The organism is Mycolicibacterium rhodesiae (assembly GCF_002086695.1).
Taxonomy (GTDB): Bacteria; Actinomycetota; Actinomycetes; order Mycobacteriales; family Mycobacteriaceae; genus Mycobacterium; species Mycobacterium rhodesiae.
Genome location: NZ_MVIH01000005.1, coordinates 281461 through 338237, shown reverse-complemented (window position 1 = coordinate 338237; position 56777 = coordinate 281461). Strand labels below are relative to the sequence as shown.

Sequence of the window (56777 nt, the reverse complement as noted above, 5' to 3'; positions counted from 1 at the left end):
CCAGACTCCCCCTCGACCAGCGCACGCGATGAGCAGGATCTGTGGCCACATCGCATCGCTTCACAGACCACTCGATCGCGACGGATTCACCGGCCGACACGCGGTCCCCTCATTCGGTACGGGACCAGGCACGCAGCTCGGTGACGGCGAGGAACGCGGCCCGCCCGATCGCTGCATCAACGATGGGCAACGACAGATCCGAGCGTGCTGCGCGTGTGAAAATCGACACCGCCATCGGCACCTCCCCGGGGATCTCCACAACGGCTGCCTCGTTTCGGATCGGTCCGATGGTTCCGGTCTTGCCCGCCACGATGACATCGGCGAACGGAAAGCCCGAACGGATTCGGTGTGGCCAAATCTGTTGCGCCAGCAGCGTTCGCATCATGCGACAGCTACTCGGGGAGGCCGCCTCGTCGGTCCAGATCGCACGTAGCACAGCATTGATGTCCGCAGCGCTCGTCGCGGTCGTGTACGCAGGATCGAACGCGGCACTATCGTGAATGATGTTGTTGCTGGCCAAAAGTCCGACCGCTTCCGAGAGCGTCAGGGCACCGGCGTCATGGATGATCTGTCGCTGTAAGGCCGCCGTTCCGCCGACGACCCGCGTCGATTCGAGCCCGAGGTCGGCAATCACGGCGTCGATTGAATTCAGCCCGAGGGCGCCGAGAATGATGTCCGCCGCGCCGTTGTCAGATAGCACCACCATCATGCGGGCCAGGTCCAGCCAAGACAGCGTGACCGGATCGCTGAACAGACTCAACCCAGTAGGCCCTGGCGTGCAATCCGCCGGTACGACCCGGACCATGGCATGGGGATCGACCAATCCAGAATCGAAGGCACGCGCCAGCGCAACAAGAACGATCAGCTTGTACACCGATGCGGCAACCACAGGTTCGTCGCCGCCGATATCCACAACGTTGCCCGCCCGGCCGATCGCCTCCGCTCGAAGCCAGCCTTGGCATCCGGCATCTACAAAGAGATCGTTGATATCCCGAACTACGGTTCTCATGCTCTGTTCCGCAACAGTTCTCGATCCAACGCGTGGACGAGATCGCCCAGGTCACGACCGGGTGCGGTCACTATCCGCACTCGTAATGCCACCTCCTCCACCAGCATTCGCAGATGGCTGGTGCCGGTGTGGACCGTCGCGGTCGGTGTTGCGAGCCCAAAGCACGTCCCTGTCGCGACCATGGCGCTCACGTCGCGGTGGGTGGATGCCGACTGAAGAGACGCGTCAAGCCCGTGCCGGCGCAGCCCATCCATCAGCAGGTCGTGGGCAGGAGGGTTGTCCTCTCGTGGAGTGGTCGCCAATGTCAGATCGCTCAACATCTGGGCGCGCGGACTCTTGGTGTTCGCGATGCGATGCGCTGCCGGCACAACGACATTGCGGTTTACCGCAATGATCGGGCCGGCCTCCAGATCCGCGAGAACTGACGGGTGCGCCACCACGGCGATGTCGAGGATCCCACGGCGTAGATCGTCGAGCAACGCTGTGGTGCCCTTGGTGACGGTCGTGAGCGGAGCGTCGCTCTGCGTCATCGCTGCGCGCAACGCAACCGTGCAGCGGGACAGAATCTCGTCGTCGAGTTCCGGGATCGCGCCCCAGCGCAGCCCCGCGGCGGCGCCGAACAGCTGAGCGGCATCAGCGAGCAGACGCGTGGAGTCGTCAACGATCAGCCGCGCGCGCGGCAATAGTGCTGCCCCTGCCTCTGTCAGGGTCGCACCGACGGAGGTTCGGTCGACCAGTTGCAATCCGAGATGGCGTTCCAAGCGGCGCAAACCTTGTGAGACAGGTGGCTGGGTCACGCCGAGACTTGCGGCGGCCCGGCCGAAATGCCGGTGCTCGGCAACAGCCACGAAGTACCGCAGGTGCCGAATGAGGTCCACGCCTACCCATTGAACACGATCACGACGGTGAAATCGGATCGCGGAGGTATCCGATCATTGGCCAAGATTGCCGCTTCTACATGCACTGATTCGTGGTCGCTATCGTTGCCGCCGGTCCCCACACTTGGCTGCGGCACCGACGGCCGTGCTTCGGTGTCGGCTATGAGAGCACACCTGACCCGGCGCCAGGCCCTCGCAGGCCTGGCGACCGTCGCCACGCTGACGGCGTGCCGCAATGCCATCCCGAATGCCGTCCCCCACAACACCGACTCCCTCGATCTCACCCCGGTTGAGGATCGCTATTCGGCCCGCGTCGGCATGTACGCCCTCCACCTCGACTCCGGCGCCTCTCTCGAGCACCGAGCGGATACCCGATTCGCCATGTGCTCGACCTTCAAGACCTACGCCGTGGCCCGGGTGTTGCAATTGGCCGAACTCGGCCAACGGGATCTGGCGGAAACACAACCCATCGCAGCGTCCGACATCGTCGAGAATTCACCGGTCACCAGCGCCCACGTGGGCCGCTCGATGCGCCTTGACGAGTTGTGCTCGGCGGCATTGATCAACTCCGATAACGCCGCCGGCAATCTTCTGTTGCGATGCATCGGCGGGCCGCCGGAGATCACCACCTTCGCGCGCAGCGTAGGTGACGACCAAAGCCGGCTGGACCGCTGGGAAACCGGACTGAACTCCGCGGCGCCCGGGGATCCGCGTGACACAACGACCCCGCGTGCCCTTACAACGGGATACCGAGAAGTTCTGACCGGCCGCGTATTGACCGAGCGCACCCGCGAGCAGATGGTGGGCTGGATGCGGCAGAACGCCACCTCGACGAAGCGCTTCCGGGCAGGTCTGCCCGCAGGCTGGACCAGCGCCGACAAGACCGGCGCCGGGAGTTACGGTTCCACCAATGATGCCGGATTGCTGTACGGGCCCCGGGGACAACGGATCATCATGGCGGTCCTCACCCGCTCGCGCGACGACCAGCCCGATGCGCCACCCTTCAACGACGCCATCGCCGACACGGTACGACTGACTCTGGCAACATTCGATCGTCAGTGAGGGTTTCGCGATGCTACCGCCGTGATCGCGACGATGCCCTCGCAATCGACTGCGCCGCAAATCAATTGTGCGTCGCGCAGTAGGCTTCACCGCGTGCACACCGTGATCCTGGCCAGTGCCGCGTCGACGGCAGCGTTGACGGTTGGGCTCGCGGCCTACGCAGCGTTGATCTTCGCCGGCATCGCGGTCGCGATCTACGACGTACGTCGGCACCGACGGGGTCGGGCAATCGCCGCCACCGTGATGGTCGGGGTGCTGACGCTCCTGGGGCTGGTGATCGCGATCGTCAGCAGCGTCGCGTGAACGCGGCACGGTCCATGGTGACTGGGCGAGCCGCTGCCGATTTGGCAGGGTGAACGAACCGCCGCGAAGGAGATGTCATGGGTTTGTTCAGAAAGACCGAGCGCAGCGATCCGGACCCCACCGAGGCCCACATCTACTACTCCACGCCGTTTGGCGACACCACTGATGGGAAGCAGAAGCTGTTCTTCCTTCAGCGAGAGGGCGTCATGTTCATGCCGGTCTTTCGCAGCGTGGACTCGATGAAAGAGTTCTACAGACAATCCAACCGCGCCGCCTATGCCGTTCTTCAGGGCGACGTGACAAGCGTCATGGAGCTGATCCGGTCCATCGAAGTGTTGAAGGGTGCCGGGATCGTCATCGAACCGTTGAGCGCAAACCCGATCGAAATCCCGCCCACTGCCTGACGTGGGCTACAGCCGATCGCGTAATCGGTCGCGATACGAGCGTCCGTCCGGGTCATAGATCACGCGGTACAGGGGTTCTGCCCATACGCGGGTTCGCCAGCCGAGACGCTCCGGCTTGTGCGGCCGCAAGCGGCCCGGTGGCCTCTCCCCCTGACAACCCGACGAGTACCACGCGTCAAGTGCCTCCGCCGCGGCGCTGATGTCGCGTACCGCGGTGAGCGGGTCGACCAGATCTCCGTCCCGACTGCCGTCGGCCGGCCGATCCAGATGCTCACGGAGGAGTCGTAGCCTCAGATCGCGAGCGAATACTCCGTCGGAATCCAGCACTGCACATGATAATTCGCTGTCATGCGTCCATGACCGCCGATTGAGGTTGTCGCTACCGACGCAGGCCCAGATGTCGTCGATGACGCAGACTTTCGCGTGTACGTATACCGGTGTGCCGCGATGATTCTCGACATCGAAGATGTGGACACGCTCAGGACTCGCGGCCTGACATGTCGCAATCGCCTGCCAGCGGCCGACCAGGTTCGGTGGCAGGTCCAGTCGGCCGTCGACATCGGGATGGCGCGGAATGACCGCAACCAGATGCAGGTCCGGGTTGTCGCGCAGTGCCTTCGCGAACAAGCTGGCCACCCGCGCCGACCACAGGTACTGGTCCTCGACGTAGATCAAGCGGTGGGCGCGGGGTACCACCTTGCTGTACGCGCGCGCGATGCTGCGCTCCCCGCGGGGCGCGAAGTCATACCGGAAATGCGCGTCCGGGTACGTGCGCAGAACCTGAACGGCATGTGGTCCGCACGCCGGTGGGTCCGGCGGCTGGTCCGGTAGTCGTCCCGGCGAGAGGTCCGCTCCGCGTAGCTTGTCCATCACCCAGGCGACCGGCGACAGCGCATCGAGCGGCGCCGGATCGTTCCAGCGTTCCCGAAATGTGGTGTCGAGGACACCGACTGCCGGACCGCGGATCTGCAGCTGCACGTCGTGCCATGGTGGCCTGCTCCCATAGACTTCGGCCATCTGCACCGCCTGCTGGTCGCCGTGGTGCGATTCGTCATCGCGACGGGAATGGCACAGGTCGATGCCACCGGCGAACGCGATATCGCGTTGCGGCGCTTCGGGATGGCGGATCACGACCAGTTTCTGGTGATGCGATCCTCCCACCCGCACGCGTTGGTCCAGCAGCACTTCGCCGCCCGCCGCCTCGATGGCCTCACCCAGGTGCTCGTTCTCCTCCTCGCTGTACTGGAACTTGTCCAGATGCGACCGCCACACCAAGCCCTTCACCACCACGCCCCGCTGCGCGGCCTGACAGAACAGTTCGCGGATCGTCGGTCCGCCGTCGCGCATGAGTTCGTCGGGATCGCCACGCCAGTCGGTGAAGAAGACATAGTCGCCCGCCTGCAGCGTCTCCACTTCGGCAGCGAGTCGCTCGAAATATGTGGCACCGTGAATCAGCGGTTCGGCGCGGTTGCCCTCCGACCACGCCGGGATGCCGGTGGCGGGGTTGCCGCGCTCGTCGCGGGTCAGGAACCATTCGGCAGGCGTCACCACGTCCATCAAGTGCCCGTTCGCAGTTCGGGCTACACCAGGCCACTACTGTGCGCGTCCCGCACGTGACAGGATCCATCCGTGAGCGAACGCATCGAGGTTCAACGACTGATCCCAGCGCCTGCCGCGGACATCTTCGCGGTGCTCTGCGATCCGCAAGGCCACGTCGCGATCGACGCCACCGGCATGCTGCAGGACGCCGACGGGTCATCGGTCGGTGCGGTCGGCGACAGCTTCGTGGTGCACATGGACCGCGAATCGCTCAACGACTATCCGTTGGGCAAATACGACGTGACCGTGTCGATCACGCAGTTCGAACAGGACAAGCTGATCGCCTGGACGATCTTCGGCCAACTGAAGCCGGATATCGGGCACGTGTACGGCTACCGGCTGGAGCCCACGGATGGCGGTACCACGGTCACGTCGTTCTACGACTGGTCCGACATTGATCAGCACTGGCGCGACGCCAAGATCTTCCCGATCGTCGGCGAGCCGGCACTGCGCGCGACGCTCGGCATCCTCGAGCGCGCCGTGCGCCGAGGCTATCCGCGGTAGCCGCAACCCACAGCTCCCTCATGCGGGCTGTAAAGGGCAGTCCAAGTTCGGCAGCCGACGGTGGATTCATGACTCTCACCGTTCCGGTAACACTGCCGCGGCGTCGCCCCGCGGTACCGCTCCTGATCGGCCTCACCGCACTCGTTCTGGCGGCATGCGGCTCCTCGCCCACCGCCGCGAATTCCTCGACACAGGCCGCGGGCTCGACGAGTGCGACGGCACCGGCGAAAGGCAGCAGCAAAAAGGACCACGTGTCGGGACTGATCACGTCCGTCAACGGCGACACGCTCGCGGTCAGCGACAAGAACGTCGCCTCCAACGTCGGCTTCACCTCGGCGACGAAGGTCTCCGAAGTGACCCCGGCCGCGCTCACCGACGTCACCGTCGGCAGCTGTGTGTCCGTGCGTCCGGCCCGCGGCACCAGCCCGGCTCCGGACGGGTCGGTGACTGCGGCGGCGATATCGATCAGCGCACCGAGAGACGGCCAGTGCTACGCGGGCGCCCGACAACAGGCCGGTTCCGCGGCGCCTACCCCGCCCGGCGGACCGGCGGGTCATGGTGGTGGCACACGCGGCACGGTGGCTTCGATCAGCGGCGGCACCCTCGTCGTGACGGTCGCGGGGAGCAACACACCCACCACCGTCACCGTGTCCAACACCACCACCTACACCAAGCGCGCCGCCGCCGACATCCAAGCGATCGCGCAAGGCAAGTGCGTCACCGCGCGAGGCACCAAGGATGCCAGCGGCACCCTGCAGGCCAGCATGATCGGCCTACGGCCGGCCAACAACGGCGGTTGTCCGTCGATGAACCGTTGAGCTGTTCCTGCGCATAGGGCACCGCCGTGCAACGGTGTTCGCATGACAGTTTTCGTCGTCGACGCACAGGTGGCCATCGACCTTGCGGCCGGCGGGCGGACCATTCCCCCGGGACACAGTCTCACCGCACCCACGCTGCTCCGCTCGCAGGCGCTTGCACTCGTCTACGGCTCGGTGCGGCGTGGCGAGTACGACGAACGGGCCGGCAGGCGGCTTCTCGACGATATCCGTGGACTTCGCATCCGCCTCCTCGGCGATCGAGCCTTGCAGGACCGCGCCTGGCGGATCGCCGCGACGCTGAACTGGCCGGACACCTACCGATCCGAATACATCGCATTGACTCAGCTGCAAGCAGACGCGCTGGCCATCGTGGATGAGGAACTCGCGGCCGCGGCACGCGCATACGTCGAAACCGTCTCTCCCGCCGCGATCCTGCGGCCGTGACGTAACGATCGAGGCTCATCTCGAGCTGAATCGAACAACAATCAGCGTGGGAACACCGTTCACGGCAGTCACATCGTTAACATCGCGCGATGCACGATTTGCCCCCGGCCCCAGGCCGTCCGGTCACCCGGCGTGACGCGCTTCGCTTCGCGGGCGCCGTGGCGGGGCTGGGTGCCGCGTCGCTGGGTTGGGGCACGCCCGAAGCCGCCGCAGCGGCCCCCACATTGATCGACTTCGCCGCCAAACAGATCCCCGCGCAGCACATCCGCGCCGCAGGCCACTCCGGGGTGGTCAACTACGTTTCGACGTCGCGTCCGGGTTCGTCGTTCGGCGCCAAGCCGATCACGCTGCCCTACGCCCAGTCGCTGACCGCCGCCGGCCTGGTGATCGTCAGCAACTATCAGTACGGAAAGCCGGGCGGGACAGCGCCGTCGGATTTCCTGCGCGGCTATGCCGGCGGTGTCGCCGACGCACGCACCGCCTGGCAGTTGCACACCGCGGCCGGCGGCGGCCAGAGCGCGCCGGTCTTCTTCACCATCGACGAGGACATCAATCGCGACACATGGAATCGCGTTGCACTGCAATGGTTCCGGGGAATCAACTCGGTTCTCGGGGTTCAGCGCACGGGAGTTTACGGCGGTATCGACGTGTGCCAGTGGGCGTTGGCGGACGGCGTCATCGGCCGTTCGAGCACGCCTGGCCGCGTGTGGGCCTGGCAGACCAAGGCGTGGTCCGGCAACCGGGTGCACCCCGCCGCCGTTCTCTACCAGCGGATCGTGAGCACTGCGTCGAACCCCGGACCACTGGTCGGCGGCCTGGAAGTCGACGTCAACGATGTGCTGGCCTCCGATGTCGGCCAGTGGAACCTTCATCCGTGACGGCACCCGCGCGCGATCGTCGCGTCACGTAGCCGAAACACGGCGCGGCTAGTTTGAGCGCAAGCCGTCCCGAGAGGAATCGACGATGAGCGCGCCAACCCGGGCCACGTACCGAACCATGGCCGAAGGCACCGCAGAAGACTATGCGCTCATCGAGCGTGCGGAAGCGGCCAACAACGCCGGGCTGGTCGACCGGGTGCTGGGCCTGGTCGAAGCTCTCGCCGAAGGACAGCAGGCGTATCCGGTCAGCCGGCTGGATCATTCCCTGCAATCGGCGACCCGCGCCTTCGATGACGGCCGCCCGGGCGAATACGTGGTGGCTGCCTTGCTGCACGACATCGGCGACACCTATGCACCCCATGCCCACGGAGCGTTCGCGTCCGCGGTCATCGCGCCGTATGTCTCGGAACAGGTGGCCTGGATCGTCCGGGTACACCCGGAATTTCAGCAGTACTACTACGCGCCGCACATGGGTGGCGTCCGTGATGCGCGGGAACGGTATCGCGGGCACCCCTGGTTCGACGACGCGGTGGAATTCTGCGAGAAGTACGACCAGAACTGTTTTGACGCGCACTTCGACCATCGGCCGCTCGAGTTCTTCCGGCCGATGGTCGAAGACGTCTTCGCGCGCGAACCGTGGCTCGCGGCACGCTAGTCAGGTATCGCCCCGCGCGCCTGAAATTCAGGCGGCGTCGTGGGCGGCGTCAGCGCACGATGCGCAGTCGGGGCTGTCGATGTCGAGTTGCCCGCAAGCCGGGCAGATGAACGGAATCATCAGGTTTCCTTCGTCTCGCGGTGCGACGCCGGCTGTCTACGACGCTGGCGGATTCTTACCCGGCGTCGGCGCGCTCGAAACGTCGTCGCCGGGCCGCTATCGCAGGCTGCGTTGGTAGCGGCGCATGCCCGCGATCCAGCGCTCGTAGTCGGCGCCTTTCTGCCGGTACATGGTCAGCACCTCGGGGTGCGGCAGCACCAGGAACGTTCCGTCGACGATCGCCTGGACGACGAGGGCTGCGACGGTGTCGGGGCTGATCACGGCTCCCGCACTGGTGACCGCGGAACCGGCCACCCGGATCTCCTCCTCCGGAGAGGAGGACATACCCCGTAGCAATGGGGTGTCCACACCCATCGGGCAAAGACAGCTGACACCAATCCCGTTGTCGCCATACCGAATCGCCAACCATTCGGCGAATCCGACGGCAGCGTGCTTGGTCACGCTGTAGGGGCCGGCACCGAGCTGGGTGAGCAGACCGGCGGCCGACGCGGTGACGACGAAGTGTCCGCTGCCCCGCTCAACCCACTCCGGCATGACAGCCTTGGCCGCCCGGATGTGGGCGCGCAGGTTGATGTCGATGATCCGGTCCCAGGCGGCTTCGTCGTCGCCGAGTCCGGGTTCGCCGGTGATCCCGGCATTGGCGACGTAGATGTCGGTTGGGCCGAACGTCTTGCGCGCGGCGTCGAGCAGGGCGGCGATTCCGTCCTGGGTCGATGCATCCGCCGCCACGCCGATGCCACCGATCATCGCAGCGGTGTCAGCGGCTGACTCCGCGTTGATGTCGCCGGCGACCACTGACGCGCCGCCCGATGCCAGGGCCATCGCGATGGACCTTCCGATGCCTGAGCCCGCTCCGGTGACCACCGCCACCGCTCCATCGATGTGCACGGCCACATGTCTAGCTCACTTGGCGGATGTTGTGGGTGCATGCAGCCTGATCGCGCAAGATCGAAACGTTGCTGCTGGTGCAATAGTGGGAATTTAAGCCAGCATTTGCGCGGTGGTTTGCCTTTGTTCTTCTTTGCGCGTCGGCTATTCTGGCTGCGGCTTTACGTTGTCCCGGAGTGTCGTGCCACCGGGCGGTGCAGGAAGGGGCCGCGATGCCCAAGACCGCCCGGGTCGCGATCGGTACCTCGGTGATCTTCGCGGCCTTCGTAGTCTGGGCGCTCAGCGGGCGATCGCACGGCGATGCCGTCAAGGCGGTCGACGACATCGTGTTCGTGCTGCTGACGATTCCTGCGGCGGTCTTCACGGCGCTGGCGGCGCGAGCGCTGCACGGCAGGCTGCGGGCCGCGTGGGTTGCCATCACGATCGGGATGGTCGGCTGGGCGCTGGGCGAGGTGCTGTGGACGTACTACGAACTTGCTCTCGAGGTACCCCCGTTCCCCTCCCTGGCCGACGCGGCCTATCTGATCATGCCGGTGGGCTTCGGCGTGGGCCTGCTGTTGTTCCCCGCCGACAGCGGCCAGTCCCGGACCCGAACGCTGCTCGACGGGGTGATCGTTGCCGGGTCGCTTTTTCTGGTGAGCTGGGTGACGATCCTGAGCCCGATCTATTCCGCCAATTCGGATGGTGCGCCGGCGGTGATCATCTCGCTGGCGTACCCGCTCTCGGACGTGGTGGTCCTGACGATCGCGGCGATGGCGTGGCTGCGGGCTGCCGACGATCAGCGCGGAGTGTCGACTCTGCTGACCATCGCGATGGTCTTCATCGCCTTGTCCGACAGCGGCTTTGCCTATCTGTCGGCGAAGAACGACTACTCCAGCGGGAACCTGATCGACATCGGATGGGTCGCCGGCCTGATGCTCATCATGGTGGCCGCCACCGCCAGCCGTGACGAAGTTCGCCGGCCACGCACCCACGCCAACCTGGCCGGTTGGGCGTCGGTGTGGTTCCCCTATGCGCCGCTTCTCCTTGCCGGTATCGTCGCCGCCGCCGAACCGGCCACTGTCTTTCAAACGCCGCTGGTAGGGACGATCGGGACGCTGCTGATGCTGGCTGTTCTGGGCCGCCAGTACCTGGCCGTGCGGGAAAACCGCCGCCTGCTCGCCACGGTGGCCGAGCAGGCGCTGCGTGATCCATTGACGGGCCTGGCCAACCGCGCGATGTTCTCCGACCGGCTCGAGGAGGCGATGCAGCGCCGCGAGCGGGACAGCGGCGCGGTGGCGTTGATCATCCTGGACCTCAACGACTTCAAGCTCGTCAATGACACGCTGGGGCACCCGGCCGGCGATGAACTGCTGAACCGGGCCGGCGAACGAATCCTGGGATGTGTCCGCAACAGCGACACCGTCGCACGTCTCGGCGGCGACGAGTTCGTGGTCCTCGTCGACGACGACCCCATGCACAAGCACGCCGATCAGATCGCACAGCGCGTGGCGGAGTCCTTCGACAAGCCGTTCGCCATCGATGGCCAAGAACTGTTCATCCGGCCCAGTGTCGGGTTGGCCGTCGCGGGTGCCGACGAACCCGGGGTATCGGCCGAAGAACTGGTCAAACGCGCTGACACAGCCATGTATGCGGCCAAGAAGACCCGCACCATCGGGGTGCACCGGTTCACCCGCGATCTGCAGCTGGCCACCTCCCCCGACGACGGCGTGAGCCATCGGTTGCGCAGCACCCCGTCCACCGAGGATGCGGCCGCGGTCCAGCTGCTGGGTGAGTTGCGTCAAGCGATCGACTCCGTCGAGCTCACATTGGCCTATCAGCCCAAGTTCAACCTCCTCACCGGCGACATGGTGGGTGTCGAGGCCCTGGTCCGCTGGCCGCACCACCGGCGCGGACTGCTCAGCCCCAGCGAATTCCTGCCGCTCGTCCGCCATCACGGCCTGATGCGCCCCGTCACCGATCTGGTGCTCAACACCGCGCTCGACGCTGCGCAGGGATGGCACCGGGCCGCCGTGCATCTGCCGATCGCCGTCAACATGTCGGCACCGCTGCTTGCCGACCCGCATCTGCCCGCCCGTATCCGTCGTGCGCTGGAGGACCGGGGCCTGCCCGCCAGCGCGCTGACCGTCGAGATCACCGAAGACTTGGTGCTCGGCAACATCGAAGGCACCCGCGATGTACTGAACCAGTTGCGCCGCAGCGGAATTCGCATCGCCATCGACGACTTCGGGACTGGCTACTCCACCCTGTCCTACCTGTGCGAGCTGCCAGTCGACGAGGTGAAGCTGGACCGGCGGCTCGTCGTCCAGATTTTGGACGATGCCCGGGTGGCTACCGTGGTCCACGCGGTGATCGCGCTCGCTCACGAATTGGGCTTGATCGTCGTCGCCGAGGGAGTCGAAGACGCCGACGTCGCCGCGCGCCTCGTCGAGTTCGGCTGTGATGTGGTGCAGGGCTTCTACTTCAGCGTCCCCTTGTCAGCCGACGACGTGCTGCGGAGGGCCACCCAGGCCGCCGATCCCATCAGTGCGGGCACCCCTGTGACGTCAGGAACAGAACGGAGCTGAACCCGGCACGTTTTGGGATGATGGAGGCCGAATCGCTGCGTGGGCAAGGGAGGTCACGATGACGCCGGCAGACAACTCCCCGACCGCCCCGGTACTGCTGTACGACGGTGTGTGCGGGGTCTGCAACAGCGCGGTGCGCACCATTCTTCGGTACGACCAGCACGGGACTCTGCGCTTCGCCGCGTTGGACAGTGACTTCGCCCGCGACACGATCGCTCGGCACCCCGAACTGGCCGGTGCGGACACTGCGGTCTTCGTACGCGACGCGGGACAACCCAGCGAGACCGTATACCTGCGCTCGACGGCGTTGCTGCAGGTTGCGGCATACCTTGGTGGCTGGTGGCGGCTGGCGTTGACGGCGTACGTGATCCCACCGGCCGCGCGTGACTGGCTCTACGAACGATTCGCGGCTGTGCGGTACCGCATCGGCGGCCGGCATGACACCTGCCCGACCCCGACCGCCGATGTGCGCAGCCGATTCCTCGACTCGGCCTACGGCTGAGCTGTCGGCACACCCCACCCGGTGGACGTCCCCGGCCTTTCGCTAGCGTCACAAGGACCTACGGACGGAGGTTCACATGGCCGAGCGCATCCCGATGGTCGACTACCTCGTGCTCGACGACGGTGAACCCCATCTCGTGGCCCACGAATGCACGGCGTGCGGCGCTCGATTCTTCGACCGGCGCAACGCCTGCGCCAACTGTTTTGCCACCGAGTTCCGGACGGTCCCCGTCGCAACCGAAGGCACCGTGCGCACGTTCACCATCGTCACCTTCGCCGCACCGGGCGTGCCTGTCCCCTTCGTCGCGGCGGTGATCGACTGCGACGGCACGCAGGTGCGTGCCAATCTCGTCAACGTCGAGCGCGATCCCGAACACGTCCACGACGGCATGAAGGTGCGTCTGAGCACCTACTCGCTCGGCGCCGACGCACAGGGAACCGAGGCCATCGGCTTCGGCTTCGAGCCCGTGGCCTGATCCCCCGCCACCGAACCGTTCCAAGGAGATGCCATGAGTGCCAGCGACGACATTTGGATCCTCGGTATCCGGATGACCAAATTCGGCAAGCACGCCGATTCCGACACCGTCGACCTGGCCGCCGAGGCCGCGATGGCTGCGCTCGCCGACGCGGGTGTGACCATGGCCGACATCGGCGTGCTGGCCGCCGGCAACCTGATGAACGCGAGCGCCGGGATCGGCCAGCAGTTGCAGAAGCAGATCGGGCAGACCGGGATACCGGTGTACAACGTGGCCAACGCGTGCGCCACCGGGGCCACCGCGCTGCGCACCGCGATCATGGCGGTCAAGGCCGGCGAGGTGCGCTACGGCATGGCGGTCGGTGTGGAAAAGCTGTCTGGCGCAGGACTTCTCGGTGCAGGCGGCCGGAAGAAAGACGACTCCGACGTCTGGCAGCCGGCCGGGCGCTTCGGCGCCGTCGCGCCGATCGACGGGCGGATCGGCACCGAGGCGATGCCCGGCGTGTTCGCTCAGATCGGCACCGAATACGGCCACAAGTACGGCGGCACCAGCTTCGAGTTGTTCGCCAAGATCAGCGAAAAAAACCACGCGCATTCGACATTGAATCCGCTGGCGGCCTACCAGAAGCGCTTCACGCTCGAGCAGATCATGAACGACGTCATGATCGCCTACCCCAACACCCGACCGATGTGCTCGGCCAACTGCGACGGCGCCGCGGCGGCGATCGTGTGCAACGGCGAAACGCTCAAAACACTGTCGGCCGAACAACGTCGGCGCGCGGTGAAGGTGTCGGCGTCGGTGCTGACTTCGGACCCCTACGAAGAGGGCTGCCAGGTGCTGCCGAACGTCAACACCCTGACCCGCAACGCGGCCGCCACCGCCTACGAGCAGGCCGGCATCGGGCCCAAGGACCTCGACCTGGTCGAGTTGCACGACTGCTTCGCGACCGCCGAGCTGGTCCACTACGACAACCTGATGCTGTGCGAGGAAGGCGGCGCCGCCGACTTCTTCAACTCCGGCGCCACCTGGCGGGACGGCTCGACGCCGGTCAATGTGTCCGGTGGTCTGCAGTCCAAGGGGCATCCGATCGCGGCGACCGGCATCGCGAACATCTGGGAGATCTGCCACCATCTGCGTGGCGAGGCCGGCGATCGGCAGATCGCCAACGCCAAGGTGGGGCTGGCCCACGTGATCGGGCTCGGGTCGGCGTGCGGTGTCCACATCCTGGAGAAGTCCGCGGCCTGAATCACGTTGGCCGCGCCTTTGTTTCGGCGTACTTGACGTACTACCGCGCGGTCAGCGACACCCCGATATCGGACAACTCCGTCGCCCGTCCGAACAGGTGACCTTGAGCGAGCCCGCATCCGGCCAGGAAAATGGTCTCCGCCTGGTCGGAGGTCTCGATACCCTCGGCGATCACGGTGAGATTCAATGCTTCACACAATCCGATGACCGACCGGTAGAGGGTGAGATTGCGTGCCGGATCGACGCCCAGAGCGAGCCCGCGATCCAACTTCACGATCTGCACCGGCAATTCGTGCAGATACGTCAGCGAGTTGTAACCGGCGCCGAAATCGTCCAGGGCGACTCTGATGCCGAGGTCGTTCAAGCGTCTGATGGCCGCCGCCCCCTCGACCAGGTCGACGATGGGAACGGTCTCGGTGATCTCCAGAACGAGTCGGGCGGCCGGTAGGCCGTGCCGGGCGAGCGTGCGGCCGATGATGCCTTCGAATTCAGCACTGCCGAGGCGCGCGGCACCGATGTTGACGTGCACATCCAAGTCCAGGCCGGCGGCCGCGATCTCCGCGCAAGCCTGATCAAGAACCAACGAATCTAGTTGTGCCCCTTGGCCGTTCGCTTCAGCCAGCGAGACGAACGTCTGCGGAGGGATCTGCATCCCGCTCGCCGTCGTCCACCGCGCCAGCGCCTCCACTGCGACCGGCCTGCCGTGCGGGAGCGTGACGATCGGCTGGTACTTCAACCGGAACCCGTGCGGAGCTCCTCCCTTCGCCTGCCGCAGCGCCGTCGGAAAATCCTCCGACACGCTGAACGCCGGCCGGTAGACCACCGCGGTGTCCTTGCCCATTCGCTTGCCGGTGTACATCGAGATGTCCGCCTGCCGGAGCAGATCGTCCGACGTCGGCGGCAGACCGTGATGCCCTGGGCTGACCAGGCCCATGCTCGCCCGTACCCGGATCGACGTCCCGTGCACCGAGAACGGGCTCCGAAGAGCGACGCGCAATTGGTCCGCGACGATCTCCGGTGCTCCGACCTCACCGGCGATCAGGATGGCGAATTCATCTCCTCCGATGCGAGCGAGCGTGTCGTCGCGCCCCAGACAGCTGCGGAGGCGGGCGCTGATCGCGCACAGCAACTCGTCACCGGCCGCGTGCCCGAATCGGTCGTTGACCTCCTTGAAGTCGTCGATGTCGACGAAAATCAGCACGAACGGCCCATCTCGGATCGCGTCGTCCAGCCGCTGCGCCAGCAGCAAGCGGTTCGGCAGGTTCGTCAACGCATCATGGTGCGCCTGATGAGCGAGCCGTCGTTTGGCGTCGACGAGCTGTTCGGTCAGCTCCCGCTGGACGCGCATCGCCACCACGTAGCGGGTGGCGACGAGCAACGCCAGGCCGAGATAGGTGGACGCGAAGAACATGTCGATGCCGCGGCCGACGAGTACCTGGAACGCGAGGAGTGCCGTACTACCCATGAAGCCGACATAGGGCAGGGTCAGTTGCGCCCAGTTGGTCGGCAGTTCGTTCTGCGGCCGGGGCCGCGGCGGCAGTTCGAGCAGGCTCCACGCGATCAGCAGTGGCGCGAACACGAATCCGGTGCCGATCCAGAGGTCCAGGTTCGTCACCTCGACGCTGCGGAGGTAGGCCAACAGCCGGTCGGAGGACACGAGGGTGATCACCGCCGCCGCGAGCAGCATGTAGTTGGCCCGCCCCAAGCGGTACGGCGGGTACCACATCGCGATGAGAACAGCGACCATGACCACGACGAGTTCCACGATGGCGATGCCGAAGATGACCGCGGTGTTGGTCGATCGCGGAAGCGAGCTGCTGTCCACAGCGGCGGGCCGGGCGACGTAAATGAACTGAGCGAACGACAGCGCACTGATCAGCCCGTCGAGCAGCGTGGTGAAGATCCGTGGCCACGCAGGCGCCCGGCCGGGCACGTCGTGGTCGCGGCCCGCGCGGATCAGCAGGACCATCGCCGCGCAGAAGAAGAACGCCCCGGCGAAATAACCGACCACGCTCCACCACGGCGCGGTCGCATGGCGATCGGCGTTACCGGTCAGCTGCCACAGGAGTTCGGACCCCAAGAAGATGGCCACCGCGGTGAGAAGGGTGGTCCGCCACCACCTGGACAACCCCGTCACTCGCGGGATCACGGCCAGGCCGACCATCAGTGCGGCGACACACACGATTGCCTCGAGAGCGAATTGCACCCGCAGCGCCGTCGCCACTCCCCACAGACCGAGCGCGTTGAACGCTGCCGCGGCGACGACCGTGACAGACAGCCCGCAACGCAGGCGGTGACTCAAAAGCGACAACGCGCTCCCCTCCACCCCGCGGCGTCAGCCCCCCATATCGTGGCAGAATGGCGCGGCGGCCGGGACCGTTATCGCGCAACTGAGTACGGTCGGCGTTCAACCGGCAAATCAATCGGGTAGGCCGTATCCATCTCTTTCCCGAACGGGTACTCCAACGACAATGAGGGTGATTCGACATGGGTGACGAGCGACCCAAGGTACTCATCATCGGCGGCGGTTTCGGTGGCCTGTTCTGCGCCCGTCGGCTCGGGCGACTCGATGTCGACGTGACGCTGGTCGACCGTGCCGCCTGCCATGTCTTCCAGCCGCTGCTGTATCAATGCGCCACGGGAACGCTCAGCATCGGGCAGATCAGCCGGTCCCTGCGCGAAGAATTGGCGGATCACCGCAATGTCACGACACTGCTGGGCGAAGCCATCCGCCTGGACGCCGACGCGCGTCGGGTCACGGCCCGTCGTCCCGACGAGACGATGTTCGACATCGACTACGACTACCTGGTGATCGCGGCCGGCATGCGACAGTCCTACTTCGGGAAGGAGGAATTCGCCGCGTGGGCGCCGGGTATGAAGACGCTCGACGATGCGCTCAGCATCCGCCGCAGAGTTTTCGCGGCGTTCGAGATCGCCGAGACCTTGCCGCCCGGCCCCGAGCGCGACGAGTGGCTCACGTTCGCTGTCGCAGGCGCCGGACCCACCGGTGTCGAATTGGCCGGGCAGATCCGAGAACTCGCGACGCGGGCACTGGCCAACGAATTCCACAGCATCGAACCTGAGGAAGCCCGGGTGCTGTTGTTCGACGGCGGGGATCGCGTACTCAAGAGCTTCGCTCCCGCACTGACCGACCGCGCGACGCGCGAACTCGAGAAGTTGGGCGTGGAAATGCATTTCGGTGTCCACGTCAGTGATGTGCGCCGCGGCGGGGTGACCGTCAGTTCGAAAGCCGGCGGGCCCGACAAGGACTACGCGGCGCGCACGGTGCTGTGGACGGCCGGGGTCGAGGCGGTGCCCTTCGCGCGCCACGCCGCCGAGGTGTTGGGTGCGCGCACCGACAGGTCGGGCCGCATCTCAGTCGAGCCCGACCTGTCGGTGGCGGGGCATCCGACGGTGTTCGTCATCGGCGACCTCGCCGGCCGCGACGGACTGCCCGGTGTTGCGGAGAACGCCATGCAGGGCGGTCTGCACGTCGCGGCGTGCATCAAGCGGGACCTCGGTGGACGTACCCGCAAGAGCTTCCGCTACCGCGACCTCGGGTCCGCGGCCTACATCAGCCGCGGCCACGCCCTACTGCAGGCCGGTCCGATCAAGCTGACGGGCATCGCGGGCTGGCTCGGGTGGGGCTTCATCCACATCGCATTCCTCACCGGCGTCCGCAACCGATTCAGCACTGTCGCAACATGGCTGGCGTCCATCGCACGGGCGAACCGCAGCGACCGCACCTTCATTCTGGGCGGGTCCGGCCACCCCGAGGAGCCGTATACGTGGCAGTCGCCGGTGCACCAGGGTCGCGAGGCGGAGTCGGAGTCCGATCGTCGCGATCAGAGTGCCGGGTGAGCGACGCGGAAAGCCGACGGCCGGACGCAGTCCGTGCGGACTGGCATCCGGCCGTCGGGTGAAGGGGTCAGTTGGCTGCGTCGACCTGCGCCGCGGTCTGCACCAGCGTCGCCGCCGCCGCCGGGCCGCCCAGCTTGCTCACCACGAAGTCAGCGGCCTGATCGGCCATGCCGTTGCTCTTGTATGAACTGTGGGCGCTGCGGTCCAGCCCGCCCGGATAGCAGACCGGGTCGCCGGTGGCACACAGCTGAACGGTCTTGCCGGCGTACGCGCTGCCGATGGAGATCTGGGGCGCGCTGCGGTCGGCCAGGCCCAGGAACCAGTCGTCGGGGGTGCCGAACAGCGCCACCGCCGCGACATGGGATGCCACCGACGCAGGCAACGGTCCGGAGAGGCTGGCGGGCAACGTGACTCCGGCCGGAACCGAGCTGGACGTGGTGTAGCCGGCGACCGCCGCGCCCTGGGAGTAGCCGCCCAGCACGATCTTGGTCGACGGGCATTCCGTTGCGACCGACTGAATCTTGTTGGCCGCGTCCGCGACTCCGTCGACTGCCTGTCCGAAGTTCAGCGACGCGGGATAGTTCACGCCGTAGGCCTCGACCGTCTTACCCGGCAGCCGCGCGCTCAGCGCATCGACGAACGCCTGACCGGTGGCACCCACGCCGGGCGCCTCGAACGTGCCGCGAGCGAAGACGACCTCGACTGCGGCACACGAGTCCTCGGCGGCGTTGGCGGTGGCGGCGGGACCGGCGAACAAACCGCCGACGACTGCGAACGACGCGAATGCGGCAAGAGCGCCCGTGCGGGTCGCGTTCATCATGCGGGCCAGTGGTGTATTCATCAGATCGTCCCCATCCTCGAGCGGCTTCTGCCTGCTACAAGCGGGTTCCACTACCTGCGATTCCACCGATGTCAAGTGATCTATCTCACCGGTACAAATGGGGCGCACCGGGATGGCCGGCGCCGCGTTCGGCGTTGGCACTGCGGCTCATCGGCGTCGCGGACGCCGGGCGGTTGACCTACGCGTCGTAGGCGCGCAGCAGAGCCCGGGTGCGCGCCCGGCCCTCCGCCGACGAATCGAACGTCGCGGCGACGTACTCGTCGACACCGGCCGCGGCCAGCTCGTCGAGTCGGCCACGCACCGTCTCCTCGTCACCGATGATGGCGGCATCCTCCGGGCCGGCGTAGCCCTCACGATCGAGCATCGCACGGTACGACGGCAGCTGACCGTAGACGGCGAACTGTTCGGCCGCCTGCGCGCGGGCCGCGTCCACGTCGTCGGTGACGCTGATCGGAAGGGACGCGGCGACCCGAACCGCGCCGGTTCGCCCGGCGCCCTCCGCGGCCTCACGCAGTACCGGTCCGACATGCTCGGCCAGTGTCTTCGGTCCGGTCATCCACGTGCAGGTTCCCGCGGTCCGCCGGCCGGCGATCTTCAGCAGCTGTGGACCGAGGGCCGCGATGTACACCTCGGGCCGGGGTGCCCCCGAGATCATCAGGGCGCCCCGGGTGGTCACCGTCTCCCCTGCCGCGTCGGCGGGCTCACCGGCCAACAGGGGCAACAGACCGTCGAGGTATTCGTTGAGCCGGCGTACCGGCTTGTCCCACGGGATCCCCCACATGCCTTCGGTGACCGCTTGATGGGTCATCCCCAGCCCCAGCGTGAATCGGCCGCCCGAAGCCAGACTCAGGGTGAGGGCGCGTTGCGCCATGAGCATCGGATGCTGGTTCTGGATCGGCACCACCCCGCTGGCGACTTCGATAGTGTCGACCTCGTGCAGGGCGATCGCAAGCACCTCGAAAAGATCTGGCTCGTAGGGTAATTGGCTCATCCACACCCGCTTGAAGCCCTCGTCACGCAGCATTGCCAGGTTGGCGATCGTCGCATCGATCGGTGAGTCGCTGCCCGTTCCGCTGAGTTGCCCGAACATGCTTACCTGCATCACCAACACGCTCCTTTGCATCACTGTCGGTCACAAGCGCCGGTTCGCCGATCGACCCGATCCGCACCTCACTCTGCTGCACCCGGGTGGCCCACATCAAGCACGGCGGCCCGGGATCGGCCAACCGTGACATCTCAGTGACGAAGGCGTCAGTTCGGTTTCGCGGGTCGGCGATCTTCCACAAGCTGGTCGGTACATGGTCGCCTTCGGTCGGGAAGCGAGGTAAGCCGCTGTGCTGCACCGGATGACCTTGCTGGCCCTGGCAGCACCAGGTCGGATCGTGGCGTGCGCGGTGTTCGTGATGATCGCGGCAGGCCTGTTCGGCGCCTCGGCGGCGGGCAACCTCAAAGCGGGCGGCTTCGTCGATCCCGACGCCGAATCCGCGCAGGCGACGCGCATCCTGACCGACACGTTCGGCCAAGGCGACATGCAACTCGTATTCACCGTCACCGACCCGCAGAACGCCCAGAGCGCGGCCGCTCGCGCCGTCGGGACGGCCATCGCCGACCGCGCGGGCAGAGACCCTTCCGTCACTGCGGTGGTCTCCCCGTGGACGGCGCCTGCGGCCGTGTCCGCGTCGCTGATCAGCACGGATGGGCGGTCCGGACTGGTCGTGGTGGGTCTTCGTGGCGGCGAGGACGCCGCACCCGGGCACGCGCAGCGCCTGGCCGACGCCGTCGCGGCCAGCCTGCACGGCAAATACCCCCAGATCGACGTGCTGGCGGGCGGCTCGGCGATGGTCTTCTCGCAGATCAATTCTCAGACCCAGCGCGACGTCGTGGTCATGGAGTCGATCGCGATACCCCTGACGTTCGTGGTGTTGATCTGGGTCTTCAGGGGCGTGTGGGCCGCGCTGCTGCCGATCTCGGTCGGCACATTCTCGATCGTGGGCTCGTTGGCGTTGCTCCGCGTCATCGCCTCGATCACCGATGTGTCGGTCTTCGCCCTGAGCCTCAGCGCGGCGCTGGGGCTCGCCTTGGCCGTGGACTACACCCTGCTCATCCTGAGCCGGTACCGCGACGAGATCGCCGCCGGCGCGCAACCGGGTGCCGCCCTGCTCGCCACCATGGCGACGGCGGGCCGGACTGTGCTGTTCTCCGCGCTCACCGTGGCGATGTCGATGGCGGCGCTGGCGGTGTTTCCGCTGTACTTCCTGAAGTCGTTCGCCTACGCCGGCGTTGCCACCGTGGCGCTGTGTTCCCTTGCCGCCATGGTGATCACGCCTGCGGCGATCGTCCTGCTGGGCAGCCGGTTGACCGCACGGGACGCCGGTGGCAGACACCGGCGCGCCGACGACCGATTCTGGTATCGCACAACGCTGTTGATGACGCGGCGCGCCGGGATCGTTGCCGTGCTGGGGTCGGCAGCGCTACTGACCCTGTGCCTGCCCTTCCTCGGCGTCCGGTGGGGTCTGCCCGATGAACGGGTGCTGCCGAATTCGGCATCGGCTCACCGGGTGGGCGACATGCTGCGTACCGACTTCACCGAGAATGCCGAAGGCGCGATCAAGGTCGTGATGCCCGACGCCGGCGGGGTGTCAAGCCAGGACATCGACACCTACGCCATGGCCGTGTCGCAGGTGCCCGGGGTCGCCGAGGTGAGCACGCCGACGGCTGTCTTCGCCGCGGGGGTCCGCGCGGGTCCTCCGTCGGGAATGGCGGGCGTGCGCGACGGCTCGGCCTTTCTGACGGTCAGCACCACCGAGCCGGCGTTCTCCCCCGCGGCGGTCAACACCGTCCACGCCGTCGAGGCGCTGCCCGGCCCCGGCGGCCGAGACGTCTGGCTGACCGGCGCGACGCAGGTGGGCCTCGACAGCGTTGCCGCGATCACCTCACGGCTGCCGGTGGTGCTCGGCATCATCGCGGTGGTCATGTTCGCGGTGATGTTCATCTTGACCGGCAGCGTGGTGCTACCGGTCAAGTCACTGATCCTCACGCTGCTGTCATTGACGGCGTCGTTCGGTGCGCTCGTCTGGGTGTTTCAGGAAGGCCATCTCGGAGCGCTGGGCACCACGGTCACCGGAACGCTGGTCGCCAACATGCCGATCCTGCTGTTCTGCATCGCGTTCGGGCTGTCGATGGACTACGAGGTCTTCATCGTCGCGCGCATCCGCGAATTCTGGCTGGCCAGCGATCGGACTCGGCTCGCCAACGACGAAGCCGTGGCACAAGGCTTAGCTCACACCGGTCGGGTGGTCACGGCCGCCGCCGCGATCATGACGATCTCGTTTGGCGCGCTGTTCGCGGCGAAGGTGTCCTTCATGCGGATGTTCGGGGTGGGTCTGACCTTGGCAATCGTCCTCGACGCCACCGTGGTGCGGATGATGCTTCTGCCCGCCTTCATGCACTTGCTGGGCAGGCACAACTGGTGGGCACCGGCCCCGATTGCCCGCTGGCATGCCCGGATCCCCGGTCATCAGACGCCGTCGCCGACGCGGGCGAAAAAAGAACCCATCCATGACGGCGTCGACTCCGAATGATGGATGCCATCGTTTGTCTCAGGAAGGGGTCAGGCCGTTGACCAGCGGTGACAGAGCCGGCACACCACTGATGACCCACGTCGCCGGGCAACCGGGTGCGCAGCAGACCAGCAGTCAGCTGTCGCCCGAGTCGACCCGGCTGCTCGACGTCGCGCGTAGCGCCGCCCGCGCCCACGTGGGCGATTTCGTGCGGACCGAGTGTGTGCCGCGGCTGGCGCACTCGGGGATCGATATCGCCGGCGAGGTACTGCAGGACTTCGTGGACGGCGGCAAATATCTGCGCTCGACGTTCATGTACCTGGGCTGGTTGTCGGGTGCCGGGCCCAGCGAGGCCGCAGTGCGGGCGTCGGCCAGCCTGGAGTTGCTCCACGCATTCGCGCTCATCCAGGATGACGTGATGGACGGTTCGGTGATGCGCCGGGCCAAGCCCTCGGTCCACGTGCGGTTGCGGCAATGGCATCGCGACCGCTCCCTCGGCGGGCCCGCCGACCGTTTCGGCGAGTCGGCGGCGACGCTGCTGGCCGACCTCTGCCTGGTGTGGGCCGAGCAGATGCTGCGGCGCAGCGGCGTCGATGCCGATTCCCTGGCCAGGGTGTGGCCGCGCTACGACGATATGCGGGTGGAGCTGGCGGTCGGGCAGTGTGCCGACCTGGTGGGTGGTTCCGGCGGCCTGCCGACGCTGGATGCCGTACTCGACATGCTGCGCCGCAAATCGGGGAACTACACCGTGCGGCGCCCACTGGAGCTCGGCGCGGAGATGGCCGGGTGTGACGCCGCAGTCCTCGACGCGCTGTCGGGATACGGTGCGGCCATCGGCGAAGCCTTTCAGCTGCGCGACGACGTGCTGGGTGTCTTCGGATCGCCCGAGGTGACCGGGAAATCGGCGGGTACCGACATGGAGTCCCGCAAAGCGACCAGTGTGCTGGTGGCAGCCCACGAACTGGCCGACCGACGAGTGCGATCGCAGCTCGACGAGCTGCGAGCCCTACCCGAACTGGATGATGACGCCGTAGAGCGCTGGCGCTCATTGGTGCATGCCAGCGGCGCGGTGCAGTGGGTCGAGGACCGGATTCTCCAGCTGCGTACGCGTGCGCTGAATCTGCTTGACGGCGTTCAGATTCCGGAGCAGCCGCGCAACGCACTGACCGGCATGGCGCATGCGTGCACAGTGCGGGTGGCCTGATGTATGCCGACCGTCCGAAGGCGCGGTGAGACCGCCCATGATCGGTTACGAACTCGACGCCGCCGGTGTCCGTCAGCCCGCACTGCGTGAGGCCTACCGGCAGTGCCGCGTGCTCAACGCCCGCCACGGCAAAACCTTCTTTCTGGCCACCCGGCTGCTGGCCCCCTACCAGCGCCCGGCCGTGCACGCGCTGTACGCCTTCGCTCGTCGTGCCGACGACATCCTCGACGACCGCGACGCCGGCCTGAGTCCGGAGCAGCGCACCTCCGAGCTCACCGCGCTGTCGAACAAACTGTTCACCGGTCTGGTCGATCACGAACCGTGTGACGACGACCCGATCCTGGCGGCAGTCGTCGACACGGCACGGCGATACCAGATCGGCTGGGAGCTGTTCGACGACTTCTTGGCCTCGATGCGGATGGACCTCACCGTCACCGACTATCCGGATCGCAGCGCTCTCGAACGCTACATGTACGGCTCAGCCGAGGTCATCGGGTTCCAGACGTTGCCGGTACTGGGCACCGTCGTCCCGCGCGAGGAGGCCGCGCCCTACGCCGCGGCACTGGGAAAAGCGTTCCAGCTGACCAACTTTCTGCGCGATGTCGACGAAGACCTTGCTCGCGGCCGGGTGTATCTGCCCGCCGACGAGCTGGCCGCGCATGGAGTCGACCGCGAGCTGCTCTCGTGGTGTCAGGCGCACCGGCGAACCGATGCACGGGTACGTTCGGCGCTGATGGAACAGCATGCGCTCACCCGCGCCGTGTACGCGCAAGCCCAGCCGGGAATCGCCATGCTGGCACCGATTTCCCGTCCCTGTGTTGACACCGCACTGACCCTGTACTCGAAAATCCTGTCGCGTATCGAAGCGCTGGACTTCGAGATCTTCACGCAGCGGGCCACCGTCGGCACTTCGCAGCGTGTCGTCGTCGCCGCTGCCGGCCTGGGACGGGCCTGGGCGGCCCGCCTGCGAGACAGGAGCCGTTGAGTGGTCTGCTTTTTCGCCGCGACCCGGCCCGAGCCGCGATGGCGGTAGTACTGGCCTACACCGCACCCGCGCTGGGCCACCTCTTCCCGTTCTGCGCGCTGTTGACCGAGCTCGCGGCGCGCGGTCACCGGGTGCACGTGCGCACCCTCGCTGCGGGAGTGGAGCTGTGCCGCCAGTTGGGCTTCGATGCCGAGGCCGTCGATCCGCGCATCGAGACGCTGCAGAGCGCGGGCCCGGCCACCGGCGGAGTGCTGCGCGCGGCAGGCAACACCGTGCGTGTGCTGGGCCAGTGCGCCCAGTACGAAGTCGACGACTTCCGCGCCGCAGTCAACGATGTCGAGCCCGACATCTGCGTGATCGACGCCAACAGCTGGGGAGCCCAGTCGGCGGCCGAGACCATGCACGGACCGTGGGCGGTGCTCAGTCCGTTCATCCCCTACCTGCGATCCCCCGGCTCCGCGCCGTTCGGCGCCGGCGTCGCACCCCGGCCCGGGGCGATCGGCTTCGTGCGCGACTGGGGTATACAGCTGGTGACCCGCGTGGTGTTCGATGTGCCGTTCAGATCCGAAATATCGCCGGTGCGAAGACGTTTGGGGCTGCCCTCAGTGCGCAGCGCAGGCCAGCTGTTGCGACGAGCCCCGGCGCTGCTGATCGCGACCGGGAAGCCGTTCGAGTACCGGCATACCGACTGGGGCCCGAACGTGGAGCTCATCGGTCCGGCCGCGTTCGACCCACCACGCACCGGAGACGAATCCTGGCTCGACGACATCAAGGCCCCCATCGTGCTGGTGACAACCTCGTCGTTGGCCCAGGCCGACAACGAACTCGTCGGCACCGCCATCGACGCACTGGAAGGGCTGCCGGTGCACGTGGTCGCGACGCTGCCCGGCGGCGGCAACGTCGATGTGCGGCAACGTCCCGGCGTGACCCTGTCACGCTTCACCGCCCACTCGGCGATCCTGGATCGCACGGTGTGCGTCATCACCCACGGCGGGATGGGCATCACCCAAAAGGCCTTGGCGCGCGGAATTCCGGTCTGTGTGGTGCCTTTCGGCCGCGATCAGTTCGAAGTGGCTCGCCGGGTAGAGATCGCGCGGTGCGGGACACGTTTGCCGGCCCGCAGGCTCACCGCAGGGCGCCTGCGCTCTGCCGTCGAAGAGGCGATGACCATGGGTGAGGGAGCCGCCGCGGTGGCAGCCGGGTTCGAAGCCACCGGCGGGGTGCGCCACGGCGCCGACCGCGTCGAGGGTCTGCTGCAGAAATGGCCGCTGCGAACGCCGTAACGTCAGACCAACCCGAGGCGGGCCGCCTGCGCGACCGCGGCCGTGCGGGATGTCGCCCCCAGCTTGCGGCGGATGTTCGCGACGTGCCGGTGCACGGTATGCGGGCTCAGTTGGAGTTGCTCGGCGATCTCGCGATCACCGAGACCGTGTGCGACACAGGCGAGAATCTCGCGTTCCCGCGCGGACAGCAGCACGGACCCACGGTCGGCTGCGGGCTCCGCCGACTGCTCGGGCATCAGCCCCTGACGGCAGGCCCGGATGACGGACTCGACGTCACCATGCCAGGGAAAGTGCGATTGCCCCTGCAGCGGAATGAATGTCGCATTCGGGATAGCGGCCGCGACCTCGCGCCCGAGCCGGTACGGCACCGCGCGGTCATCGCGCCGATGCACGACCGTCGCCGGCTGACGCACCAGCGGAAGGTGTGCGCGGACATCGAAGCGGTAGACCAGGCTCAGCAGTTCGGCGGCGGTGTCCGCAGACGCCGACTCACGTTGCAGCCGCGCGAATCGCTCATGCTCCACCGCCCCGGCGCTGCCGAGGAAGATGTCGCTGAGCATCCGCGACCCGAGACCCCAGTGCGCGCGCACCGCGGCCACGATCGCGTCGCCAACTCCCGGGGCCGTCAGCTCCTCACCGTGCGGGTAGGACCCGTACAACACCAGCCGCTCCACGCGGTCAGGGAAAGCGGCGGCGAAGGCCGTGGCCGCGCAACTGCCCGACGACCCGCCGATCAGAGACACCCGATCGAGCCCGAGCTCGTCGAGCAGCGCACGCAGCACCGCGACTTCACCGTCGAGACTGAGATCGCTCCGCTGCATCCTGCGGTCCGACATTCCGACCCCGAGCCGGTCGTAGCGAATCAGGGTGTAACCGTCCGCGACGCCCTCCCAGAACCGCCGCACGCCGGGGTTCTGCCAGTCGAGTTCGAGATGGCTGACCCACCAGGCGGGTGCCACCAGCGCCGGACCGTCGCCGCGCACCTCGTAGGCCAGACGGCGCTCGCCGACCGGCAGGAAGCGAATCTCGGATCTCTCGAGCATCGCCGTTGAGCGTACGACGCCCTATCGGGGCGGATCGCCCTTCCACAGGAAGCTGTTCACGTACTTGCCGAGATCCTGCGCCAGTTCCAGATTCGCGCCCGACGGCACACCGGGCCCGTTGCCGGGTGCGAACTTGCGGTACGGACCGATGGCAGCAGCCACCAGCGCAAGGTCATTCTTCACTGCCGCCATCACGACGATCCGCGTGCGGGACGCCCCGGCTCCGCCCTGCGGGTAGACGTCGAGCACTTCACCGAACCCGAGTTGGTAACCGACCGTCGAGTTGGGCAGGACGTAGGCCACCGTCGCGTCGGGCTGCTTGTCCTTGAGGAGATCGTCGATGACCTCCTCGGCGGAGCGGCCCTGGGCCGGGACGCCGAACAGCTCCATCACCCCACCGTCGCCCCCGGTGTACGTCGCCGAGACGCCGTCGTTCTGCTTGGTGACCTTGTAGGCGGTGCCGTCGGCCGGATAGGACACCGAGAACCCGCCGTCCGCAGACACGTAACGCGGGCTCGCCTGAACCGGCACACCCGTCGGCGGCCGCCCGCAATCGGGTGGGCACGCGTAACGCACTGACGGGCCACCGGCCACCGCCCAGGCCGCCGTCGAGGCTCCGACCAGGACCCCCAGTGTGACGACCAGTGGCACGAGCATGCGCCGCAACGGGGTAAACCGTTGGGGCCCAGCGGTGTACGCACCCGGCTCCACGGCGTAACCGGGATAGAGTTCTGATGTGTGCGGCGCAGTCGGGGCGCTCATGATTCCGCCGTCGCAATCTGCAGCTGCGGGCGGTCTTTTCGACGCTCGGCCCGGGAAGTCTGCGACGCCGCCTGTGCGGCGACACCGCAGGCTGGGCAGAACTTGGTGTCGGGTACCACGTGCTGACACCACACACAGAGAATCGGAAGCGCCGGGTAGGTGTCGACATCCTCGTCTCGCAACATCGTGACCTGAAGCGCCAGTCGCAAGGCGATGACCGCCGCAACCGCGAACACGATGTGGACGGAGAACTGCAGGTACGGCGGCAGCCGGTAGGCCTGGGCCAGGCCGACGCAGGCGTACGCCGCGGCGCCGATGATCAAACCGAGACCGCCGATCGCCACCGTGCGCAGATTGCGGCGGTTGACGTACCACAGCCACGCACCGATCAGGGCGCTCAGCGACAGGCCCGTCAGCGGCTCCCCGATTCCGCGCACGCCGGCTTGGAGCAAGAGGTCTTCGACCGGCAGATCGCCGGTCACCGCGCTGTCCCCGAACTGCGGAATCATCCTGATCACGTTTGTGGCGAGCAGGAACATCGCGCCACCCAGCAGACCGATCACCGCGCCGTGCAACGACTCTCGCACCGGAGGCCGCAGCAACCGAACGACGATCACCGGCAATTGCATTGCCAGCAAGCCGCCGAAGGGAATCACCACCGCGTCGACCAGCAGACGCGTGGTGGGGATCTGCGCACCCAGCCCGAGGCTGTACGACTCGGCCACGATAGCGCCGGTCAAGGTCGCCCACGCCACCCCGACGGCAGCACCCAGGACGGCGGTCAGCACCCACACCCAGGCGGGTAGGTCAGTCAACAGCCGAGACTCGATCAGATAGATCGCGATGAGCGTGGGCGGTGCGAAGATGGCCAGCGCCAGCATCGGCACGTACCACTGCATGACGCAGAACGCGACGAGCACGGCCAGCAGAAGCCCCAGTGCGAACCGGAATGCCACCCGCGAGCGGCTCGGCAGGTGCGGGAACATCGAACTGACGATCGACGGCTGGAGCACGTTCTCGCCCGGCGCAGCAGCAGAGTCGCTTACCCGCAGCGGGCTGGGGCGCTCATCCGAAGCCACCGACAGGTGTGCGCCGCAGCGCACGCAGAATCGGCCCGCGGGGACGTCGTGGGCGCAGGCCGGGCACGGCATCGTCGCGATGCCTGGCTGATCGGTCATCGCGGGGACCGTTGCACATCGAGGATGTCGCGCACCATGTTGTCGACGTCGGGACTGCCCAAGCCGGTGACCATGTCGTAGCCCGCCTGTGAAATCGCAACGGCGTTGGTGCCCAACGTGATGTCGTGGAATGCCGGTCGGGCCGCACCGGCCTTCAGTCGGTAGAGCATCGGATTGAGCTCGCCGACCGGCCGGCCGCCGTTGGCGACCAGGAACTGGTTCATCACTGCGGCGATACCGGCCCAGATCGGTGCGGATTGCGACGTACCACCCCCGACGACCAGCTGCTGTTGCTGAACGATGACCGCACCGGTCGAGTTGTCGGCCACCGCGGAGACATCGGGCGTCAACCGCCGAACGGTGTTGGTCGTCGTGGTCACACCGGCCTGCCACGGCGGCCGGTCGAAGAGGTTGGACACCCCTCCGCCGCTCCCCTGCGTCAACGGACCGTCGCTCCAGGCTTGTTCGCCCAGCCACCGGTAGTTCTCGTCGGTGGACAGCGTGGTCCCGCCGACACTCGTCACCTCGGGTAGCGACGCGACGGCGTCGAGGCCCACGTCGGCGGGTCCGGGCGGTGCCGACCAGTCGTGGCCCCGTTTGCATTCCAGACCGGCCAGATCGCCGCTCGCGTCGAACACCGTGGTGCCGTGGGCAAGTGCGGTGGAGATCGCACCCCGGATCGGGGCCAGGTCGGCTGCGGTGATCAGCCTGTCGCAGCCCCAACCGATGGACAGACTCCACACCGCCCCGGGGAACTGCCGGTCCACCGACTGCATCAGTTCGGCGATCTTGACGTAAGTGCTGCCCCCGGCAACCGTCGTCCTGGCGTTCACCAGCACCTTGCGTGCGTCGGGCGCGATCGCGTGAGCGACTTGCAAATCCATCGTGGATTCGCCAGTGCGTTGCTCGGGCACGCCACCGACGACCTCGGGTACGAGCCGCGGCAAGCCATAGGTGGCGGTGAACATGTCCAAGTCGGCCTGATCGAATCCGTCGAACCCGAAGACCGCGATGGTGCCACCCTTGCCGGTGTAACCGGCCTCGGTCAGCGGGCGCACGTTGTACGTGGTCCGCAATGAGTCAGGCGGCAGGCTGTGGTCGGGTACGTCCAGCGGACGGAAGGACGGGCTGTTGGAGTGGTAGGGCGTATAGCTGAGGATCCGCCCGAGACCAGTGACCTTGTCACGCAACGACGCCGGGACTCCCGGCTGCTGAGGCGAGGCGTAGAACACCTGGCCGGCCTTTTCGCGGAAGTCGTGGACGGAGACCTGGAACGCCGCGGCGACGCGCGCCGGCGGGCCGGCGATCACCGCCCAGCGCTGACCGGGCTGCCAGCGAACCGACAATCCGTTGGCCGTCGCCCATGCGTCGAGCCGGTCCGGGCGTTGCGCGTCGGGCAGCTCCGCGGTCAGCTCGACGCTGCGCGCCTGCGAGTCGCCCAGATTCGTCGCCGCGGCGAGCAGCAACGCGAATGGGCCCGAAATCAGCTGCGGGAGCCGTGCGTCCGAACGCGGTCGGAACGCGATCGCCGCGACGACCACTGCAACGCCGACGATCAAGACGAGTGGCACCCGCAGTGCGCGCACAGCGACGTGTGCTCCCCTCGACACCCCGCCAAGTTAGCGCATGGGGCAAACAAATGGGGAACTATCCCCTCAGGCAGCCGAACTCGTACAGCGCGGCGCGGATCGTCGAGTCCCGGTGAGCGAGGGTGGCTGAGGCGTTCGTCGTGCCGCAGACCCTCTCCCGTGTCCGGGCTGATCCTCTGACCGCACAGCCGTCGGCGCATGTCACGCGGTGCGGTTCATCATCGGTCTTCCCCAACGCCGAGATGGACGGTAGCCAATAGCTACCGTCCATCTCGAGATGGGTTGTGCGGCTAGGACTGAATTTGTCCGAGGGTGACCTGCACGGTGCGTGATGCACCCGACGGGTCGTTGTAGGTCAGCGTGACGTTGTCGCCGGGCGCCTTGGACCGGATGGCCGCGACGAGCGACTCCGGGCCGTCGATCACCGTGTTGTCGACCTTGGTGATCACCGCACCCTTCGACATACCTGCCGCTGCGGCCGGGCTGCCGTCCGCAACACCGGCGACCACCGCACCACGCGCGCTGTCATCGGAGCTGAGCTGGACACCCAACGAGGCATGCTGCACGGTCCCGGTCGAAATCAATTCGTCGGCAATGCGTTTCGCTTGGTCAACCGGAATCGCGAAGCCCAGGCCGATCGATCCGCTCTGGGCCGCCTGCGAATCCTGGCCGGCGCCAAGGGATGCGATCGCGGAGTTGACCCCGATCAGATCGCCCTTCATGTCCACCAGTGCGCCACCGGAGTTGCCGGGGTTGATCGCCGCATCGGTCTGGATCGCGCTCATGACCGAATGCTGGCCGGACTGCTCGTCACCCGTTGCGACCGGCCGGTCCAGCGCGCTGATGATGCCGGTCGTCACGGTGCCCTGCAGACCCAGCGGCGAGCCGACCGCGACGACGTTCTGGCCGACCTTCAGATCCTTGGACGAGCCGATCGTGATCGGGGTGAGGCCAGACACGTTCTGAGCGCGGACCACCGCGATGTCGTCGGCAGGATCGGCGCCCACGACGGTGAACGGCACGGTCCGACCGTCAGAGAACGTCACGGTTGCTTCCATGCCTGCGCCGCCCTGGCCGAGCGACCGGCCGCCCCCGCCACCGGGGAACTGGCCGTCCGACGAATCGTCGGCAGGCATCGGACCGCTTCCCGCGGCCTGTGCTGCGGCGGCGACGACGTGATTGTTTGTCAAGATCAACCCGTCGGAGCTCAGGACGATCCCGGATCCTTCCTCACGCCCCTGACCAGTGGTGATCTGCAGCTTCACGACACTGGGCAGTACCTTGTCCGAGACCTGCTCGACCGAACCGACGGGTGCCGAGCTGGCCGGCTGGCCGGCCACGGCGGGGTTCTTCGGCGTCCCGGGCACAAGTTGCCCTTGTGCGGTAGCCGTCGGGTGCCCGGAGTGGTCCACCACGGCGACTGCCCCAGCGGCGCCGGCGATCATCGCGACCACGGCCGTACCACCGATCAAAACGGCCACCCGCGACTTCATCCGTTGCCGGTGATTTTGCTGTGACGCAGATCTCCCATCCCGGGTCCGAGCCCCGTAAGGGGGCGGATACATCTGCGTGCCGTCGGTGACGCCGTAACCGTATTGATATCCGCCAGGGTGGCCCTGTCCTGAATTAGAATGTTCCACAGAATCTTTCGGCTGCCACGGGTAGTGGCCCTCCTGCGGCGAGTGTCCTGACCTGTAGTCCATTGCGTTCAGTTTCGCTTTCTCGTGACAAGAACCGTCTGCGCCCTCGAGGCGCCTGAAAGCAGTTTGCCTACGCCATCTGAGGCTTTGCTGAGAATGAGTTCGGTGTGAGCCAAGACTTTTGCCGGATCAATCCGCTGTAGCGTGACGAGCGTGAACTTCTCCCGCCTGCCCTCTGTTGTTGCGTTCGGTGCCTGCACCGCCGCGTTTGCCGTGACTCTTGCGGCCTGCGGCTCGGACACCACCCCGTCGGCAAGCAAGTCCTCGACCGTCCCGGCGGTCTCCGCCACGGTCACGCAGGCAGCCGGTCCGGATGCCACCTGCCCGACCGCTGCGCCTGCCAGCCCGGGAACCCCGGAGTGGACGTTGCCCGGCGTGACCGGCAGTGTCGCTGTCACCGGATCGACGGACACCGCGGCACCGGTCGTAGCGGTGACCGCCCCCTTCAGCGTGAACGCGACCGAGGTGCACACGCTGCAAGCAGGTACCGGACCCGTCGTCGCACCGACGGCCACCGTCTCGGTCTGCTACGAGGGTGTCAACGGCCGCGACGGCAGCGTCTTCGACAGCAGCTACCAACGGGGCGAGCCGGCCGAATTCTCGCTCGATGGCGTGGTTCCCGGCTTCCAGAAGGCGATCGCGGGCCAGAAGGTCGGGTCGACCGTCGCCGTCGCCATGGTGTCCGCCGACGGTTACCCGCAGGGCCAGCCGCGGGCCGGCATCCTGCCGGGCGACACGCTGGTCTTCGCCATCAAGATCCTCAGCGCTTCCTAGCCGACTACGGCGTACAGGTGCCCTGTAGGCCGTTCACCAGCGCGTAGATGTCGTCCTTCTTCTGGTCCGCATAGTCGATGGCGGTCCAGGTGGATGGCTGTGGCCAGGCGTTGGACACCGTCGGCCCGTAACTCCCGTAGCCAAGGCCGTAGCCGTAACCCGGGGACACGACGAACAGCGCGCCCACGGCGTCTCGCATGTCGTCGCTGGCCCGCCGAAGGTCGACCAGGGCCGGAGCCAGGCCCGGGACGATGCCCGCCCCGTTGATGTCCTCCATGTAGTGGACGCCGTGGCTGATCATGGCGAGCTTCACGTTGGTGTCGCGCTGCTGCGCGGCTCCGCTGGCATAGGGCGAGCTGATCACGATCCGAACCCCGCCGATGCCGGCATTGATGTCGTTGTCGAGACTCTCGCGGATCTGGTCGAGTACCCCGCAGGGCACTCGCGCGGGATCGGCGGCGACCGGAGTCGCCGAGATCATCGACGTGCAGGTCACGAGGGCGGCGATCGCGATCGCTTGGGTTTGCTTCATAGTCCACCTACATACTGGGGCATCACCGTTGATGCCTGTACATAGCTGGAATTGACGACGGTGTTACCGCCGCTCGGGAATTAGCCGAGGCTACCTGGCGACCGGCCAGTCCCAGACCGACATGTCGCCGCGCGGGTAGTTCATGCAGACGTCGGTGGCCTTGGCCACGACGCCCTTGTTGTTGAAGAACAGCTTGGCCCAGTTGCCCCAGCGGGTCGCGACGAACTCGTAGTAGACGTTGGTCGCGGTGTCCTCGGAGTATTGCCGGCGCGCGACCGGGTCGAGGGAGAAGAACCAGTGGATGCGATCGAACGCGATCTGCTGCACATCGGCGGGCCGGTTGCTGCGGTCGATCATGTATCGCTCGAAGTACACCGGACTGGTGTCGCGCGCTGCAGCCATGTACTGCTCGACATCGCACTGGGTGATGATGATGCGGTGCGGGATCGGGAAGTCGTCGCTGGCATCGGCGGCGGCGGGGCCGGCGGTGATGACACCGGCTGCGGCCATCGCACTCAACGCAAGGCTTGCCAACTTCGCGCGACTCATCAAACCAGCCATCGTTCTCCTGCCCCAATCCCTAAAACCTTAAGCGGACTAACTATATAGCGGTCCACAACGCAGTATCCACCCCAGCCCGCGATTGGACGGCGAATGTGACGAGTGAGACTCGCTGCCGGGAAACGCTCAGCCGCCGTTGGTGACCGGGTTGGACGACAACGTGATGAATTGGTCGTTGATCCACACACCCCAGCGGCCGCCCCACATGTGCGTCCAGACCACGGGATGCCCGGCCCAGACTTCAGCCGGTTTGCGCGGTGCCCAGTCCGGAGCCGGCTCGCCGACGTTCTGGTCCGGCGGTGGCGGGTCCGCGATCGCGATCGCCGGTGCGGCGCCCATCGTCAGCCCGATCGCGAGTGCCGCAATGCTCAGCGCGGTTTTGATCACAGCCATATGCAGACTCCAACGTTCAGGCGATGTGCGAATACTTAGCAAATATAACCAGCAGACGGTCCGGGTAATCCCCTACCCCGGAACTTCGCGGACCCGCGGCGCTACGGCGTCGGCGCGGGCGTCGCGGTGATCGGGGCCGGCTGGCCGGGGGTGTTGAACTCGTATCCCGGCGGCGGCGGACCGTTCAGCGAGTAATAGCCCGGCGGGAGCGCCGGCGTCCCGGGCGGCGGTGGCTTTCCGGGGCCGTACTCGCTCGGGGGCGCCTCCGAACCGGGCGCGGTATACGACTTGTATCCCGGCGGCAGCGGCGGCGGCGCTCCGGCACCCGGCGGCGGCGCGACCGAGCCGCTGGCCGATGCGGACTCGTCGGGCCCGTAGTACGGGTCGCGGACGTTGTGCCACATGTCCTTGAGCGACCCGAGGATGCCGGGGGTGTTCTGCGAACCGTAGCTCGGGTTGGCAATCTCCGGCACCGAGGGCGGCGCCCCGGGCGGCGGGGGTGCGGGCGCGGGCGGAGCCGCCGGATCGACCGGCATCGCCACGGGTTGGCCCGGCGGGACGGCGGCCGGATCCGACGGGACCGGAATCGGCGTCGGTGTCATCGGGTCGGCGGCGGCCGTCGCGGCTCCGGCCAGCGCAGCGCCGACGGTGAAGCTCGCGATGGCGACTGCGTGGACAAGTGTCGCGGTGCGGTGCCGTTCAGTCATGAATCCGGCGGTCCTCTCGATCTCCCTGCGAAGGGTTGCCCCTTGGCGTAGAGGCATCGTCGCACACATCGGCCGTCGGCGTGCCTGCGGCAAAACCGGTGTGCTGTCCGTCCTATCGCACGCCCGACGCATCGTGTTTCAGCACGCGCTGGTGCCCGCGACGCGCGCGGGCACCAGGGGAACGCCGGATCAGACCTGGTTGGTCTCGGTGGAGCCGGTGGCCGATCCCTTGAGGTAACGGGTTGCAAAACCGATCGACGCCATCGCCGCGACCACACCGATGACGCCCCACAGGACGATCGGGAACACCAGCGAGCCGAAGATGACGTTGTAGGTCACCGCCAGGTAGATCGACCAGAGCACCCGGTAGATCGACCAGAAGGCCAGCAGGCCGGTGCTGATGGCGATGTAGAGACTGTGCTGGCGCTCGACGCGGTCGATGTGCTGCGCGATGGGAGTCGGCACGATCTTCATGGGGTTCTTCCTCTCGTTGTCCGCCGCCTCGGTGGCGTCGATGAGAGAAGTGAAGAACTACCGGACGGCTACCGATCCCAACTGGAGACCCGGATCGGCCGACGGCTACAGCTCGTCGGAGAAGTCAGCGGTCAGCCACCGGTCCGGCCGGATCGTGAACAACACGTTGGCGTGGCCCGCCATGGATTCGAGGAACTGACGCGCGCCTTCCTCACCGAGGTAGCGCACCGCCGTCTTCTCCAACACCTCCGGCGGCGTCGGGTCGGTGGTGTCGACCAACGTGCCCTCGACCACGACGTAGCGATACGGCGGCTCCTCGTCCTGAACCACCAGCGTCGCCGCGCCGGCCTCGGTGATCAGCCGCGCCTTGCGCGTCGACGGGCCGGTGGAGATCTGGATGTCCCCGCCGGGGGTGTACTGGTACCAGATCGGAATGCTGGCCGGCGGCCGGCCGTCGGTGGTGGCGACGGACAGTACCGCCACATGTTTCGCGGCGAGGAAATCCTGCCGCTCGGACTCGGTCAGTTGTCTGGGCATATAGCGGCCAACTCCCCGATCTGCGGGGCTATTCCTGCGCGTGCGACACCCCTCGACGGGTCCTGGGATTGTCGGCGAGGTTCGGTAGGGTCTGCGCGTGACTTCGAGCCCAACCCTCAAATCTGTAAATGCCCGTCTTGCTGAAGAACTCGCCGTCGCAGAGGCCCGGGTGGCCGCTGCGGTCCGGCTGCTCGACGAGGGTGCGACCGTTCCGTTCATCGCGCGCTACCGCAAGGAAGTCACCGGCAGCCTCGACGACGGTCAACTGCGCGACCTCGAGGAGCGGCTGCGCTATCTGCGCGAGCTCGACGAACGGCGGGACGCGGTGCTCGCGTCGATCGCCGAGCAGGGCAAGCTGACCGACGAGTTGAAGTCCGCCCTGCTGAGCGCCGACACGAAGTCTCGGATCGAGGACATCTACCTGCCGTACAAGCCGAAACGGCGCACCAAAGCCCAGATCGCCCGGGAAGCCGGCCTGGAGCCGCTCGCCGATCGGCTGCTCGCCGACCCGGCCATCGCCCCGGAGGCCGCGGCCGCTGAATTCGTCACCGCCGATGTCGCCGACGCCGCGGCGGCGCTCGACGGTGCGCGGCACATCCTCGTCGAACGGGCGGCCGAGGATGCCGAACTGGTGGGTGCGATCCGGACCAGGTTCTGGGACGAGGGCGCGGTGCGGACCACACCGTTTTCCGACGAGGCCGAGAAAAGCCCAGCGGCACAGAAGTTTCGGGACTATTTCGAATTCACCGAGCGGCTGGAGGATATGCCGTCGCACCGGGTGCTGGCGGTGCTGCGCGGCGAGAAGGAACAGGCCCTCGCCGTGCGCTTCGACGGCGGCAGCGACGACGCCTATGAGGTGATGGTCGCCAACGCCCTCGGCGTCGACCTGACCGCCCGAGCGGCCGCCACCCCATGGCTGGCCACCACGGTCCGGCTGGCCTGGCGCACCCGACTGATGATCTCCGGCGCGGTCGATGCCCGGATGCGGCTGCGTCAGCGCGCCGAAGAGGACGCCGTCGCCGTGTTCGCCAAGAACCTCAAGGACCTGCTGCTGGCGGCGCCGGCGGGTACCCGCACCGCCCTCGGACTCGATCCGGGGTTCCGCACCGGAGTCAAGGTCGCCGTCGTCGACGACACCGGCAAGGTCCTCGAAACCTGTGCGATCTACCCACATCAGCCTCAGCGCCAATGGGATTCGGCCAAGGCGACCCTCGCCGCACTGGTTGCGCGCCACGGCGTCGAGCTGATTGCGATCGGCAATGGCACCGCGTCGCGGGAGACCGACGCACTGGCCACCGAACTCATCGCCGACATCCGCTCGGCGGGGGCCACCGCACCGGCGAAGGCCATGGTCAGCGAGGCCGGCGCGTCGGTGTATTCGGCATCGGCCTACGCGGCCCGTGAGCTACCGAGTCTGGACGTGACGGTCCGCGGTGCGGTGTCGATCGCCCGCCGCCTGCAGGATCCGCTGGCCGAACTGGTGAAGATCGACCCGAAGTCGATCGGCGTCGGCCAATACCAGCACGACGTCACCCCCGGCACCCTCGCTCGCAGCCTCGACGCAGTGGTGGAGGATGCGGTGAACGCCGTCGGGGTCGACCTGAACACGGCGTCGGTCCCGCTGCTGTCACGGGTATCGGGGGTCTCCGAGTCGCTGGCCGAAGCGATCGTGGCCTATCGCGAGAAGACCGGACCGTTCCGCAGCCGCACCGCCTTGCTCGACGTTCCGCGACTGGGCCCCAAGGCTTTTGAACAATGTGCCGGCTTCCTGCGGATTCGGGGTGGCGACGACGCGCTCGACGCCTCAGGTGTCCACCCGGAGGCCTATCCCGTGGTGCGGCGCATCCTGGACCGGTCCGGCATCACGATGGCCGAACTGATCGGCAACGAACGGGCATTGCGCACATTGCGGCCTGCCGACTTCGCCGACGACCGCTTCGGCGTGCCCACGGTGACCGACATCCTCGCCGAGCTGGAAAAGCCGGGCCGCGATCCGCGGCCTGCCTTCTCCACCGCGACCTTCGCCGCGGGCGTGGAGAAGGTGGCCGATCTCAAGGTCGGAATGGTGCTCGAAGGTGTCGTGACCAACGTCGCGGCGTTCGGCGCCTTCGTCGACGTCGGCGTCCACCAGGACGGTTTGGTGCACGTCTCGGCGATGTCGGACCGATTCGTGTCCGATCCGCATGAAGTGGTGCGCTCAGGTCAGGTGGTGCGGGTGAAAGTCGTCGACGTCGACGTCGAGCGCCAGCGCATCGGACTCACCCTGCGGCTGGGCGACGCCCCCAAGCGCGTTCAGCCCAAGCGGACAGAGCAAGGCACCCGACCTGGCCCCGGCCGGGAGCGCCGTCAGCCTGCCCGCGCCGAGCATGGACGGCGCGACGACAAGCGCTCCACCGGTTCGATGGCGCAGGCGCTGCGCGACGCAGGATTCGGCCGGTAAGCCGGAGCCGGTCGGACGGTGCACGAAATTCCGCCGATAAACGTTCACCGTTCCCCGGATTCCCAGTGCACCCGCAGGCGGTATTCAATTCACTACCAGATTCGGACACGTTCCTGGGATTTCTCAGGCTGCATTTATGTATTACACGACGTGGTGTAAGAAAACTCTCCTGAACTGCGCTTATACCCCCACATTAATGACAATTCGACGCGCTGTGCGATATTTCACCGTAAGGGTATGACACGGAATTCGTAGCCATATTCACGCGCTATTGCGGCCATGACAGATACCGCTTTTTCCGAATCCCTCAACCCGATCGCGGTCCGCAGGCACGGCGATCCGCGCGTGACCGGCACCGCGGTGGCGTTCACCGAACATCGGTACAACCAGGACGAGGTGTCCGCTGCGCTCACCTCGTTCGCCGAGCCCGGCTTCGCACGCTTCGCGGCCAGCAGCGGGGTCGAATACCGCAGTCTGGCACTGCCGTTGGAGCGCTACCCGCGGCTGACCGGTTTCACCGAGGCCAACGCGGCGTACCTCGAGGTGGCCGCCGAGCTCGGCGAGCACGCGGTGCGGCGAGCACTCGACGCCGCGCACGTCCGTCCCGACGAGGTCGACGCGATCGTGACCGTGTCGAGCACGGGGGTGGCGGTGCCGACGATCGATGCCCGGATCGCGTCCGCGGTCGGGTTGCGTCCCGACGTCAAGCGCATCCCACTGTTCGGCCTCGGGTGCGTCGCAGGCGCGGCCGGGCTGGCCCGGGTGCACGATTACCTACGCGGGTTCCCCGATCAGGTCGCTGTTTTGCTGTCGGTGGAACTGTGTTCCCTGACGCTGCAACGCGACGACACGTCGATCCCCGCACTGATCGGCGTGTGCCTCTTCGGTGACGGCGCGGCGGCCGTCGTCGCCGCCGGCGCCGATCGGGTGCCGGCCGGGCTACCCCTTCATCCGGGACCGCGGATCCTGGCGACCCGCAGCCGGCTGTTCGCCGACACCGTCGACGTCATGGGCTGGAACGTCAGCTCCAGCGGATTTCAGCTGGTGATGTCGCGTGACGTCCCCAAGATGGCCGACGACCATCTGCGCGGCGAGGTCGACAGGTTCCTCGCCGACCACGGTCTGACCACCGCCGACATATCGACCTGGGTGTGCCATCCCGGCGGCCCCAAGGTGCTCGACGCGATGCACAACGCCATCGGCATGCCGCCGGAAGCGCTGCGGCACAGCTGGCAGTCGATGCGGGACAACGGGAACATCTCCTCGGCATCGGTGCTCGATGTCCTCGACCGCACCCTCGCCGCCGGGCCCGCGGTGGGCTCGTTGGGGCTGATGCTGGCGATGGGGCCCGGCTTCAGCTTCGAGCTGCTGCTGCTGGGCTGGTGAGGGAGATGAGTATCTACTACCTCTTCATCCTCCTGATCGGCGTCGAGCGGCTCATCGAGTTGGTGGTGTCACGTCGCAATGCCCGATGGTCTTTCGCCCAGGGCGGCACAGAATTCGGCCGTGGACACTATCCGGCGATGGTGACGATGCACACCCTGCTACTCGCGTCATGCGTGGCCGAGGTGGCCACCGCGCACCGGCCGTTTCTCCCCTGGCTCGGCTGGCCGATGCTGGCCGTCGTCGTGGCAAGCACGGTGGTGCGCTGGTGGTGTGTGGGTGTGTTGGGCAAGCACTGGAACCCCCGGCTGATCGTGATCAAGGGTGCTCCCCTGGTCCGCAACGGACCGTACCGATGGCTGCATCACCCGAACTACACGGCGGTCGCAGCCGAAGTGGCCGCGCTGCCGCTGGTGCATTCGGCCTGGGTGACCGCGATCGTGTTCAGCATCGCCAATGCCGCGGTGCTGACCGTGCGGATCCGCGCCGAGAACGCCGCGCTCGGGTACGCCTGAGACAGCGGCGGAAATTGTCTCGACTGTCAGAACCGCTGAATCGCAACGTCTTTCGCCGGTGACGCGATTTCGGCTGCCCACGGGCCTTGCCGGTGTTACGTTGGTTCCCTAGTTGACGTTGTGCACAGCCACATCGAGGGGTCTGTCATGAGCACTGCCGCCGAACGCGCCGACCAGCTTGCGTTGGTGGCCCGGCTCAAGTCCGCTTATCCGGAACTGCCGGATGCTCCCACCCCGGATCTGCTCGACCACGCCAGGTTCGTCGCCTACATGAAGCCGGTGCACGATGTCGGCGGCGAGCCGGACGCGCCGATGAAGTACGAGAACAAGGACTACGAGTACTGGGAGCACATGACCTACGTCATCTGCGAGGTGCTTGCGTGGCGCGGAATCTGGCTCTCCGAGGAACGACGCCGGATCGGCAACGTGGACGTCCAGCGCGCCGTCTATCTCGGCTTCCCCTACTACGGCCGCTGGCTGCTCTCGGTGGCCAGGGTCCTGATCGAAAAGCACCACATCGGTCTCACCGAGCTGACCGAGCGGATGGCGGAGGTCAAGGAGCGCTACGCAGGCGGACTGGAGGGCAAGACCCTGGCGGCCAAGCCCAAGTTCGAAGGCGACGGATCACAGGTCAAGCGCAACAGTCACATCGTGCACGCCCAGGGCAAGGGCGACCCGCAGGTCTACGCGGGCAAGGCCGGTGAGCCGAGGTTCAAGGTCGGCGACCCCGTCGTCGTGCGTGAACTGCCGGTGCTGTTCTACACCCGCACGCCCGAGTACGTCCGCGGCGCCACGGGCGTCATCGACGCGGTGGCCTATGAAAGCCCGGCCGCCGAGGACGAGACCTGGGACATCCCCGACGCCAAGCCCGAATGGTTCTACGTCGTCAAATTCAGCATGTCCGAGCTGTGGGACGACTTCAACGGCCCGGACACCGACAGCTTGCGCACCGAAATCCCCGAGCACTGGCTTGCGCCCTTATAGGAACGGACGGACATGACCGACCACGGCCACGATCACGACCATGACCACGACCGCACCGTCAAGCCGATGGTCGACGAGATCACCGACTTCGAGGTTCTCGAGATCGCGCTGCGCGAATTGTGCATCGAGAAGGGCATTTTCACCGCCGAGGAGCACCGCCGCTTCACCGAGTTCGCCGAGCAGATCGGCCCGACGCCGGCGGCCCGCCTGGTGGCCCGCGCCTGGCTGGATCCGGACTTCAAAGCCCTTGCCCTCGCCGAACCGATGACCGCCAGCAAGGAGGTCGGCGTCGACTGGCTCGAGCCGACCGGCTTCGGTACCCCCAGCGACTTCACCGCCTTCCAGATCCTCGAAGACACCCCGGCCGTGCACAACGTGATCGTGTGCGCGCTGTGCTCCTGCTACCCCCGGCCCATTCTCGGCAACTCCCCTGAGTGGTACCGCACACCGAACTACCGTCGGCGGCTGGTGCGCTGGCCCCGGCAGGTTCTCGCCGAGTTCGGCCTCTACCTGTCCGACGACATCGAAGTTCGCGTGCAGGATTCCAATCAGAAGCACCGCTTCATGGTCATGCCGATGCGACCCGAGGGCACCGACGGCTGGACCGAAGAGCAGCTGACCGAGATCATCACCCGCGACTGCCTGATCGGCGTCGCGCTGCCGAAGCCCGGTGTGACCACCAATGTCATCACCGACACTCGCCCCGCCATGCATCCGGTCGGCGAATGAAACCCGAGCCGTTACAACAGATCGTCGACCGCAATCAGGTCTGGCCGGTCATGGCGGCCAAATACGGGGTGGAGAATCCGGTGCCGCCGTGGAAAACCAGCCTCGACGGGCTCTGCGACGCACTCGATCACGCGGCGTGTGAGGCTGACGTCCCGACATTCAAGGAACGCCGCGACGAAGAAGACGACCTGTCGGCCACCGTGTACGCAGGCCTTCCCTACCCCGAGAGCCAGCTGATCTCACTGGCCCACTCGCTGTTGTCCCGGGGTGTCATCACCGAAGACGAACTGCAGCAACGTCTTTCCGCTGTCCGCGCCCGGCTGGAGGCCTGACACCGGGGAGCGTGTCCCCCGATCGGTGGATATCGCGGTCATCCGGCATTGCGGCCGATCGGTGGATATTTCGCGAGGCCCCGCCGGGTCATAGTTGCCTGGTGAGCCGTCAAGCAAGCGGCGGCTCCCCAACTCAAAGGATGGCAACGATGAACAGCGGCATGGTCTTGTCGAAACGCACGGCAGCGGCTTCGAGCGCAATCGGTATCCGCCCAGCGTATTTCGTTCAGCACGGGAACGGCATCTTCCGCCCCACCCCGTCTGCGGCGGCCTCCTGGAGCGAGGGTCTGATCAGCGGCCAGGCGATCGCCGGGCTCGCGGCATCGACGCTGGAACGCAAGTACGGCAGCGTCGGATATCTGCCCACCCGGCTGACGCTGGATCTGCTCAAACCTGCCCGTGCCGTCCCCACCCATACTCAGACGCGGCTGATCCGGCACGGAAACCGGATGCGCACCGCCGAATGCGACATCATCCAGGACGACTGGATCGTGGCACGCGCAACTCTGTTGCAATACCGGCTGACTCGCACACCGGACGCGGCGCAGGCACCGCCCGCCGGCGCGCCCCGTGACACCGAGAACGACGCCCTCTACGTCGACGGCGACGGGACCGGCTGGAGCCCGATGGGCGAACAGACCACGACCGGACGCAAACGCGCGTATTACGGCGGCCTGGACGCGGTGGCCGGTCTGCAGTCCACGCCCTTCGTCCGTGCGGCGGTGGTCGCCGAGGCGGCCGCGAACCTGGTGACCAACCTGGGCGCCGGCGAAATCGGCTACATCAACGGGGATCTGACGGTGGCACTGTCGCGACTGCCCCGCGGGGTGTTCATCGGCGTGCAAGCCGACACCCACTTCGCCGAGAACGGGGTGTCGGTGGGCAGCGCCACCCTGTTCGACGATGCGGGCGCCTTCGGCACCAGCATGGTGACCGCGGTCTCGAATCCCGCGGGCCGTATCGGCACCCGCCCGCGCGACTGAGCCCCGGGCCGCCTCGCCCGAAACTAGAGTGCAGCAAATGAGCCTCGTCACCTATCAACTGGAAGACCACGTCGCGACGATCACCCTCAACCGGCCCGAAGCGCGCAACGCCATCAACGGCCCGCTCCGCAAGGACCTCAATGCCGCATGGGATCGATTCCGTGACGAGGAGGACGCCTGGGTGGGAATTCTGACCGCCAACGGCGACGTCTTCTGCGCGGGTGGCGACCTCAAAGACGGCGAGGGTTCGGTGGGCACCTTCGGCGGGACGTTCTGGGAGAAGCCGACGATCAACTCGTTCGAGTCCGGCATGGAGTTGTTCAAACCCACGATCGCCGCCGTGCACGGGCCCTGTGTCGGATACGGAGTAACCGGAGTCCTGTTCTGCGACTTTGTGATTGCGTCAACCGAAGCCACGTTCAGCTTCCCGGAAGTGACCCTCGGCGTGCCGACCATCGTCGGCGCCATCCGGTTGCCGCACCGCGTCGGCTGGGCCAACGCCATGGAACTGCTGCTCACCGGCAAGCCCATCGGCGCCGAGCGGGCCAGGGAGATCGGGCTGGTGTGGAAGCTCGTCGAACCCCAGGATCTGCAGGCCGAGGCCCAGGCCTGGGCCAGAACCCTGACCGAAGCCGCGCCGTTGGCGCAACGAGCCACCAAAGAAGTGGCCTGGCGGACCGCCGACATGGGCTGGATCGAGTCGGTGCGCTTCGGCGAGGTGATGCGCAAGGTCGCCGGTGCCACCGAGGACGTCGGCGAAGGCCTGCAAGCGTGGCGGGAGCGGCGCAAACCGCAGTGGAAGGGCCGCTGACCGCCTAACTCGGCGGGTCGGGCGCCGGCGCGTGCAGCCACCGCTCATAGATGCCGGCGTAGGTGCCGTCGTGGAGCGCACCGGCCAGCCAGGCGTCGGTCGCAGCGGCGAGAGGGCTGTCTTTGGGCAGCAGATAGGCCTTGGCCTCGGAGGTGAACGGGTGCCCCGGGTGCTGGGCCACCAACTCGGGGTGCAGCGACGACTGGTAGATGGCTTCGATGGCGTCGGTGACCATGACGTCAGCGCCGCCGGCCGCGAGTTGATCGAAGATGGTGGTGTTGTCCGGCCAGACGACGAGCTGCGCCTCGGGCAGGTGCTTGCGGGCGAACTGTTCGTTGGTGCCACCGTTGTTCTCGATGACTCGTACGCCCGGCTTGTTGATCTGCTCGATGGTGGCGAGCCGCTCGGCATTGGCCGCCGGGACCAGCGCGGTCTTGCCGCCGGCCAGATAGGACCGGGTGACGTCGACGACGCGGCGACGCTCGGGAGTGTCGGTGATGCCGCCCATCGCGATATCGCATCGGCCCGGTGAGGTGACATCGGCGACGAGAGTCGACCAGGTGGTCGGCACGAACACCACCGTGCGTCCGAGATGCTCGGCCAAATCGGCGGCCATGTCGATGTCGACCCCGCTGTACTGACCTGTCGCCGGGTCCCGGTAGGTCAGCGGCCGGTAGTCGCCGGTGGTGCACACCTTCAAGGTCTCCGGGCCGCCGGCCCAGGCGAGCGACGGCGCGACGCACGCGGTAAGCGCCGCGGTGACGGCGAGTGCGCCAAAGGTCAACAGCCGCATACGCTTACCGTACTTCCATTGCGCCGGAGAGGTATTCGGCGCGGCAGGCACGGCGGGCCAATTTGCCGCTGGTGGTGCGCGGGATGGCGCCGGCGGGCAGCAGCCGCACATCGGCGGCCTCGACACCGTGACGTTCGAAGACCGCCGACCGGATGGCTGCGATCGCCGGTGCCGGGTCGCTACGACTGGTGCCGGCCGCCCGCTCGGCAATGATCACCAGCTGTTCGGTGGCGTCTTGTGTTGTCGCACCGGTCATCTGGTTCTTCGGGACGGAGAATGCCGCCACGTACCCGCGCCGCACAAGGGCTGAGGAATCCGCGGCGGTCTTCTCGATGTCATGCGGATACAACGTCCGGCCGCCGAGCACCACGATGTCGGCCAGGCGCCCGGCGACGTAGAGATCGCCCCCGCGATAGAAGCCGAGGTCGCCGGTGCGCAACCAGGCGCCGTCGGCGGGCACGCCGTCAGCGTGGCTGCCCTCGGACCGCCGGTGCGCGAGCCTGGCCCCGAACACGTGGCGGCTCTGCTCGGGTTGGCCCCAATAGCCGCGGCCGACATTGTTGCCGTGCAACCAGATTTCACCGATGCGGCCGTCGGGCAGCTCTGCGCCGGTCGCCGGTTCGACGATCGCCGCCCACAGGCTGCGAGCCACCTGGCCGCACGACACCTGGGTGACGGCGTCGGCATCCGCGCCTGCCTCTTGCGCAATTCCTTCGGCCAGCCGCTCGCGGTCCAGACGAAAAACGGTGGGCCGCGCGGCCGGAGCGATGGTCGCGACGAACAGAGTGGCCTCGGCGATGCCATAGGACGGCTTGAATGCCGTCGGCGGCAGGCCGTGCGGTGTGAACGCCTCGGAGAACGTGGTGATGGCGTCGACGCTCACCGGTTCGGAGCCGATGATCATCACCACGTTGCTCAGGTCGATGTCGTCACCGGCGTCGGGAAGGCCGCGCGCGGCGGTCCACTCGTATGCGAAGTTGGGTGCGGCGGTGATGACATGGCCGTCCCGGGACGCATCGGAAAGCGCCCGGATCCAGCGTTGCGGCCTGCGGATGAAGGCGGTCGGGGACAACAAAGTGGAGTGTCCGCCGTACACCGTCGGGAAGCCGATCATCGACAAGCCCATATCGTGGTAGAGCGGTAACCAGCTGACACCGTGGGTATTTCGGTCGAGCAGATCGATGGACAGGATCATCTGGATCAGGTTGGTGCCGACTGCCCGGTGGGTGATCTCCACGCCTGCCGGCGGCCGGGTCGAGCCCGACGTGTATTGCAGATGCGATACGTCGTCGACGTCGACAACGGTCTCGACGAAGTCGGTGGCCGAGGAATCGGGAATCTCGTCGATGATCAGCATCCGCGGCTGCCGAGCCGCGGACAGCTTGGCCAGAAACCCGCGCACACTGTCAGCGGCGGCTGCGGTGGTGAGCACCAGCACAGGCTGCGAGTCAGCCAGAGCGGTCTCGAGACGTTCAGCGTGACCGGGCAATTCGGGAGCGAAAAGCGGCACCGCGATGGTGCCCGCCTTGATCGCGGCGAAGAAACCGGCGATGTAGTCCAGGCCTTGCGGCGCCAGGACCGCCACCCGATCTCCTCGGTCAGCGCTGCGCTGTATGTGCGCCGCGATCGCGCGCAGGCGCACGCCGAGTTGAGTCCAGGTCAGTTCGAACACCACCGGTTCCGCTGAGCGGCTGTAATCGAGGTAGCGGTACGCGACCGTGTCGCCCACGTTGGCAATGTTGCGGTCGATCAATGAGATCAACGTCACGCCCGGCGGTAAGACGACGTTCCCGTCGGCGTCCAAGCAGTCTTCGATCCGAAGCAGACCCTGTGGTGCGTCGACGTGGCCGCGGTCCATGCCAGGAGTCTAGGACGCTATCGTGAGTGCGATTTTCGACGATGACACCTGAGGAGAGCATGCCGAGCTGGATCGCCGAGCTGGTCCAACTCGACCGGACCGAGCACACGTTTCGCGCCTCGGCGTCCTACGGCGCCGGTCCCCGGCTGTTCGGTGGGCTTATCGCGGCGCAGGCGCTGGCCGCCGCGGGCGCCACAGTCCAGCCCGGCCGGCTGCCACAGTCGCTGCACGCCTACTTCATCAAGGGCGGCCGGATCGGCGTCGACATCCACTTCACCGTCGAAATCACCCGGGACGGCCGCTCTTTCAACACCCGCCGTGTCACGGCAACGCAGGACGGTGTCGCGATCTTCGAGATGCTGGCGTCGTTCCACCAACCGGAGACGACCACCGACTGGCAGCTGCCGCAGGAACCACGGGTGCCACTGCCGGAGGCGACGATCCTCACCCGACTGCCGGTCGAGTGGGCCGATCACTTCGACATCCGGCTCGCAGCGGGGCCGCAGAGCCGCATCGAATGGCCCACCCAGCCGTTCTGGTTCCGCACCCGCGAACCGATCGAGGACGATCCCCTGCTGCAGGCCTGCGCGCTGACCTTCATCTCCGACCTGGGCATGGTGTCGTCGGCACGTCCGCCGGGGCCGGAATTCCCCGGTCCGGGTGGAGCCGCCAGCCTCGACCACGCGTTGTGGCTGCACCGGCCGACCGACCCCCACCGGTGGCATCTCTATGACGCGACCGCGGTGAGTCACAGCGACGCGCGGGGGTTGGCGCACGGCTCATTTCAGCGTGATGACGGTACCCTGATCGCCAGCGTCGTCCAGGAATCTCTCTGGCGAACCTGAGCCCAGCTTTCTGCGTATCTATGGCGTGCGAATCCGCAGGCCACAGCAAGGCAGGACCCAGCGCACACACAGCCGGAAACAACGGTGTTTAGCAGAGACCGGCTACGGGAACAAACTCGCATTCGACCGCGTTGACGCGACGTCGAATGCGGAAACGAAAGGCACGGATCATGACGGTCGATTACGACGCCCCCCGCCGCACCCAGGCCGAGCCTGAGGAAGAGTCGCTCGAAGACCTGGCGGGACGGCGCAAGGACACGGCCACGGCCGTAATAGATATCGATGAAGCAGAGGCGGCGGATTCCTTCGAGCTGCCCGGTGCAGACCTGTCAGACGAAGAGCTCACGGTACGGGTCGTCCCCAAGCAGGCTGACGAGTTCACCTGCAGCAGCTGCTTTCTGGTGCACCATCGCAGCCGGCTGGCGGACGCCACCAGCATGGTCTGCACCGACTGCGCCTAGCGGCCGGTCCGCGCGGTCCCACCTGGCGGTGGGCGTGCTCGTCGCCGCGCCGTCAATTGACGGCGGGTCAACGGCACGCCCCCGCGTTACTCAGGCGATGACGCGGACCAGGAAGGGCGCCATGTCTTTGGCACGCACCGCGGAGACCGCGACAACCGTGTCGGTGACCTCCAGCATCTGGTTGTTGCCGAGGAACATCGCGACACTCTGGGTGCCGTCCGGCCCGTAGAAAATCAGATCGCCGGGCAACGCCTGGTCAGGCGTGACGTGCTGGCCCACTTTGTACATGTCTCCCGAGGAGCGCGGCAGCTTGGCGCCGACCCCGGCGTAGATGTACTGAATCAGGCCCGAGGAGTCGAAGCCGACCACTGCTGCGCTCGGCCCTTTGCCCAGGGTGGGTCCGTTGATGTCGCCGCCGGCCCAGGCGTAGGGCACGCCCCGCTGGGCGAGTCCACGCTGGATCACCAAGTTGACGTACTGATCCCGGCCCACCGGAGCCGCGGTCGCCGTCGGGGCCAGTAGGCCGGGAATCGCGAACAGCATCACCAGGCTGATCGCCAGGGCGTACAAGCGCTTCTTCATCATGATCTCCACCTTCCGGGCGCCTCTGAGCAAAGCTCCGTCCTCTTCACAGAGGTCACTTCTGTCACTTTCTACCGCAATCAGCTGACAGCCGCTGACCACGCTTGTGGCCTGAACAGGGCTTTTAGCCGATCCGTGACGCAAAGGTGTCCAAAGCGGTGTGCATCCTTGCCCGATTGGTTGCGATCATCCCGCTGCCGTCAGCAACGAGCAGAGCTCGGCGCCTGGACTGCTCAGCGGCGCCGGTCGCGGACCCGATACGTCGACGGCCACGACTTGCGGGACTCGTCGCCGGTGAGCGTCATCCCCATCCCGCCGACTTTGACGTCGTAGGCTTCCTTGCCTGCGCCGACCTCGCGGTTGGCGTGCTCCTGCGCCAGGTAGTACAACTCGTCGATCGCGGCTTCGCTGTACGCGACGAAGGACGTCTCGCGCACGACGTCGTCGCTGAGAACCATGGTGTCGGGCAGGATGCGCGAGGCCACCGCGGCCAGACCCAGCAGCGCGAACGGGATCACCCAGTAGCACAGAACGCACAGCGGGTTCGCGGAGTCGCGGATCGTGGCGGCGTCGGAGACGATCGGCGGGATTGCCGAGGACACCGTCATCCCCGCGAAGGCCGCGATCCAGATCCAGGTCAGCAGCGACGTGATTTTCGTGAACGGCTCGCTGGTGACGATCTCGTCAGGGCGTCCGGCCGCGGCGAATCCCCGCACGAACGGCGTGCCGGACACCGCCCCGACCAGTGCGATGACGAAGATGCCCGCAGTGCTCAGCGGCAGGATCCACTGCTCCAAGAACGACTGTCTCGCCACGAAGGTCAGCACCGCCAGTACGAATATTGCTGCGACAGAACCGATTTCGAAGTTCAGTCGCGACACCTCGCGGGTGCGGCCCATCACCAGTCCGATGATCGCGACGGCGAGGGCGACCAGCACGGCCGTCGTGAACGGCGCGTTGCCGACCAGTACCCAATAGACGATCCACGGCGCGAAACCAACGAGAATGCCCACGGTGGCTCAGTGTATGGGGCGGGCGTTGAGCGACCGCTCAGCGGCGTCCGGTGTCGGGTGGGCCGCCGATGGGTACACCGAATCGTGAGTTCAACGAGCCAGCGCCAACTGGGCGAGTCCGACAGCCCGATCGAGGACGAACTCGAAGCCGCTTTCAATCGAATGGTCGACGAGGGCAGTCAGCGACTGCACCGTAGCTGGCGTGAGGTGCTGGTGACCGGATTCTTCGGCGGTACCGAAGTGGCGGTCGGTGTACTGGCCTACCTGTCCGTTCTGCACGAAACCCACAATCAACTGCTGGCCGGAGTCGCGTTCGCGATCGGCTTCCTGGCGCTGCTGCTCGGACGTAGCGAGTTGTTCACCGAGGGTTTCCTGGTCCCCGTCACGACAGTGGCCGCCAAGCGTGCGAGCGTGGGCCAGCTGGCCAAACTGTGGAGCGGCACCCTGGTGGCCAACCTGGCCGGCGGATGGGTGATCATGGCGCTGATCATCGCGGCCTTCCCCAAGCTCAGGGGCCAAACGATAGAATCTGCAACACATTTCGTCGGTGAACCGCTGTCGGTGCAGACGATGGCGTTGGCGGTGCTGGGCGGCATGGTGATCACGCTGATGACGCGTATGCAGCACGGCACCGATTCGGTACCCGGCAAGATCGCCGCCGCGGTGGCCGGTGCGTTCGTCCTGGCCGGGCTGCAGCTGTTCCACTCGATCCTGGACTCGCTGTTGATCTTTGGCGCCCTGTCGACCGGTGAGGCACCCTTCGGCTACCTCGACTGGCTGGGGTGGTTCTGGTACACGCTGGTCGGCAACATCGTCGGCGGTCTGGTGCTGGTGACACTGTTGCGACTCCTGCGGAGCAAGGAGCGGCTCAAGGACGAGCGTCGCGACGCCGAGGATCCCGCGAAGGCGTGATCTCGCCGAAAGTGCAAAAGCTGCACACGTTTCTCGAGTAGATGCGCGAACAAGTGCAGGCTCGGCGAGATTCACGCGTTCAGGATCAACATCGCCACCTGCAACGACGTTCTGGACTCGGCGTCATCCAGGTCGAGTCCGAGGATCCGCTGCAGCGCGTCCAACCGGGCGTACAGCGTGGGCCGCGACATGTGCAGCGTCCTGGCGAGCTCGGCTTTGTTGCCGCCCGCCGCCAGAAAGTGCCACAGCAGGTCGAACGCCTCGTCACCGTGCTTGGCCCGATGCGCCAGCAACCCGGCCAGCTCGGTCTCGGCGAATGTCTGCACACGAGGGTCAGTCCGAATGAGCGAAAGCAGACCGCGTAAGCGGACATCGGAAGCCCGATGAAACGGCTTGTCCTGCAAGGGCATCGACATCGCCACCTCGGCGACGTGCCCTGCTTCGCGCAGACCGCCCACCGCGTCGACCAGCCGGCTGTTCTCCGGCCCCACCCCGATGGCGCAGCCGCTCACCCCGTCCACGTGGGCCACCGCCCGCCGAGTGGCCGAACACACCTCGCTGAGCACGGTATCGAGCGAACCGGGGACCCGGCTGGTGCGCTGCGGCGCCAGCACCACATCGATCTGGCCGTCGTCACGGGTTGCGGCCAAACCGGTATGGCCGGCCGCGCGCACGGTGTGCATGATCGCGTCCAGGGTGCGGACCCGCCGTTGGGCGATCGCAACCTGGTCGGCCCCGGGACTTTCCCGCAGCCGTACCGCCATCGGCACATACGTCAGCGCCGGCCGCAGCCCCAGCGCGTGCGCACGGGCGGTGGCCTCGGCCTCGTCGGTGATACGGCCGCGGCGCAGGTCGTCCACGAGTCCGCTCTGCGCGCGCAACTCGAGCGAACTGCGGTTCTGCTCGACCATCCGGTTCAGGGCCAGTGCCTGCGCCGCACGCTCCAACGTCATCACCGACCGGCCGTCGGCCGTGGCCATCCGCGGCGCGATCAACCGGCCCCACTCCTCGCGGTGCGGGCCCACCGCACACGCGGTCCACGCGTCGCCGGCCGCCAACCGGGACCGCCGCTCCCAGTCGACCAGCAGTGCCGCCGCCGAGACGCCCCGGCCATCGAACGCCAGCACCTGACGGTTGAGGTCCTCCAACACCACGGGTGTGTCGAGCATCTGCGCCGCCGCGCTGACGATCTGGTCGATCGACGCGCGCCGCATGCTCAATGCGGTGAACTCTTCGTGCACCCGTTGGGCGTACTCGACCTCGGCGTATTGGCCGGCGACGATCCGGCGATGCACCTCCTCGGTGACATCGATGAAGCGCACGGGCCGGTGCAGCACGATCACCGGCAGCGACAGCGCCGATCCGATGGCCCGCACGGACTCCGGGAGCCGGTCGATGTGCAGTCCGAGTTCGATCACCACGCCCACCGCGCCGGCCTTCGCAAGGCCCGGCAGATAGGCGTCCCGGCGGGCCGGATCGGCCAATGCCTGGCCCGTGGTGAGCACCAACTCCCCGCCGGTCAGCAGGCCGGACAGGTCGGCGAGGTCGCTGACGTGCACCCAGCGCACCGGCTGGTCCAGCGGTCCGGTGCACACCACCTCCGGCTCGCCGCGGCGCACCGACGGCAGTTCGAGGATGTCGGCGAGAGTCACCTGCATTGACACAGTGTATGAGAAAACCGGACTTCTTTGACAGATCGTCGGCACCGGTGTCGGTGCTGCTGCACAAGGATCACAGGTATGACCCTCACAGCGCCCAACACCCGCGTCCGGACCATCGCCCACTGGGCCGACGGAAAGAACTTTGCAGGCAGCAGCGACCGGACCGCCGCGGTGACCAACCCGGCCACCGGCCAGGTCACCGGTCAGGTCGCGCTGGCCGACGTCGCCGACGCGCAGGCGGTCATCGCCGCCGCAGCCGCGGCGTTCCCGGGCTGGCGTGACACCTCGCTGGCCAAGCGCACGACGGTGCTCTTCGCTTTCCGCGAGTTGCTCAACGCCCGCAAGGAGGAACTGGCCGCGATCATCACCGCCGAGCACGGCAAGGTGCTCTCCGACGCCCTCGGCGAGGTCAGCCGCGGCCAGGAGGTCGTCGAATTCGCTTGCGGCATCTCGCATCTGCTCAAGGGTGGGATGACCGAGAACGCGTCGACCAACGTCGACGTCGCCTCGATTCGCCAGCCGCTGGGCCCGGTGGCCGTCATCAGCCCGTTCAACTTCCCCGCGATGGTGCCGATGTGGTTCTTCCCCATCGCGATCGCCGCCGGAAACACCGTGGTGCTCAAGCCTTCTGAGAAGGACCCGTCGGCCGCGCTGTGGATCGCCAACCTGTGGGCCGAGGCCGGGCTGCCAGCCGGGGTGTTCAACGTGCTGCAGGGCGACAAGGTCGCCGTCGACGAGTTGCTGACCAACAAGGCGATCAAGGCGGTCTCGTTCGTCGGCTCCACCCCGATCGCGCAGTACATCTACTCGACCGCGACCCTGCACGGCAAGCGAGTCCAGGCCCTCGGCGGAGCCAAGAACCACGCGGTGATCCTGCCCGACGCCGACCTGGACCTGGCCGCCGACGCGATGGTCAACGCTGGCTTCGGTTCGGCCGGAGAGCGCTGCATGGCGATCTCGGCGGCCGTCGCGGTCGGCCCGATCGCCGACGAGCTGGTCGCCAAGATCGCCGAGCGCACAACGACGTTGAAGATCGGTGACGGCACCCGCAACACCGACATGGGCCCGCTGGTGACGAAGGCCCACCGCGACAAGGTCGCCTCCTACATCGACGCCGGCGAAGCGGACGGCGCCACCATCGTCGTCGACGGCCGCGGCACCGCGGTCGACGGCGAAGCAGACGGCTTCTGGTTGGGCCCCACCCTGATCGACAACGTCACGCCCGAGATGAGCGTCTACACCGACGAGATCTTCGGACCGGTGCTCTCGGTGGTCCGCGTCGACACCTACGACGAGGCGCTGGAGCTGATCAACTCCAACCCGTACGGCAACGGCACCGCGATCTTCACCAACGACGGCGGCGCGGCGCGGCGGTTCCAGAACGAGGTCGAGGTCGGCATGGTCGGCATCAACGTGCCGATCCCGGTGCCGACCGCCTACTACAGCTTCGGCGGCTGGAAGAGCTCACTGTTCGGCGACACCCACGCCCACGGCACCGAAGGCGTGCACTTCTTCACCCGTGGCAAAGTGGTCACCACGCGGTGGCTCGATCCCTCCCACGGCGGCATCAACCTCGGCTTCCCGCAGAACCACTGAGACCACCGAGCTCGAAAGAGGAACGCATGACGACGACCGAATCCCACCTCCTGCCGGGCGGCCAGGACCTCGACACCGCCCGCGCCGAAGCCGCCCGGGCCTACGAACTTGACCGTGCGCACGTCTTCCACTCGTGGTCGGCGCAGGCTCAGATCAAGCCGATGACGATCGTCGCATCGGAGGGCTCCTACGTGTGGGACGGCGAGGGCAACAAGCTGCTCGACTTCTCGTCCCAGCTGGTGTTCACCAATATTGGTCACCAGCACCCCAAGGTCGTCGCCGCGATCGCCGAGCAGGCCGCGAAGCTGTGCACGATCGCGCCGCAGCACGCCAATGCCGCGCGCTCCGAGGCGGCCCGGCTGATCGCCGAACGCACGCCCGGTGACCTGAACCGGGTGTTCTTCACCAACGGCGGTGCCGACGCCGTCGAGCACGCCGTCCGGATGGCGCGGCTGCACACCGGGCGCTACAAGGTGCTCTCCCGCTACCGCTCGTACCACGGCGGCACCGACACCGCGGTCAACCTCACCGGTGACCCGCGGCGCTACCCCAACGACTACGCCAGCTCCGGCGTCGTGCACTTCAACGGACCGTTCCTGTACCGCTCGTCGTTCTTCGCCGAGAACGAGCAGCAGGAGTCCGAGCGGGCGCTGGACTACCTCGAGCGGCTGATCCAGCACGAGGGCGCGGACTCGATCGCCGCGATCATCCTGGAGTCGGTGCCGGGCACCGCGGGCATCATGGTGCCGCCGCCCGGGTACATGGCCGGCGTGCGGGAGATCTGCGATCGCCACGGCATCGTGTTCATCGCCGACGAGGTGATGGCGGGCTTCGGCCGCACCGGAAAGTGGTTCGCAATCCAGAACTTTGACGTCGTCCCCGACCTCATGACGTTCGCCAAGGGTGTGACGTCGGGGTATGTGCCGCTGGGTGGGGTGGCCATCAACGACGCGATCTACTCGACGTTCGCCGACCGCGCCTACCCGGGTGGGTTGACGTATTCGGGCCATCCGCTGGCCTGCGGTGCGGCGGTCGCGACGATCAACGCGATGGAAGACGAAGGCATGGTGGCCAACGCCGCCCGGCTCGGCGAGCAGGTGCTCGGCCCGGGCCTACGTGAACTGGCGGCCCGCCACCCGTCGGTCGGCGAGGTCCGCGGACTCGGCGTGTTCTGGGCGATCGAGCTGGTGGCCAACCAGCAGACCCGCGAACCGCTGGCGCCCTATGGCGGGTCGAGCCCGGCCATGAACGCGGTGCTGGCGGCGTGCAAGTCCGGCGGCCTGTTGCCGTTCGCGAACTTCAACCGGATCCACGCGGTGCCGGCCTGCAACATCAGCGACGCCGAGGTGGCCGAGGGGCTGGCCATCCTGGACAAGGCGCTCGACGTGGCCGACGGGTACGTGACGAGCTAGTAGGGAGTGGTGTGCTGGGTCAGGACGAACAGGAACAGGCCCAGACACATCAGCACGTTGATCGCGATCAGGATCGCGACGAACACGATGGCGCCGCGCACACAACGACGTTGTGCGCGGCCGACTTTGGACCGCCGCTGCTCGCTGCGTAGCGCAGTTGCGGTCAGCGCGAACGTCACGTCGACGAATTCGTCCTCGGTGGCCGCCTGTCCCATCGCGATCTGCTGTAAACGCTCGGGCGGGATCCCGACACCGACGCCTGCGAACGTGCGACTCAGCCGTTTGAGCTGGCGGGGACTACTCGTCTGATTGGTCGGCAGCCGCGGATCGGACCAGTCGGTCATAACCGTTGGACATTAGTGCGGCCGGACCGGCGCCGCGCGGGAAATGCCGGGGTGTCACAACCCCGGCTGATCCTCGATGATGCCGAGCCAGATCTGGGCCACGTCGATGGCCACCTTCTCGCTGATGAACGCGTGCTGGGTGCCGGTGTAAATGTCGCGGAACGCACGCTCGAGGCGGCTGCCCTCACGGATCGAGGTGGTGCCTGCCGCCAGGTGCGCCCACTCGGCGGCCTCGCGCGCGACGTCGGTGGCGTACACCGCGGCCACCCGCATGTCGGCACGCAGGCCGGGGGTCAGGTCGTCGCCGGCGCCGACTGCGGCTTCGGCGGTGCCGAACGCGTCCAGCACCAGCAGCCGTGCCGCCCGCCATGCCGCGACGTGGTGTGCCAGGCCCTTCTGGAACGTCGGCCTGCTGGCCAGTGACGCCATGTCGCTCATCCGGAACTTAGTGGCCGCCAACTCCTCGACGTCGTCGAGCATGCTCTTGGCGACGCCGAGCGCCCATGCCGCGTGGCCGGCCGCCGTCACCGGCATCAACCCCATCCGGGTGGCAGGCGAGCTGCCCCGGTGCGGGGAGCTGGAGAACAACGGGAAGGTGCGGGCCGCAGGCACGAATATGTCTTCGAGGCCGTAGTCGTAGGACCCGGTTCCCTTGAGGCCCTGGACATGCCAGCCGTCCTTGAACACGACCTGCTCGCGCGGGACGACGGCGACATGCATCTCGGGCAAGCCACCGGGTCCCATCACCGGCTGGCCGTCCACCATCGGGAAGAACCCGGCGCAGACGT

Annotated in this window: 55 protein-coding genes and 1 pseudogene (1 of these 56 running past the window's edge); 31 read left to right on the top strand and 25 right to left on the bottom strand. The window is 67.0% G+C overall.

The window, feature by feature from the left end; translation table 11 throughout:
* Positions 1-109: 109 nt before the first annotated feature.
* On the bottom strand, positions 110-1009 hold the full coding sequence (locus tag BST42_RS13930) for a serine hydrolase (protein ID WP_083119411.1): 900 nt from the start codon (positions 1007-1009) through the stop codon (positions 110-112).
* Positions 1006-1887 (bottom strand): LysR family transcriptional regulator, encoded by an 882-nt coding sequence (locus tag BST42_RS13925; RefSeq protein WP_083119409.1) that lies wholly within the window; start codon positions 1885-1887, stop codon positions 1006-1008. Before BST42_RS13925 ends, BST42_RS13930 begins: the two co-directional genes overlap by 4 nt.
* A gap of 162 nt (positions 1888-2049) precedes the next feature.
* On the opposite strand from BST42_RS13925, the gene bla reads away from it, so the two are divergent.
* The 3 genes from bla (at position 2050) to BST42_RS13910 (ending at position 3656) form a co-directional block, all read left to right on the top strand.
* Positions 2050-2949: a class A beta-lactamase gene (gene bla, locus BST42_RS13920; protein WP_083119406.1), complete on the top strand. Its 900-nt coding sequence runs from the start codon at positions 2050-2052 to the stop codon at positions 2947-2949.
* Between the two features lie 93 nt (positions 2950-3042).
* Positions 3043-3252, top strand: a complete 210-nt coding sequence (locus BST42_RS13915; protein WP_083119721.1) for a hypothetical protein — start codon at positions 3043-3045, stop codon at positions 3250-3252.
* 77 nt (positions 3253-3329) lie between these two features.
* A complete protein-coding gene (locus BST42_RS13910; RefSeq protein WP_083119392.1) occupies positions 3330-3656 on the top strand; it encodes a hypothetical protein in 327 nt (108 codons plus the stop codon).
* Positions 3657-3662: 6 nt separating this feature from the next.
* On the opposite strand, the gene BST42_RS13905 is transcribed toward BST42_RS13910, so the two are convergent.
* Positions 3663-5213, bottom strand: a complete 1551-nt coding sequence (locus tag BST42_RS13905; RefSeq protein ID WP_083119389.1) for a phospholipase D family protein — start codon at positions 5211-5213, stop codon at positions 3663-3665.
* Between the two features lie 72 nt (positions 5214-5285).
* Between BST42_RS13905 and BST42_RS13900 the strand changes: the two genes are divergently transcribed.
* The 5 genes from BST42_RS13900 (at position 5286) to BST42_RS13880 (ending at position 8554) form a co-directional block, all read left to right on the top strand.
* Entirely contained in the window at positions 5286-5759 is a 474-nt protein-coding gene (locus tag BST42_RS13900) for an SRPBCC family protein (protein WP_083119385.1), read from the top strand.
* Positions 5760-5827: 68 nt separating this feature from the next.
* The gene (locus BST42_RS13895; protein WP_083119381.1) at positions 5828-6577 is read left to right on the top strand and encodes a DUF5666 domain-containing protein; all 750 of its coding nucleotides are present in this window, start codon (positions 5828-5830) and stop codon (positions 6575-6577) included.
* Positions 6578-6619: 42 nt separating this feature from the next.
* A complete protein-coding gene (locus BST42_RS13890) occupies positions 6620-7021 on the top strand; it encodes a type II toxin-antitoxin system VapC family toxin (RefSeq protein WP_083119380.1) in 402 nt (133 codons plus the stop codon).
* A gap of 89 nt (positions 7022-7110) precedes the next feature.
* On the top strand, positions 7111-7899 hold the full coding sequence (locus tag BST42_RS13885; protein ID WP_083119378.1) for a DUF1906 domain-containing protein: 789 nt from the start codon (positions 7111-7113) through the stop codon (positions 7897-7899).
* An 85-nt stretch (positions 7900-7984) separates the two neighbouring features.
* Positions 7985-8554: an HD domain-containing protein gene (locus BST42_RS13880; protein ID WP_083119376.1), complete on the top strand. Its 570-nt coding sequence runs from the start codon at positions 7985-7987 to the stop codon at positions 8552-8554.
* Between the two features lie 216 nt (positions 8555-8770).
* On the opposite strand, the gene BST42_RS13875 is transcribed toward BST42_RS13880, so the two are convergent.
* Complete coding sequence (locus BST42_RS13875) at positions 8771-9562, bottom strand: SDR family oxidoreductase (protein WP_083119720.1); 792 nt, start codon at positions 9560-9562, stop codon at positions 8771-8773.
* Positions 9563-9774: 212 nt separating this feature from the next.
* Here BST42_RS13875 and BST42_RS13870 point away from each other — a divergent pair, with 212 nt between their 5' ends.
* From BST42_RS13870 to BST42_RS13855, 4 genes are all read left to right on the top strand, one after another.
* Positions 9775-12129 (top strand): putative bifunctional diguanylate cyclase/phosphodiesterase, encoded by a 2355-nt coding sequence (locus tag BST42_RS13870; RefSeq protein ID WP_083119719.1) that lies wholly within the window; start codon positions 9775-9777, stop codon positions 12127-12129.
* 58 nt (positions 12130-12187) lie between these two features.
* Complete coding sequence (locus BST42_RS13865; RefSeq protein ID WP_083119375.1) at positions 12188-12631, top strand: thiol-disulfide oxidoreductase DCC family protein; 444 nt, start codon at positions 12188-12190, stop codon at positions 12629-12631.
* 76 nt (positions 12632-12707) lie between these two features.
* Positions 12708-13106, top strand: a complete 399-nt coding sequence (locus BST42_RS13860; RefSeq protein WP_083119373.1) for a Zn-ribbon domain-containing OB-fold protein — start codon at positions 12708-12710, stop codon at positions 13104-13106.
* 33 nt (positions 13107-13139) lie between these two features.
* Positions 13140-14351, top strand: a complete 1212-nt coding sequence (locus BST42_RS13855) for a thiolase family protein (RefSeq protein ID WP_083119371.1) — start codon at positions 13140-13142, stop codon at positions 14349-14351.
* Positions 14352-14391: 40 nt separating this feature from the next.
* On the opposite strand, the gene BST42_RS13850 is transcribed toward BST42_RS13855, so the two are convergent.
* Positions 14392-16662: a putative bifunctional diguanylate cyclase/phosphodiesterase gene (locus tag BST42_RS13850; RefSeq protein WP_110918611.1), complete on the bottom strand. Its 2271-nt coding sequence runs from the start codon at positions 16660-16662 to the stop codon at positions 14392-14394.
* 176 nt (positions 16663-16838) lie between these two features.
* On the opposite strand from BST42_RS13850, the gene BST42_RS13845 reads away from it, so the two are divergent.
* Positions 16839-18212 carry an NAD(P)/FAD-dependent oxidoreductase gene (locus BST42_RS13845; protein ID WP_083119368.1) on the top strand — a complete coding sequence of 458 codons (1374 nt, stop codon included), beginning with the start codon at positions 16839-16841 and terminating at the stop codon, positions 18210-18212.
* 67 nt (positions 18213-18279) lie between these two features.
* Here the strand turns inward: BST42_RS13845 and BST42_RS13840 are convergent, their stop codons facing one another.
* Both BST42_RS13840 and BST42_RS13835 read right to left on the bottom strand, forming a co-directional pair.
* The gene (locus tag BST42_RS13840; protein ID WP_083119366.1) at positions 18280-19053 is read right to left on the bottom strand and encodes a cutinase family protein; all 774 of its coding nucleotides are present in this window, start codon (positions 19051-19053) and stop codon (positions 18280-18282) included.
* A 178-nt stretch (positions 19054-19231) separates the two neighbouring features.
* On the bottom strand, positions 19232-20155 hold the full coding sequence (locus BST42_RS13835) for a TIGR03564 family F420-dependent LLM class oxidoreductase (protein ID WP_083119718.1): 924 nt from the start codon (positions 20153-20155) through the stop codon (positions 19232-19234).
* A gap of 232 nt (positions 20156-20387) precedes the next feature.
* Here BST42_RS13835 and BST42_RS13830 point away from each other — a divergent pair, with 232 nt between their 5' ends.
* The 4 genes from BST42_RS13830 to BST42_RS13815 are packed head-to-tail and all read left to right on the top strand — an operon-like array spanning position 20388 to position 26085.
* A complete protein-coding gene (locus tag BST42_RS13830; protein ID WP_207569497.1) occupies positions 20388-22634 on the top strand; it encodes an MMPL family transporter in 2247 nt (748 codons plus the stop codon).
* Between the two features lie 37 nt (positions 22635-22671).
* The gene (locus BST42_RS13825) at positions 22672-23817 is read left to right on the top strand and encodes a polyprenyl synthetase family protein (RefSeq protein ID WP_237159413.1); all 1146 of its coding nucleotides are present in this window, start codon (positions 22672-22674) and stop codon (positions 23815-23817) included.
* Between the two features lie 37 nt (positions 23818-23854).
* On the top strand, positions 23855-24802 hold the full coding sequence (locus BST42_RS13820; protein WP_083119362.1) for a phytoene/squalene synthase family protein: 948 nt from the start codon (positions 23855-23857) through the stop codon (positions 24800-24802).
* 38 nt (positions 24803-24840) lie between these two features.
* Entirely contained in the window at positions 24841-26085 is a 1245-nt protein-coding gene (locus BST42_RS13815; RefSeq protein ID WP_083119360.1) for a glycosyltransferase, read from the top strand.
* Between the two features lie 2 nt (positions 26086-26087).
* On the opposite strand, the gene BST42_RS13810 is transcribed toward BST42_RS13815, so the two are convergent.
* The 5 genes from BST42_RS13810 to BST42_RS13790 all read right to left on the bottom strand — a co-directional run bounded on the left by BST42_RS13810 (position 26088) and on the right by BST42_RS13790 (position 32222).
* Positions 26088-27128, bottom strand: a complete 1041-nt coding sequence (locus BST42_RS13810; RefSeq protein ID WP_083119358.1) for an alpha/beta fold hydrolase — start codon at positions 27126-27128, stop codon at positions 26088-26090.
* Between the two features lie 21 nt (positions 27129-27149).
* A complete protein-coding gene (locus BST42_RS13805) occupies positions 27150-27890 on the bottom strand; it encodes a hypothetical protein (protein WP_083119356.1) in 741 nt (246 codons plus the stop codon).
* Positions 27887-29068, bottom strand: coding sequence for a hypothetical protein (locus BST42_RS13800; protein WP_083119354.1), 1182 nt, complete (start codon positions 29066-29068; stop codon positions 27887-27889). Before BST42_RS13800 ends, BST42_RS13805 begins: the two co-directional genes overlap by 4 nt.
* Complete coding sequence (locus BST42_RS13795) at positions 29065-30678, bottom strand: S53 family peptidase (protein WP_435406035.1); 1614 nt, start codon at positions 30676-30678, stop codon at positions 29065-29067. Before BST42_RS13795 ends, BST42_RS13800 begins: the two co-directional genes overlap by 4 nt.
* Positions 30679-30947: 269 nt before the next feature.
* On the bottom strand, positions 30948-32222 hold the full coding sequence (locus tag BST42_RS13790; RefSeq protein WP_083119352.1) for a S1C family serine protease: 1275 nt from the start codon (positions 32220-32222) through the stop codon (positions 30948-30950).
* A gap of 279 nt (positions 32223-32501) precedes the next feature.
* Between BST42_RS13790 and BST42_RS13785 the strand changes: the two genes are divergently transcribed.
* Positions 32502-33131: an FKBP-type peptidyl-prolyl cis-trans isomerase gene (locus tag BST42_RS13785; protein ID WP_083119350.1), complete on the top strand. Its 630-nt coding sequence runs from the start codon at positions 32502-32504 to the stop codon at positions 33129-33131.
* 4 nt (positions 33132-33135) lie between these two features.
* Here the strand turns inward: BST42_RS13785 and BST42_RS13780 are convergent, their stop codons facing one another.
* The 6 genes from BST42_RS13780 to BST42_RS13755 all read right to left on the bottom strand — a co-directional run bounded on the left by BST42_RS13780 (position 33136) and on the right by BST42_RS13755 (position 36335).
* Positions 33136-33663, bottom strand: a complete 528-nt coding sequence (locus BST42_RS13780; RefSeq protein ID WP_083119348.1) for a hypothetical protein — start codon at positions 33661-33663, stop codon at positions 33136-33138.
* Positions 33664-33753: 90 nt separating this feature from the next.
* Positions 33754-34212 (bottom strand): DUF5078 domain-containing protein, encoded by a 459-nt coding sequence (locus BST42_RS13775; protein WP_237159411.1) that lies wholly within the window; start codon positions 34210-34212, stop codon positions 33754-33756.
* 138 nt (positions 34213-34350) lie between these two features.
* Positions 34351-34617, bottom strand: a complete 267-nt coding sequence (locus BST42_RS13770) for a hypothetical protein (RefSeq protein WP_083119345.1) — start codon at positions 34615-34617, stop codon at positions 34351-34353.
* Between the two features lie 101 nt (positions 34618-34718).
* A complete protein-coding gene (locus tag BST42_RS13765) occupies positions 34719-35324 on the bottom strand; it encodes a hypothetical protein (RefSeq protein ID WP_083119344.1) in 606 nt (201 codons plus the stop codon).
* 189 nt (positions 35325-35513) lie between these two features.
* Positions 35514-35798 (bottom strand): hypothetical protein, encoded by a 285-nt coding sequence (locus tag BST42_RS13760; protein ID WP_083119342.1) that lies wholly within the window; start codon positions 35796-35798, stop codon positions 35514-35516.
* Positions 35799-35903: 105 nt separating this feature from the next.
* Positions 35904-36335 (bottom strand): pyridoxamine 5'-phosphate oxidase family protein, encoded by a 432-nt coding sequence (locus BST42_RS13755; RefSeq protein WP_083119340.1) that lies wholly within the window; start codon positions 36333-36335, stop codon positions 35904-35906.
* Positions 36336-36432: 97 nt separating this feature from the next.
* Here BST42_RS13755 and BST42_RS13750 point away from each other — a divergent pair, with 97 nt between their 5' ends.
* From BST42_RS13750 to BST42_RS13715, 8 genes are all read left to right on the top strand, one after another.
* A complete protein-coding gene (locus tag BST42_RS13750) occupies positions 36433-38775 on the top strand; it encodes a Tex family protein (RefSeq protein WP_083119339.1) in 2343 nt (780 codons plus the stop codon).
* A 279-nt stretch (positions 38776-39054) separates the two neighbouring features.
* Positions 39055-40161 (top strand): type III polyketide synthase, encoded by a 1107-nt coding sequence (locus tag BST42_RS13745; RefSeq protein ID WP_083119337.1) that lies wholly within the window; start codon positions 39055-39057, stop codon positions 40159-40161.
* An 11-nt stretch (positions 40162-40172) separates the two neighbouring features.
* Positions 40173-40673, top strand: a complete 501-nt coding sequence (locus tag BST42_RS13740; protein WP_083119710.1) for an isoprenylcysteine carboxyl methyltransferase family protein — start codon at positions 40173-40175, stop codon at positions 40671-40673.
* 147 nt (positions 40674-40820) lie between these two features.
* A complete protein-coding gene (locus BST42_RS13735; RefSeq protein WP_083119335.1) occupies positions 40821-41657 on the top strand; it encodes an SH3-like domain-containing protein in 837 nt (278 codons plus the stop codon).
* 12 nt (positions 41658-41669) lie between these two features.
* Entirely contained in the window at positions 41670-42386 is a 717-nt protein-coding gene (scnC, locus tag BST42_RS13730; protein WP_083119333.1) for a thiocyanate hydrolase subunit gamma, read from the top strand.
* Entirely contained in the window at positions 42383-42718 is a 336-nt protein-coding gene (locus BST42_RS13725) for a thiocyanate hydrolase (RefSeq protein ID WP_083119332.1), read from the top strand. The genes scnC and BST42_RS13725 overlap by 4 nt, the downstream gene beginning before the upstream one ends.
* Before the next feature lie 149 nt (positions 42719-42867).
* On the top strand, positions 42868-43701 hold the full coding sequence (locus BST42_RS13720) for an acyl-CoA thioesterase domain-containing protein (protein ID WP_237159410.1): 834 nt from the start codon (positions 42868-42870) through the stop codon (positions 43699-43701).
* 37 nt (positions 43702-43738) lie between these two features.
* Positions 43739-44512, top strand: a complete 774-nt coding sequence (locus BST42_RS13715) for an enoyl-CoA hydratase/isomerase family protein (protein ID WP_083119330.1) — start codon at positions 43739-43741, stop codon at positions 44510-44512.
* Positions 44513-44516: 4 nt separating this feature from the next.
* Here BST42_RS13715 and BST42_RS13710 read toward each other — a convergent pair whose 3' ends face one another.
* The gene (locus BST42_RS13710; protein ID WP_083119328.1) at positions 44517-45305 is read right to left on the bottom strand and encodes a transporter substrate-binding domain-containing protein; all 789 of its coding nucleotides are present in this window, start codon (positions 45303-45305) and stop codon (positions 44517-44519) included.
* Positions 45306-45309: 4 nt separating this feature from the next.
* On the bottom strand, positions 45310-47163 hold the full coding sequence (locus BST42_RS13705; RefSeq protein ID WP_083119326.1) for a fatty acyl-AMP ligase: 1854 nt from the start codon (positions 47161-47163) through the stop codon (positions 45310-45312).
* A 59-nt stretch (positions 47164-47222) separates the two neighbouring features.
* Between BST42_RS13705 and BST42_RS13700 the strand changes: the two genes are divergently transcribed.
* Together BST42_RS13700 and BST42_RS13695 are read left to right on the top strand one after the other, a co-directional pair.
* Entirely contained in the window at positions 47223-48008 is a 786-nt protein-coding gene (locus BST42_RS13700) for an acyl-CoA thioesterase (RefSeq protein ID WP_237159409.1), read from the top strand.
* Between the two features lie 170 nt (positions 48009-48178).
* Positions 48179-48469 carry a DUF4193 domain-containing protein gene (locus BST42_RS13695; RefSeq protein ID WP_083119705.1) on the top strand — a complete coding sequence of 97 codons (291 nt, stop codon included), beginning with the start codon at positions 48179-48181 and terminating at the stop codon, positions 48467-48469.
* A gap of 96 nt (positions 48470-48565) precedes the next feature.
* On the opposite strand, the pseudogene ripD reads toward BST42_RS13695, so the two are convergent.
* Both ripD and BST42_RS13685 read right to left on the bottom strand, forming a co-directional pair.
* A pseudogene (ripD, locus tag BST42_RS13690) lies at positions 48566-49051 on the bottom strand (NlpC/P60 family peptidoglycan-binding protein RipD); the annotation flags it as partial.
* A gap of 233 nt (positions 49052-49284) precedes the next feature.
* Positions 49285-50064: a hypothetical protein gene (locus BST42_RS13685; RefSeq protein WP_083119322.1), complete on the bottom strand. Its 780-nt coding sequence runs from the start codon at positions 50062-50064 to the stop codon at positions 49285-49287.
* Positions 50065-50148: 84 nt separating this feature from the next.
* Here BST42_RS13685 and BST42_RS13680 point away from each other — a divergent pair, with 84 nt between their 5' ends.
* Positions 50149-50976, top strand: a complete 828-nt coding sequence (locus tag BST42_RS13680) for a formate/nitrite transporter family protein (RefSeq protein ID WP_083119320.1) — start codon at positions 50149-50151, stop codon at positions 50974-50976.
* A gap of 71 nt (positions 50977-51047) precedes the next feature.
* Here BST42_RS13680 and BST42_RS13675 read toward each other — a convergent pair whose 3' ends face one another.
* Complete coding sequence (locus BST42_RS13675) at positions 51048-52634, bottom strand: PucR family transcriptional regulator (RefSeq protein WP_083119318.1); 1587 nt, start codon at positions 52632-52634, stop codon at positions 51048-51050.
* An 81-nt stretch (positions 52635-52715) separates the two neighbouring features.
* On the opposite strand from BST42_RS13675, the gene BST42_RS13670 reads away from it, so the two are divergent.
* Positions 52716-54233 carry a CoA-acylating methylmalonate-semialdehyde dehydrogenase gene (locus BST42_RS13670; protein ID WP_083119316.1) on the top strand — a complete coding sequence of 506 codons (1518 nt, stop codon included), beginning with the start codon at positions 52716-52718 and terminating at the stop codon, positions 54231-54233.
* Between the two features lie 26 nt (positions 54234-54259).
* Entirely contained in the window at positions 54260-55645 is a 1386-nt protein-coding gene (locus BST42_RS13665) for an aspartate aminotransferase family protein (RefSeq protein WP_083119314.1), read from the top strand.
* Here the strand turns inward: BST42_RS13665 and BST42_RS13660 are convergent.
* Together BST42_RS13660 and BST42_RS13655 are read right to left on the bottom strand one after the other, a co-directional pair.
* On the bottom strand, positions 55642-55989 hold the full coding sequence (locus BST42_RS13660; protein WP_083119312.1) for a hypothetical protein: 348 nt from the start codon (positions 55987-55989) through the stop codon (positions 55642-55644). The two genes, BST42_RS13665 and BST42_RS13660, sit on opposite strands and share 4 nt — an antisense overlap.
* 54 nt (positions 55990-56043) lie before the next feature.
* Positions 56044-56777: the 3' portion of an acyl-CoA dehydrogenase family protein gene (locus BST42_RS13655; protein WP_083119311.1), read on the bottom strand. The gene runs 451 nt beyond the window's last position; the window shows 734 of its 1185 coding nt (coding positions 452-1185); the start codon falls outside the window, past its right edge; it ends in the stop codon at positions 56044-56046.

Bases quoted from the DNA above. Each gene is read 5' to 3' on its own strand.
- BST42_RS13930 (WP_083119411.1), bottom strand. From the start codon at position 1,009: ATGAGAACCGTAGTTCGGGATATCAACGATCTCTTTGTAGATGCCGGA.
- bla (WP_083119406.1), top strand. From the start codon at position 2,050: ATGAGAGCACACCTGACCCGGCGCCAGGCCCTCGCAGGCCTGGCGACC.
- BST42_RS13910 (WP_083119392.1), top strand. From the start codon at position 3,330: ATGGGTTTGTTCAGAAAGACCGAGCGCAGCGATCCGGACCCCACCGAG.
- BST42_RS13905 (WP_083119389.1), bottom strand. From the start codon at position 5,213: ATGGACGTGGTGACGCCTGCCGAATGGTTCCTGACCCGCGACGAGCGC.
- BST42_RS13895 (WP_083119381.1), top strand. From the start codon at position 5,828: ATGACTCTCACCGTTCCGGTAACACTGCCGCGGCGTCGCCCCGCGGTA.
- BST42_RS13890 (WP_083119380.1), top strand. From the start codon at position 6,620: ATGACAGTTTTCGTCGTCGACGCACAGGTGGCCATCGACCTTGCGGCC.
- BST42_RS13885 (WP_083119378.1), top strand. From the start codon at position 7,111: ATGCACGATTTGCCCCCGGCCCCAGGCCGTCCGGTCACCCGGCGTGAC.
- BST42_RS13880 (WP_083119376.1), top strand. From the start codon at position 7,985: ATGAGCGCGCCAACCCGGGCCACGTACCGAACCATGGCCGAAGGCACC.
- BST42_RS13870 (WP_083119719.1), top strand. From the start codon at position 9,775: ATGCCCAAGACCGCCCGGGTCGCGATCGGTACCTCGGTGATCTTCGCG.
- BST42_RS13865 (WP_083119375.1), top strand. From the start codon at position 12,188: ATGACGCCGGCAGACAACTCCCCGACCGCCCCGGTACTGCTGTACGAC.
- BST42_RS13860 (WP_083119373.1), top strand. From the start codon at position 12,708: ATGGCCGAGCGCATCCCGATGGTCGACTACCTCGTGCTCGACGACGGT.
- BST42_RS13855 (WP_083119371.1), top strand. From the start codon at position 13,140: ATGAGTGCCAGCGACGACATTTGGATCCTCGGTATCCGGATGACCAAA.
- BST42_RS13845 (WP_083119368.1), top strand. From the start codon at position 16,839: ATGGGTGACGAGCGACCCAAGGTACTCATCATCGGCGGCGGTTTCGGT.
- BST42_RS13840 (WP_083119366.1), bottom strand. From the start codon at position 19,053: ATGAATACACCACTGGCCCGCATGATGAACGCGACCCGCACGGGCGCT.
- BST42_RS13835 (WP_083119718.1), bottom strand. From the start codon at position 20,155: ATGCAGGTAAGCATGTTCGGGCAACTCAGCGGAACGGGCAGCGACTCA.
- BST42_RS13820 (WP_083119362.1), top strand. From the start codon at position 23,855: ATGATCGGTTACGAACTCGACGCCGCCGGTGTCCGTCAGCCCGCACTG.
- BST42_RS13815 (WP_083119360.1), top strand. From the start codon at position 24,841: ATGGCGGTAGTACTGGCCTACACCGCACCCGCGCTGGGCCACCTCTTC.
- BST42_RS13810 (WP_083119358.1), bottom strand. From the start codon at position 27,128: ATGCTCGAGAGATCCGAGATTCGCTTCCTGCCGGTCGGCGAGCGCCGT.
- BST42_RS13805 (WP_083119356.1), bottom strand. From the start codon at position 27,890: ATGAGCGCCCCGACTGCGCCGCACACATCAGAACTCTATCCCGGTTAC.
- BST42_RS13800 (WP_083119354.1), bottom strand. From the start codon at position 29,068: ATGACCGATCAGCCAGGCATCGCGACGATGCCGTGCCCGGCCTGCGCC.
- BST42_RS13790 (WP_083119352.1), bottom strand. From the start codon at position 32,222: ATGTATCCGCCCCCTTACGGGGCTCGGACCCGGGATGGGAGATCTGCG.
- BST42_RS13780 (WP_083119348.1), bottom strand. From the start codon at position 33,663: ATGAAGCAAACCCAAGCGATCGCGATCGCCGCCCTCGTGACCTGCACG.
- BST42_RS13775 (WP_237159411.1), bottom strand. From the start codon at position 34,212: ATGAGTCGCGCGAAGTTGGCAAGCCTTGCGTTGAGTGCGATGGCCGCA.
- BST42_RS13770 (WP_083119345.1), bottom strand. From the start codon at position 34,617: ATGGCTGTGATCAAAACCGCGCTGAGCATTGCGGCACTCGCGATCGGG.
- BST42_RS13765 (WP_083119344.1), bottom strand. From the start codon at position 35,324: ATGACTGAACGGCACCGCACCGCGACACTTGTCCACGCAGTCGCCATC.
- BST42_RS13760 (WP_083119342.1), bottom strand. From the start codon at position 35,798: ATGAAGATCGTGCCGACTCCCATCGCGCAGCACATCGACCGCGTCGAG.
- BST42_RS13755 (WP_083119340.1), bottom strand. From the start codon at position 36,335: ATGCCCAGACAACTGACCGAGTCCGAGCGGCAGGATTTCCTCGCCGCG.
- BST42_RS13745 (WP_083119337.1), top strand. From the start codon at position 39,055: ATGACAGATACCGCTTTTTCCGAATCCCTCAACCCGATCGCGGTCCGC.
- BST42_RS13735 (WP_083119335.1), top strand. From the start codon at position 40,821: ATGAGCACTGCCGCCGAACGCGCCGACCAGCTTGCGTTGGTGGCCCGG.
- scnC (WP_083119333.1), top strand. From the start codon at position 41,670: ATGACCGACCACGGCCACGATCACGACCATGACCACGACCGCACCGTC.
- BST42_RS13725 (WP_083119332.1), top strand. From the start codon at position 42,383: ATGAAACCCGAGCCGTTACAACAGATCGTCGACCGCAATCAGGTCTGG.
- BST42_RS13720 (WP_237159410.1), top strand. From the start codon at position 42,868: ATGAACAGCGGCATGGTCTTGTCGAAACGCACGGCAGCGGCTTCGAGC.
- BST42_RS13715 (WP_083119330.1), top strand. From the start codon at position 43,739: ATGAGCCTCGTCACCTATCAACTGGAAGACCACGTCGCGACGATCACC.
- BST42_RS13710 (WP_083119328.1), bottom strand. From the start codon at position 45,305: ATGCGGCTGTTGACCTTTGGCGCACTCGCCGTCACCGCGGCGCTTACC.
- BST42_RS13705 (WP_083119326.1), bottom strand. From the start codon at position 47,163: ATGGACCGCGGCCACGTCGACGCACCACAGGGTCTGCTTCGGATCGAA.
- BST42_RS13700 (WP_237159409.1), top strand. From the start codon at position 47,223: ATGCCGAGCTGGATCGCCGAGCTGGTCCAACTCGACCGGACCGAGCAC.
- BST42_RS13695 (WP_083119705.1), top strand. From the start codon at position 48,179: ATGACGGTCGATTACGACGCCCCCCGCCGCACCCAGGCCGAGCCTGAG.
- BST42_RS13675 (WP_083119318.1), bottom strand. From the start codon at position 52,634: ATGCAGGTGACTCTCGCCGACATCCTCGAACTGCCGTCGGTGCGCCGC.
- BST42_RS13670 (WP_083119316.1), top strand. From the start codon at position 52,716: ATGACCCTCACAGCGCCCAACACCCGCGTCCGGACCATCGCCCACTGG.
- BST42_RS13665 (WP_083119314.1), top strand. From the start codon at position 54,260: ATGACGACGACCGAATCCCACCTCCTGCCGGGCGGCCAGGACCTCGAC.
- BST42_RS13660 (WP_083119312.1), bottom strand. From the start codon at position 55,989: ATGACCGACTGGTCCGATCCGCGGCTGCCGACCAATCAGACGAGTAGT.